Origin of the sequence: Nostoc sp. DedQUE04 (assembly GCF_034530995.1) — a bacterium.
Taxonomy (GTDB): Bacteria; Cyanobacteriota; Cyanobacteriia; order Cyanobacteriales; family Nostocaceae; genus Nostoc.
Map to the genome: position 1 here is coordinate 57,672 of NZ_JAVRCA010000001.1, position 57,671 is coordinate 115,342.

The following is a 57,671-nucleotide window of genomic DNA, read 5'->3' on the forward strand; positions in this document are numbered from 1 at the left end:
ACAGATGTGAGAGATGCGATAATTTTATTAGGCGGCTATCTACTGGGTTAGTACTGCTGGGCGTAATTTGTAATTTATATACCGCAGATATTTGATTACTTTGGAATGGATGGTTTATTTCCAAGTTGCGGTACTAGTTTTAATAATCCTTGCAAAAACAGGTTGTGGTAGTAACTTAACTACCACAATTTTCTCTACATCAAAATTGGTTGATAAATTTAAAAATTATGACATTTGTCTTAAACTATCATATATTGTCGATTATTTAATTGAACAGGAATTATGTAATCAGTTAGAACAACCACCGATTAAGGTAGAATTACTTACAGCTAAAAACTTTAATTTATTAGTTACTTTACCAGGCAATCGCAGAATTAGGTAATAGTGTAACGCCTTCTAGTTCTGGGATAAGTAGGCGGACTTGCCCTTCTCTTGTGTGGAGAAACAGTTGAGTGCCGGGACGCATATGGCGCTTGAGAGTAATCATTAGGTCGATGGAGCGCAGGATTGTTTCTTTGGTATTAGGAGCTGCGATCGCAATATAAATTCCTGGTTGAACATCAGTTCCTTGCCAGAATTTGCCGACTTTCGGGTTGATAAATTTAACTTGTTGAAGATAGTGTTGAAATTCATCTGTCGAAAGAGAATGCCCCAGAATTTTGTTGAACTGTTGTAGAGTTACTAATTGAGCTAATATATCTTGCGCCATAAATGTCTACATCTTTTGCTAATTTTGCAAAGTTAATAGATAAAAATTCGGGATTATCAGGAATAACTGCCGATTTCAGGTCATTAATCAAAATTTTGGAACCTTGAGTCTGTTCAGTGCTGTTTTGTTCAGAATTGCTGGGTTTTGGTACTGTGGATAATCCCATCTGTTTGAGCAGGCGCTTGATATGGCGATCGCTCACTTCAATCCCAAATTCTTTTGCTAGATGTTTCCCCAGCCAGTTAGCTGTCCATCGCCTGAAAGAATACCCATGATCGCGGGGACTACCTTTAATCAGTTCTTTCAAACGTTCTAAATACTCGTCATTTATTGCCTTCGGGCGGCCAATGGGGCAATCTTGCCATTGGTGCGCCATCCCTGTTCGGGCTATGTGCATCCAATGCCTTGCTGTTGCTGGACAACACCCCAAAATTTGACAAATTTCAGTTTGGGTTTTTCCCTCATCTGCCAACAACATGATTTCAATACGTTGTTGGTAAGATTCGGGTAAAGTTTTTTCCAAACTTGCTAACAGTAATTTCCGTTGAAATGATGTTAAATACTTGCTGTTAGTTACTTTTATGTATCTTGTTTCAATTTTACTTTGACAGTCCGACATACACGTATAATTAACTAGATTTGTGGACACACAAATGTTTTCTAAACGATGCAGAATTTTGCAATATCCTACTTCTAGAGATATTGCAAAAGCTAATTTTTTTGCAGATGTAATACTTATTACGATTTGTTTTTTATTTTATGCAAGAAATAATTGAGTTAAGTAATATGTTTGACAACAGTTTTTAAACATTCCTTTTGTAAGCCTATATTAGGCTACAAATCCAATTTGTGAATTCCGAAAATAGCCGTTAAATTTTAGTAAATTTTTTGTAAATATAAATTTCTTCTGGGCAGAGAAAAAAGTGATCGCAAAGTCGCCATTACCACGAATGAAAATTCGTTTGAGAGATCGCATACGTAAAGGCACAGTATATTTATTGTGCCCCAATAATGAACTGTATTCCCTATATATGAAAATTGCTGTAACCGCTTAAACTTCTAGTAAAGGAAGGGTAACGGTAAAGGTTGTACCAACTCCAACTTGGCTATTAACTACAATTTCGCCCCCGTGTGCATCAACACATTTTTTGGCGATCGCTAGCCCCAAGCCAGTACCAGGTATGTTTCCCACATTGTCCGCCCGTCGGAAAGGCTGAAACAATCGTTTTTGGTTTTCTTGAGGAATGCCAATTCCCCAATCTTGAACTCGGAAAATTACCGCTTTTTCCTGACCAATTAGTTCAAAGCGCACTATACCGCCCGGTAGTGAATACTTAATAGCATTGCTAAGTAAATTGCCCAAAATGTGCCGCAGTAGGCTTTCATCCCATAAAGCTTCATCTAATTGCCCAAAACTGGCGAACACTAAAGTCAGATGCTTATCATTTGCAATCAATCGCACTTCATCGACCATTTGGCGACAAAAGGCTTCTAAATCTAAGCAGATAACTTCAAAACCAAGCCTGCCAGAATCAGCTTTGCCGATGAATGTAACTTCATCCAATAGCTGCGCCATGTTTTTAATTGCCGAGCGAATCATTTGCAAATGATTTTGTTTTTTCTCTTTAGTTAATCTTTCATCCTGATTTTGTAGCAATCCAGCAGCCAAGAGAATAGTATTTAGCGGATTGCGGATGTCATGGGAGAGCATTGAGACAAATTCAGATTTGAACTGGTTGAGTTCATTGGCTTTTACGAGTTCCGCAGTTCGTTCTTCAACCCTAGTTTGTAACGTTTCATTGACAGTGCGTAATGATTCTAAAACCTGCTTGCGCTCGATCGCATAACGCAAAGAGCGAACCAACACATCTACATTTACCTGTCGCTTGACTAGATAATCTTGCGCCCCTTGCCGCACTGCTTCAATTGCTAGTTCTTCGTCATTAGTATTTGTTAAAACAACAATCGGTATACTTGGCGCTCGATCAATCAGAGGAGGTAGAGATGACAATCCTTGGCTATCAGGTAGAGTTAAATCTAATAAAATAACATCATAATTACATTGACTTAGTTCCTGAAGTGCTTCGCCCAATCGCATCACATGAACCAGAGTAAACTCTTGGGACTGGGCTTGCATCAGAAACTCTTGTAACAACCTAGCAGAAGCTAGGTTATCCTCAATTAACAAGATTTTTACTGAGTAGCTCACAACCATAATCTTCAGGTTTCACCCCCTATTGCTGCTCTATCTTGTCATTTGTCATTTGTCATTTGTCATTTGTCATTTGTCATTCTCCCCCTGCTCCCCTGCTTTCTGGTCACTGAGCGTAGCCGAAGTGCTGCTCCCTGCTCCCTGCTCCCTGCTCCCTGCCTCACTCCGATGGTAGCGTCACAGTAGAGAGCCAAAAATCTTCAATACTCTTGACGATTTGAAATAATTGGTTTAGGTTGCGAGATTTAGTGATATAGCAATTCACATGTAAATCGTAGCTGTGAAAAATGTCATCTTCATTTTTTGAGGTTGTTAGCACAACAACTGGAATACGCTTTAGTAGTGGGTCGGCTTTAATTTCCGCCAGCACTTCTCGACCATCTTTCTTAGGCAAATTCAAATCCAATAGAATCAGGTCAGGGCGTAGTGCATCAGCATATTCACCTTCTTGGCGTAAATAAGCCATAGCATCTATACCATCCCTGACCGTTACCACTTGGTAGGGCACTGAACTATTTTTCAACGCTTCTTGGATTAAGCGAATGTCAGCTTTATTGTCCTCGACCAAAAAGATGGTTTTGTGTCTTTCTCCCGTTTCTACGCTCAAGTTCGCGTCCTCCAACTGGAATCGTAAAGTAGAAGGTTGCGCCTTCACCTAGTTCTGACTCTACCCAGATCCGCCCCCGGTGACATTCGACAATCTTCTTACAGATGGCTAAACCCATACCTGTACCAGTATATTCATCGCGCGTATGTAAGCGCTGAAAAATTACGAAAATGCGATCGCTAAATTTTGGGTCAATGCCAATACCATTATCCTGAACTGAGAATAGCCATGCATCTTCTATCCTTTCTGCTCCCACATGGATTTGTGGGGGCCGATCGCTATGAAACTTGATGGCGTTACCGATGAGGTTTTGGAATAGCTGCATCAGTTGGGTGCTGTCAGCCATAACTACGGGTAAGGGATCGTGGGTGATAGTAGCGCCAGTTTCATTAATGCGTTGACGCAAATTGCCCAACGCCCGACTTAAAGCTTTCTCTACCTCGGTCATTTGAAATGCGATCGCTTGCATATCCACTTTCGAGTATGCCAGCACGTCATCAATCAACGTCTGCATCAGGCTAACTCCCTGCACAGCGTAACTAATAAACTCCTGAGCATCTTCGTCAAGTTCTTCGCTATACCGCATCTCTAACAGTTGCACGTAATTCACAACTTGATTGAGTGGTTCTTGCAAGTCATGAGAGGCGACGTAAGCAAACTTTTTCAGTTCGGCGTTAGAACGTTCTAAATCCTGGGCTAACTGGGCTAGTTCATCGGCTTGACGCAGCACAATATTAACAATTGCTTTCCGCAATTCTAATGCTGCTTTTACTTCTACATCTTTCCAAGGTAAAGATGTTAAGCGAACCGTCTCTTTCCACAGTTCAAATGATTTGCGCGGACACAGACGGACATTTCCTTCTGACTGGTTAACTTCAAACGCCTTATTAGGATCGCCACCCCAATTTACAGTTTGAATTACTTCTGGTCGGAACCACAAAACATAATTTCGCTTGGCGATGGGAATAGCTAATAAACCACTGGCAACATTTTTAAAACTTTCGGCATCTGGATAAATCTGTGGCAAAGAATCTGTATAGAAAACTTCTTCTTCAACATTATTTTTTAGCCATTGGACTAAAAAATTCAGGTCTTCTTCTCTAGGTGTTTCACCAACTACCGTACAATTTCCCCCAAAACAAACGGCTGCACCTTGAGCGCTGGCCAAATCTAAAAGATGTTGAGGGTTTTTAACTAAACCATCAATGAAGTTTTCTTCTTGAGACATGTATTCAATCAAGATTGATTGAAGGTGTGTGAGATTTATCCGGTGATAGTAGTCTTCTGTCTCTTCTCTAGCTGAGATTTCTGCAAATATGACTCGTCCCAAAAATTCACAAGCTTTTCGCAATTCATAGGAAACATGTTTAGGAGATTGATGGTGGCAAGCAATTAATCCCCAGAGTTTTTGATCTTTAATTAAAGAGATAGTAAGCGAAGCACCAACACCCATATTATGCAAGTACTCTGTATGACAGGAAGCAGCACTTCTGAGAATAGAGTTGGTTAAATTAATCGGGCGATCGCTAATTGGATTATTGACAGGAAAAAGCTTGACTGGCTGGGAATAAGCATCCGGGATAATTCTGATCGAATTAGCAGCAAATAACTTTCTCGCTGGTTTGGGAATATCTGACTCTGGATAATGCAGCCCTAAATATGGTTCTAAGCTTTCTAGTTTTTCTTCAGCGACAACGGAACCATGCCCATCATCATCGAATTTATATAACATTACCCTGTCAAATTCCGTTATTTTCCGAACTTCTTGAACAATAACTTGACAAAAGTCCCGGAGATTTGCTGTTTTTTCTAGTTGGTTGATAGATGCTCTAGCTAGATGATAAAAGCTTAAAAATGGGATATTTTCTTGAGTAAGAGCAGGTTCTAACTCCAAGATTAAAAATCCTTCTGTATTGCGATGAAATACTGCATCAAATACTACGTATTCATCACCTTTTTTTCGCACCCAAACTTTGGTGGGATTAATAAAATCAAGATTTTCCCCGGATAGCCCTGTTTTAATTCTCTCTATTTGAAAGGGATCTAGTAAATCTTCTAGTTGTTTATGTAACATATTTTCGGTAGCAATTCCGAAAATCTTTAGCGTATTAGTGCTAACTTGTAATATTTTTAGCTCAGGCTCCTCCAAGACTAACAGGACACCATGAGGCTGAATTTGGCTAGAAATATGAATCGGAGCCTCTTTCAAGCTAATTAAATTAATACCTGGCAATTGTAAGTTCATTTCCATGACGATCCTCCTGTGTTGTCCGGGAGCATCAAAACTAGAGTATCTATAATAATGCAGAATGATGAATGTAAAAATTTTATAATTTTCCATTCATCATTTTTACTTAGTATCTAATTTCCCATGCCCTAGTGTTGCGTTTTGCAGCCTTAGTTTTATCTGCTTGTGCTTTGAAAAGTCTAACAGTGACTAAAGTTACATAGCGATAAGAAATATGAAAACCATGTGATTAAACAATTCTGTATATGTATAGCTATGTTAAGTTGAGAAATAAGTTAGGAGTTAGGAGTTTGGAGTTATTATTTCAATACCCCATGCCCTTCAATCAAATCCAAGAGTTGAACCACATTCGCAGCTTGTAACCGTTAGGAGAAAGGGGTAAACCCAAATAAATGGGCATCCAGAAAATAAAAGCAGCCAGAATGATAAAAGTAATGGTGACACCTAGCGCCCGGAGTTGTTGATAATAACTGCAAAGACACCGATCGACAAACCAAGCGATCGCTAAAAATACAAACACCACTGCACACATATAGTGGTAAATAAAAACACATCTTGTCACTTTCACCCAAGGTAATAAGTTCGCAGCATAATTTATAACTAAATACAAAGCAATCCAAGTATCAACACTCAAGGTTGCAGGCATAGAAAAATGCTTTTCTTTCACCCAAGGAATTACCGCTTGTGACACCAGCATTCCTACTAAAAACAACATAGCAGCAACACCAAACCACCACAAAAATGGATTGCCCATTGCATGGACATCATAAATAACTTGTCCAGCACCAGCAGGTAAAGGCGGCCCCATCACAGGTAAGGGTTCGCTGATACTTTCAGCCGTTTGATAATAATATGCCATTGGTCGAGTCATCAAAGGCCATTTATACCAAGCAGCACAGTAAGGATGCACATTAGGACTATTACCACCTAGATGTAAATGAAACTTCAAAATTTGCTGATGTACTGCAATAAATCCATAAGTTTTATCTAGTTGAAGGTGAGGAATCCAGATGATGCTATAGATAAAAGCTGGGATAATTCCTAGATAAAACAGCATCTGAAAAATATTTAGCTGAGTTAAATTTTGTAGTGGTGTCTGAGATGATATAGATAAGGGGGATGAGGGAGAATAAGTAGAAACTCCTGCCTCTTGACTCCTGCCTTCTACCTGCTGACTCCTAACTCCTAACTCCTGCCTCCTACCTTCTGCCTCCTGCCTTCTGCCTCCTGCCTCCTGTTCTAATGAGGGGGATTTAAAAAAGAATTTGGAGTTAGAGAAAGAATGTATCAAATGAATTATCCAAGCTGCTATCCAAATGAGATAAGCACCTGATAGGAACCATAAACCATTCCACTTAGTACCGACTGAGGCACCAAAACCAATGCCAGCTAAAACTAACCAAAAAGAACGTCGCCGATTTTGGTTATCTAATGCCAATAATAAAAACCAGTGCCCTAACAAACCAAAAATGACGATATAAATATTACTTAGAGCATACCGAGACTCAACTAGAAAAATACCATCACAAGCTGTGAATAATCCTGCAAGTATTGCAAAGGTACGACGATAACTTAACTGATAAGCGATCGCAGCCACAACTACAGGAATAAAAGAGCCAGTAAGGGCATTGAACCAACGATAAGTCCAAGGCGATCGCAATGAACCTGTCAGTCCATTTACTGAATCGTGCCAAAAAGGAGTGTGGCTGCCAATCCAAATGCCGATGCCAATCATATATTGACTCAGCGGCGGATGAGCATTAAAAAATGGTGTATGCGTGAGATAGTTATTACCGAATTTGGCAAAGTAAACTTCATCAAATACCAGAGTGTTGAATCGCCCCAATCCCCAAAACCTCAAGGCGAGTGAGAAAAGAAATACACTCGCCATCCCAATTCGGAACCACTTTTTAGTCATTTGTCATTTGTCATTTGTCATTGGGCATTGATCAATAACCAATAAATAGTTCTTCTTCCCCTTGTCTCCCCCTGCTCCCTACTCCCCCTCCACTCTTCAGGTGCATCTAATTGAAACAGGAGTAGTTCAATATTGTAATACTTGTTTGTTTGCCCTATTGGTTTCATACCCAATTGTTCTGTTACACGGATTGAAGCATGATTTTCTGGCTTCACTACGGCATAAATCAGTGGCAAGTTTAGGACACTAAATCCGTAGTTGAGCATAGCTCGTCCTGCTTCTGTTGCATACCCTTTACCCCAAGAAGCTCGCCGCAATTCCCAGCCTACCTCATAATCTTGAGTGGGTAAACCATCTTTGTCGGGCAATTGTTTAAGAAGGATAGTTCCCACAATTGTTGTACTTTCCTTTTCAACAATTGCCCAAGCTCCAGTACCATTGTTGCGTTGATGCATTCGCTCGATACCTTCAATCAAGCGCTGACGCTGTGACTCAACACTTGCGGGGCGAGAAGATTTACCAAGAAAGTGCGTAACTTCAGGATCACTGTAAATTGCAAACGCTTGTTCGGCATCGCTTTCGGATATCCAACTGCGAATGAGCAAGCGTTCAGTTTCCAAAAGATTTGTCATCTTGCTTTTGGCTAAAATAAATTGCCATTCTGCAAAATACTAAGATACTTATGGTTGAGCAGTCAAAAGTTTTGTAGACAATTACACAAACAAAATATAGCGATCGCTATGCTATGGGCAATTATTCAGAAGTTTAATTACCCTTAGTTATGCGATGCCTACGGCGGTAAACTACGCAAATTCTGAATTTTTCCGCGATGAGCAACTTTTCGGCTGCCAAATCCGCGTGAAGATCCTTATTTTCCCCACTTTAGATGAAAGGGATGGTCTGTAACAGTCCAGCTATCTTTAAATTAGGGCATTCTTCAAGTTTTCGTGGTAACGGTTTCTAGCTGGCATAAATTACTCGAATTACGAATTACTACTCTCGACTTTTGCCACTTCCAGCATTGTCTTTAAAACCGAATCCGAATTCAGACTAATCGAGTCAATTCCTTGTTCAACCAAAAACTGAGCAAATTCTGGATAGTCGCTGGGTGCTTGTCCACAAATGCCGATTTTGCGATCGCATTTTTTCGCTGTTTCTATGACCATTTTTACCATTCGCTTAACAGCTGGACTGCGTTCATCAAACAATCGCGCTACTAACGCCGAATCCCTGTCTATCCCTAATGTCAATTGAGTTAGATCGTTAGAACCAATCGAGAAGCCATCAAATACCTCAGCAAATTCCTCAGCCAGAATCACATTACTGGGCAACTCACACATCACATAAACCTGCAAGTCGTTAACACCTTGCTTTAAACCATTTTTTGCCATCTCTGCTAAAACCAAACGCCCTTCATCAGGAGTGCGACAAAAGGGAATCATGGGGATGACATTTGTCAAACCCATTTCTTCCCGTACCCTTTTGAGGGCATGACATTCTAAGGCAAAAGCTTCTCTGTAGCCTTCATCGTAGTAACGCGCCGCCCCTCGCCAACCTAACATTGGGTTTTCTTCATGGGGTTCAAACTGTCGTCCACCTAATAAATTGGCATATTCATTACTTTTGAAATCTGAGGTTCGGACTATCACTGATTTGGGATAAAATGCTGCGGCAATTCTACCAATGCCTTGAGCTAATTTATCTACAAAATATTGGGGTTTATCGCCGTAAAGTGCGGTAATATCAGCAATTTTAGCTTTGGCAAATTCATCTTTTAACGAATCATAGTGAATCAAGGCCATTGGATGAATTTGAATTTGGTTAGCAATGATAAATTCTGTCCGCGCTAAACCTACGCCATCGTTGGGAATTGCCGATAAACTCAATGCTTCTTGGGGATTACCCACATTCATTAAAATTTTAGTGCGGGTGCGGGGTAAGTTCTCTAAAGGAACTTCTTTAACTTCAAAAGGTAATAAGCCTGGATAAACTTTTCCTTCTTCCCCTTCAGCGCAAGAAATTGTTACCTCTTGACCAGGTTTCAAGATGTCTGTAGCATTGCCACATCCCACGATCGCAGGCACACCCAATTCTCGCGCAATTATTGCTGCATGACACGTGCGACCTCCAGAATTGGTGACAATTGCACTAGCACGTTTCATAATTGGTTCCCAATCGGGATCGGTTCTCTCTGTCACCAAAACTTCCCCGACTTGGAACTGTTCTAGTTTCTGAACATCCAAAATTAGGCGTGCTTTTCCCTGACTAATTGCTTCCCCAATTGCACTTCCCGTAACCAGGGGAATTAAGGATTGGAAAGATTTTTCCCCATTCCCGATTCCCGATTCTTTATTCCCCAATACCAACCGATAACTCCACAACACATTTCCCGTCTTCTGTGACTGGACGGTTTCGGGGCGCGCTTGCACAATAAAAAGTTGGTTCGTAATCCCATCTTTTGCCCACTCGATATCCATTGGGGTGAAAATGCCGTGGACTTGGGAATAATGGTCTTCAATTAAACATGCCCAACTTGCTAGTTGTAAAATCTCTTCATCACTCAGAGCAAATTTACCTCTTTCGCTGGGTGAAACCGAAACATTTTTCGTAAATTTAGAGCCGTCATCATAAATCATTTTCAGTTCTTTACTACCCAATTTTTTATCGATAATTGGGCGGAAACCAGCTTTTAAAGTTGGTTTAAAAACATAATATTCATCGGGATTAACAGACCCCTGGACAACATTTTCACCTAAACCGTAGGCGGCTGTAATTAGTGCCGCATCCTTAAAGCCTGTTTCTGTATCAATGGAGAACATTACCCCAGAGGTTGCTAAGTCAGAACGCACCATTTTTTGCACACCCACAGCCAGAGCAATGCTAAAGTGGTCAAATCCTTTGGCGTGGCGATAAGAAATAGCGCGATCGGTAAATAGAGAAGCAAAGCATTTATGACAAGCTGCTAAAACTCCTTCGACACCTACAACGTTGAGGTAAGTTTCCTGCTGTCCAGCAAAACTAGCATCGGGAAGGTCTTCAGCAGTGGCGCTGGAACGGACTGCCACATCTGTGTCTGCATGGTATCGTTCGCAGAGACTATGGTATGCTGTGGCGATCGCCTCACGCAATTCTACAGGAAATGGTGTGTGGATTAATAGCGATCGCGCTTTTTTGCCGCGTTCTCGTAAATTTTTGACATCTTCAACATTTAAATCAGCAAAGAGTTTGCGTAGCTTTGCTTCTAACCCCGCAGATTGAATGAAATGACGATAAGCGTAAGCAGTAGTGGCGAATCCTGTGGGAACGTTAATGCCTTTGGGTGTTAGCTGTTGAATCATTTCCCCTAGTGAGGCATTTTTACCGCCAACTACTGGGATATCAGCAATCCCAATTTCATCAAACCACAAGATGAGCGATCGCTCTTGGGCAGATAGAGACAAAGTGCTTTTAGATACTGTAGCCATAAATATTACCTTTTAAGTTTATACTCAATTTGTAAGTGCATGAACTGCTACTATATTTATTTTTCCCATATTCAACTTGAGATTTTTGATTCTGTCGCGTAGTTTGATATTTGGCGATAAAATCCAAAACTATAAGCAATAAAAATTAACAATTATTCAGTTTAATAACTCGATCGAAATACCGGATGTAATAAATTATGGCGCAGCTAGAACGACTCCTGAAAATGGCAGAAGATGAACTAACTGAATACAGTACTGATGCCCGTAAAATAGAAAAGCTACGCCGTAAAATAGGTTTAACAGTATCCGTAACAGAACAGCAGCAAGTAAAAGAGGCATTACTTGCTACGATGAAATCTAATATAATTACCCAAGTTGTAGAAGAACAAAGACAAGCAGTAGCCTTACCATTTTGGGGAATTGCTGGATTGGGTTTGTTACTAGGAATTTCTTTAAATCAACCCATAGGCTTGTTAGCGTCTGTAGTTGGAACTGTATCAGATTCCTGATTTTCACCTAACTACTCTAGAATGCGAGTTAGCAATTCAGCTTGCAACAATACTCACATCCTGCCCTTGTTGTGCAGCTTTTTTGCAAAGTTGTGCCTCGAGTTCTGGGCTAAGAGAAATGACGATAGACATAGACTCGGTTTTGCTGCTAGCAAGCCTCTGCGCGTCATTCTAGCAAACTGTAATAAATTAAGCATAAGGTTGAAGTAAGTGGCATCAGACCCACATATTTGCGTTAATTAAATATGCCGATAATGGATAGCCTTAGAAAAATAAATAATCTAAAAGTATTTATATGCTGAAACTTTAATGTTCCCGTTGGGTCGGCTTACAGTATTTAGATACATTTATCTTCAGATATTTTTACTCTGCTATCTAAATTATTTAATTAGGTTTAATAGGAAATAATTGACTTGACTCACAATTTGTATCTTGACTATTTTGGGATATTGTCGATAAACAAATCAAATTACCATAATTAACAAAGCCATTTTTAAAGCGAATTTTCCCTAAAGCTCCAGTCGCAATAAAATCTGTACTCAACTGAGCGTTTATCTTTATACGAATTTTGTTAACTGCCGCATCATTAGATGGAGGGGGCAAGTCAGATTTTTTTATTGCTTCAAATAAAGCCATAGTTGCATTATAACCCATTAATGTGAACCAATTAACATTATCCGTCTTTCAAGCAGCTTGATTTAACTTTAGGATGTACATAAGCAAACGTTCCAAAGATATCTGTAGAGGTTGAAGAAGCAGACACAACTGGTAGTTTGTTGTCGTTATAGATATTTCCTAGTTTAAATGTCAAATCACTAATTTTATGACCAATCAAACCTACTATTCTTATATCTTGATTGATTTTTGATATATTAATAGTTGGTTTAATTAAGAAATTAGCTAGACTATCATCTACAAGATTTCGATCATCTACAAGTACAATTTTTATAGGAAATTTTTGAGATAAGCCGTTATTTTGAACATTCTTATTAATCTCTTGCTGGGCTAGAGCAACACCACGTAGAACTCCTAACCCATAATTATCTTGTTGACTTATAGGTGCAGCAAGTGCAATAGTGTAAGCTTGGTCTTGATGAATAATATTGGCATTATTTAAGTAGATTAATGTCTCAGGTGAATTACTGTAAAAACTTCTTGCTTCTTTTAGTGGTGCAATTCCAGAGTTATAGCCATTATTAAGAATGCGATTTATTCCCTCTTTTTTTGCCGTTGTAAATTTGGCTCGTTGTTCTTGTGGAATGTCACTACCTTCCTTTTCTGCTAAAAGCCTTTCTCCTGCGCTCATCTTATTTTTAAGATAATCATTACTGTTATCAGTCTTTATTTGAGGAGTTTGAGATTGACTTGGTGTTGGGTTAGAATTACTTGTATTTGTTTGCGATGTTTGCCAATGCAAATACGATATCAATATAATAATGCCAGCAATTCCACCAAGGATAGAAATGATATTGATGAAATTATTTTTTATGAATGTAGTTATATTTCTAACTTGCGGATCAGGCGGATCAATATGTCTAATTAGACTTCTACTACAATTAAGTTTTTCAGCAAAATAGTTTAAAAGAGCTTTATTTACTTTGTTATGAGAAAAAATAGGAAGTAGTACCTGACAACAAAGTTGGCAAAGAGCTTGTTCGTCACCTATACTAATTAGATGGTGAATAAGCATTCTAGAAAAAGTTATATCAGAATTGTCCAGAAAGTTAAGTTCAGCAGGGTTGATTCCAATTCTTCTACATAAACTTACTCGCTCTTGTTTTCTTGATTGTTGACTATCAGTTAATAATTGTGCTAATCTTTCTTGATCTGAGGAGTCTAAAAGATTTTGATACATAAAGATTAAAACATAACTTTTTATTTTATATACAATTCATTTTTGACTTAATACTTTCTAAATCAGCCAAATACCTACTTCTTTGAAAAACACCTTCAAGTACCTTACAAATTTTACAAAGAGCTTCTTGGTTATCTATACCGTGTAAATAGTCAATAAGCGTTGTAGAAAAAGCACTATCTGAACCATGAGCAATAAAGTTTAATCCAGTAGGGTCGATTCCGATTTTTATACATAGTGCTTTTCGTTCAGAAGATTCTGCTTGTCCACTGCGGATTAAAATATTTATAAGTAGTTTTTTGTCAGAATCATTTAGTTCTTGATTTGACTTAAACAATGATTTATCCGAGATTATTTTTTTCTTTAGAGTTGGGGTCAATTGCTCTGGAATCCCTGCTAACTGAATTGCCTTGCAGCCAATTTCGTGGGCAAATTCAACAGAGCGTCCTGCTCCTATAGCATTGTAAAAACCCACAGCAAATTCAATTGCTGCTCTATCTCCAATTGCCTTGTTCATGCCAATCACATAGTTAATATGTTGAGAGATCGCATCTGCCTGTACTTGAGAATAGCAACCGTTAAGGACAATACATTTAACTTCATCAGCAAACGAAGAAAACAGTCCTGCTAGGGCATCTCCATCAACTAGCTTTGCTTGCCCAGTTTCATTTTCAAATGCCAAACCAGCATCTCCCGTTCCATGCCCTAAAAAATGAACGTACTGTGGTTTTATATCCAACATTGCCTGTATGATGTCCCTTGGCTGCACTGCCCACTTCTGCTTTAAGACAAACTGATCGCGGTGTTTGGCTCTTTGCAATGCAGCATCGATTTCACGCACCTCCTCTTCTAAACGCAACCGTGATGTATTTTTAGGATTTGCCGCCAAAATTAAGATTCTTGTTACCATTTATTAAAGTTTGATAATATAAATTTATAAATTTTTCTTCTTCAATTGACACAGTATTATCGTTAGGGTAGTACATCTGTAGTAGGTGTTGGCAAACCTAAATTTACCCAAACCTTAAATAAAAAATAAAATCGTTTTATTTTTACTAGATTCTTACACTCTTTGATCTAAAGGTGCGGAAGTATTTGGTTAGATTATTTACAAAGGTTAGTTAATTTTAACTTTTGCCGTAAGGATTAAGGCAAGATGATTGAGTTTTGATATCAGTTTTTTGTAGTTGATTGCCGTAGTAGGACAGTAGTTAAATTATTTCCCAGTTTTCCCATTACCGCTTTATTTCAATAGGTATTGCAGTAACTTCTCAATAACTCGCTAGTAATCCTTAACTCGGTTTTCTATTCGTCTGCTATTCATACTCAGTAAGTGTACTTACCCCTAATCCTAGCAGAAATGGGCAGATGAAATTACGCTACTATGGCTAAAATCTGTCAGATATTCTTCTTAAACACTAAACTGGGGCAAATTCAAGCTGTAATAAATCCAGCGTCCTTCCTGACGGGAGTTAACTAAGTTAGCTTCTTTGAGGGTTTTCAGGTGAAAAGATAATTTTGACTCACTTACCCCCAAAATCTCGCACAAATCACACACAGAATTATCGCTGTTGTAGCAATTCTAACGCTTTTATCCTAAGTGGATATGAAAGGGCATGAAAGCCCGTAGCAATTAAATGAGGAATAGTGGTAGCGGAGGTTTGTATGAATTAGATTTTGATAATCAAGGCAGAATTCTTTTTACATCAGAATAAGCAAGTATTTTTTCATCTACACTCACCAAAGAAACATCATACATTCTTGCTGTTGAAACGATAATTCTATCGGCTGGATCTTTATGAAAATTACCTGGAAGTGAGTAGGAATCAATGGCAATTTGGGGAGTGATTGATAAAAGAAGTACTCCCTCTTGTGCCAAAGCAATATTAAACCATTCTTGAATCGAACAGGGAAGAATTAACTTATTTTGGGTAACAAGTCTGCTAATTTCTAACAAACTTATGGAACAAACACCTAAACCATGAGGTCTTTCGTTATTTATTGCCTCATGGTGGCGAGAGGTCAACTTTAAATCATTGTGATTCCACCAAACCCAAATATGAGTATCAAGAATGATCACAAATTGTTCACTTCATAATTTTGATTCATTTCCCAATCATCAGGAGAAATAACGGGTTTATTCGGATCTGCCAAATAAGCGTAGGGTTGCATTTCTCCAAGAGGATTAACGGCAAATTTGCTTTTATTTTCCGAAGAATAGCTAACTTGCCCCAACTTTTCTTGGATACTTTCACTCAAAATAGAAGAAGCTAGTTCTTCAACAGATATTTCTTTGAAAGCAGCAGCTTTAATTAGAGATTCTTGAGTTTCTTGACTGATGTAAATATTAGTACCAATCATGTTCACTCTTTCTACTTTTTTACATGATATCAAACATCATCAGCAAAAATTTTAGTTATGTGATGTTGGGTTTCCTGACTCTACTCAACTAACGAGATCGGCGATCGCTTCTGAAGCAGGGACTACAGCTTCAGGTTGATAGCGGATGCCAGCTTGCTTGAAGCGATGTAAAGCTTCACCCAAGCGATCGCAGTCTGCAATCAAACTGATCCTGACATAACCCTCACCTGCAACCCCAAAGGCATTACCGGGAGTAACCACAACGCCTGTTTGTTGCAACACGTTCAGGGCAAAATCTGTGGAACCAACGCCAACGGGACACTTCACCCAAAGATACATCGTCGCTTTGGTTTTGGGGATATCCCAACCCAACTCTCCTAACCCGTGAATCAGGAAATCGCGGCGGGTACGGTAGCGTTGTTGTACCTCGTGCAAATACACATCTGGCAGTTGCAAAGCTGTTTCGGCTGCTGTTTGTAATGCGGCAAAAATGCCGTAATCCAAGTTAGTTTTCAGCGTCCGCAAACCTTGAATTACATGGCGGTTGCCCACCACAAAGCCGACGCGCCAACCAGCCATATTGTATGTTTTAGATAAAGTGTGAAATTCCACACCAATATCTTTCGCACCGGGAATTTCTAACAAGCTAGTAGGTTGATAACCATCAAAAGCTAACTCGGCGTAACATAAATCATGCACCAGCAAAATTTCATATTTGCGGGCGAAGGCAACGATTTCTTCAAAAAATTCGCGGGGGGCGGTGGCGGCGGTGGGATTGCTGGGATAGTTAAAATAGAGAATTTTCGCCTGTCTGGCAACTTCGTCAGGAATGGCAGCTAAATCAATTAACCAGTCATTTTCGGGTTTGAGAATCAAACTGTGGATTTTGCCGCCAGCGATCGCCGGGCCGCGAAAATGTGCCGGATAAGCTGGGGAAGGAACGAGAACTAAATCACCAGGGTTAATGTAGGCGATCGCTAAATGAGTTAATCCTTCTTTAGAACCAAGTAGTGGCAAGGCTTCGCTATCAGGATCGAGAACCACATCATAACGGCGACGATACCAGTTAGTGATGGCACGCCGGAAACTAGCTGTGCCCTCAAAAGGAGGATAACCGTGATTGGCGGGATCTTTTAAAGCAGCGATCGCTGCTTCGACTACTGGTGCTGGCGTTGCACCATCGGGGTTTCCCATACCCAAGTCAATTAAATCTAACCCTTGTTCCCGTGCTTTAGCTTTCAGTTCATCTAAACGGGCAAATACATAAGGTGGTAGTTTTTGTATGCGTTCTGCTGGGACAATCCAATTTAAACTCATAAAACCTCGTCACTCATTCCCTTGGGCGAAACTCGATTTGTAGTATCTCTACTATCTATAGGTGCAGTGGTAGAAACCATTGCCGCCATCAACTGTTCTGGCGCGACTTTAAACGGTAGTCGATGGATGTCAGAATTAGGAACTAGAGCCATTTCGGCGGCTGTTTGCAATTCACCTAATGTAATATTGCCCAATCCCAAATCACTTAATTTCTGGGGTAGTCCAATTTCTGTGTAGAACTTTAACAACTGTTGTCGTGCCGTTGCTGCTAGTTGATTGCCTTGTAGCATTTCTTCTAAACGCAGTTGCACCAAAATCCCAAAAGCAACTTTTTCGCCATGAATACTGCCATGTCCAGAAATATGAGTTAAACCGTTATGCACGGCATGGGCGGCAACTGTGCGACACTGCGCTCCTCCAAGTCCTCCAACTACCCCGGCAAGTAACACACTGGCATCTACCACTTCTCGCCAAACCTCACTACCTGGTTCTTCAAGGGCGGCGGCTGACTTTTGCAACAAGATATCTCGCAAAACTCGTGCTTGTTGCACCGCAGCAATAATTAAAGTGTCTTGCAAGTGTCCACTGCTAACCGAGGCTTCGTACCATTTAGCGATCGCATCACCAATTCCAGCTACTAAGGTACGTTGCGGTGCAGTTTTAATCAAGTCATAATCGAGTATCAATAAGTCAGGACAACGAGATAGCCCCACATCGTAGAGAAAAGCCCCATCTTCCGAATAAACATTTGACAAGGCACTCCAGGCTGCACAAGTAGCCCCGGAAGTCGGAATTGTCACTACTGGTAGATGTAACTGTTGTGCGACTAATTTCGCTGTATCTAGGGCTTTGCCCCCACCAACACCGATAATTACATCAGCTTTATGTTCTTTTACCTTTTTCTGTAAAGATTTTAGGCTAGCTTCGCAGCAATCTGCACCATAAGAAGCTTGGACAGTATGTAACTGCTGCGCTTCTAAAACTGGTTGTAAATTTTGTTGGCTGATGGCGAGAGTAGACTTACCTGCCACAATTAACGGACGACTTCCCAAACAGGCAATTTCTGTTGCGGCTGTTTGCAACACCCCAGAACCGCGGATTACTTTTGCGGGGGAAACTGTGAGCGTAAATAATGAACTAGAGGTTTGAGTAGACAAAGAAGGTTGAGTAGAAAAATTATTGGGCATATAATCTCGTTTACCAAAACCTTGATATTTCTTAATAATATAGACTAGTGATCGAGGATACTTGTTGCCAAGCTGGTTTTTGGATAGCTCCAACCTTCCACCCAGATCATCTGGATTTGAGCCAAGCAATTCAATAGACAAGTCCTGTTGCCGACCGATTGAGTAGTTTGACGACATTGCTTGAATCTATAAATGCCCATTGGCCTGAAATTCCGAACTATCAAAGTTTTGAATAACCGTATAATTAATTAACATTACCATTGTCACATTCTCAAGAAAAGCAATCGAGAATTGATAATGTGTAGGCGATCGTGCTATTTGATGCAATTTTTAGCTACAGATATATATGTAAAGGTATGCAAATATATGTCTCTATAACCCCTTGATTTGCTGCAAAGAATTTTGAAAATGGCAACAGGGGCAATTAGGACAACAACTGACAAATTACAACTCTCAGTACCCATTACCCCACGCTGATTAACTTTTTCCCACAGTATAACCACTAAAGTGTGAATATCTTAATCTAAAAATAACCATTAATGTATCAGTAAATACAAAATAATTTTTGTCATCCTGATAACAGGTAATTTACTTTTGGTCTTTGGGCATTGGGCATTGGGCATTGGGCATTGGGCATTGGGCATTGAGCATTGGGAAGAGGCAGAGGGGAAAGACTTACTGCAACTTCTCCCCTGCTCCCCTGCCCCTCTGCTCCCCTACTCCCTGCCCTTAAGCAGTAGGTTTTGGCAATTTGGCGAAATTGTCTGTGTAAATTTTGACTGTGACTGGGGAATTTTGATGAGAAACGAGCGATCGCTTGACCTCACCCAAATAAACTGGGACAGAAATCCCTGTTTCCGGGTGGATAATGGTACGGGCGCGAACTGTCAAGTTTCCGTCTTCCTGTGTACCTGAACGACCATAAGAAAAGAGATTGCTAGCTGCTTGACGTAAAGTTGCTTCTAATTGTGTGGGTGTAATTTGGGGTGATGTGGCAATCACCGCTTGTGTTGAACCATTGTCATAAACTAGAGTGTACCGGGCTGCTCCAGGAATCACAGTCCGACTCAAGGGGACTATTGAGAGTCCAAATAAACCAGCAGTCACCACCAGCATAAAGCCAGTCGTACCCACCAACCGAAAGCGGATGCCCCATTTGAGAATAAAAGCCAAAAATGTCAAGGCAGCAAATACCAAGGTAGCTATACCTGACCATTGGGTGTACTGAAAAAAGTTAGCTGTTGTGAGCATAAGGTTGGTTATGGAGGCGTCTTTTTTTCGTTACCGACACACCCATTTTACCGAGAGCTTACACCGATTACCTGTGAGGTTGCATAGATACAACAACTTGCTCAAGCCGCTTATAGCAATTTCTAGTTACGTGAGGTACAGAAATAATGTTTTTAAACGCAGAGGAGCGCAGAGTCAAACGCAAAGGTACGCAGAGGCTTACCTAATTTTATTAGTGATTTACTCAGTACCTCAGCAGGTCGGGAAACGCTATATATCACCAAGCCTAATTTTGTGCAGTTTCACAAAGAATTCCTACCAGATCATAAAGGTTATCGAGTTTCGCCTAAGTTTAGCGGTGAATGGAGCCAACGTCAGAACAATTGAAACAGTTATACAGAGTCTTGACTTGGTTAACGCGAATATATCTCTCGGTTTACCTAGTTTTCCTAGAACAGTATTGGTTCACTAGAGACTATATGGGAATTTTTAGATGTCTGCAACCTAGTTTGAATACTATCAATTATTGCTAGCCAATCAGCATCTCTATTCCATTCAGAGTGAATCCTGGTTTTAGTTGCTGCGTCGTAGAGGTTACAAAAAACCACATTTTCTTTTCCAGCAGTTGCAGCGATAATCAGTGGCTTGGAAAAATCCTGGATACATGATGCAGCTAAAAGGAAACTTTTAGCAAAGTTCGTTTCTCTCCCAGTCCTAATAACATAAATTTCATCTGCTCTAACAAAGATATCTAACTTATTGTTGTCTCTTTCTCTATATTCTCTCGTCGTTAATTTAAGTTCCGATATATACCCAGTTAGCCCTGTTTTGTAAACAGGAATAGTTTGATCGTTATCGTAGTTATACCACAAGTAGGATTCACCGTTTAATTCTCCGCTTTTCACATATAAATAAATAGGTTCTGGTGGGTTACAAAGACCTAGTTTAATTTCAGCAATCATGTTTTATGTTCCTTTATCAAAGATAAAAGTTTTCAGATATTGCGTTAGATTCAATCTTTTTAAAATAGTGTTTAACTGAATAAAAATAATAAATATACAAAAGGGCATCTACAAGAGATGCCCGTCATGCAGGAAAACCCCAAAGGGATGTCCCTACACCTTCCCAACAATCAGCAACAGTGACTAATTAGGTATTAGTCACACTCACAGACGTGAATATAACAATCTTATTAACTTAAAACTCTCAATGTCCCCAGTGCATACACTGAAAAAACTAATAGTTAATTTTGACGAGATGCAAGCTTGTCTTTATCGCGATCGCGATGTACCACTCCAACAATAGCAGCCAAAATTAGCCATGAAAGCGCATTCAAACGAAAATCAAAGAGAGTTACATCTACTGTATTCAATAAAATCCACCCAACAAAGGACAGAAGATAACTGAAAAATATTAATTTGTCTCCTGCATCTATATATTTTGAATTTTGCAGTAATTGGACACTTGTAATCACAATCCAAGCTAGTAAGCCACAAAATAAACAAGTACTGGGAAAACCTGTTTCAGCAGATAACATCAAAAACAAGTTATGGGGATGACCCAAGGGAATCTGCATCTTTGCTTTGTAAAGTGTACTAAAACTGCGTAACCCCCAGCCAGTCCAAGGATGTTGTTGAGCTAAAGACCAGGCAAACTCCCACTGAGTTTTTCGCATTAAAGCGACTGGTCTATCTGGATACATATCGTCATTTAACCTTGCCCAAAAGAAGGCAGGAACTACGAAGCGAAAAATGTGAGCGACTGATGAGGGAGCAAAAGCTGCCAAAAGAATACTAGAGACGATCGCAGCAACGCTACCTACAAGAATGCGCCAACCTTGGTAGAGTGCATAAGCTAAACAGGCAAAAATAGCGATCGCCCACCCATTACGTGAGTTGGTAAAAATCAAGGCAATGAAATTTGTAATTACCGCCAACGTTAGGAAGAGAAAGGGAATTGGAGAGTGGGGCGCAGTAAGTCTTTCCCCTCTGCCCCTCTGCCCCTCTGCCCCTCTGCCTCTTATGCTTAATCCCCAATACCTCATCCCTAATCGCCATTGCTCGATCCACAACCCTAGACTAAGGATGAAAACTATTACTAGATAAGCTGCGAAGGTATTAGCGTGCAAGAAAAGTGAAGCGATACGACCTGGTGGGTTTCCGCCTGGTGTGATTGTCCAACTAAACACAACCCACACAAACTGAAACTTGAAACTCCAGCCGAAAAATAATTGTCCCAAGCCCATAATTGCTACAGGCATAGAACCGATCGCTAAAGCCCAAGCCATTTGCCGCAATTGAGCAAATGTTTGAATCAGAGCGCTATGGGCAGCGAAAAGTAAAAAGAATGGTAATAAATTAAATAAGCCGAGGAAAGCTGCTGTTTTGTCTTGGGCAAACCCAGCACTCACGATCAGTAATACACTCAACAGGGCAAATCCCCAGTTGAGGGGGCGGCGATTAATTTTGCGGGATTGTTTCAGCCAAGTTATTAATGAGACAAAACCTACAGTTACAGCCCCCACAAAAGGACTCAATGGGAAGATTAACAGTGCCCATAGAGAGTAGTTCCAAGAAGATTGCCAACGAGACTTGAAATATTCAAAAACCTTGTTCAAGCTGGCTCCCAACATTCCTCACGAGTGAGGCGAATTTGAGCTAAGGCGAAGATAGTGGGGATGATTCGACCATAGTTAGTAGCGATCGCTCTCCAGCCCAAATCTGCAATAAACCAAGTCCACATCATTGGCCCAATCACGGCAAACATCGTGCGGGCTGCCCCATAACGAGCTGCACTCACTGTCATACCCCGTTGCGCCATTTGCATTGCTACATAGCTTTGAAATTGCGTTGCAGCTGCTTCTGAGCCTGTAATTGCCGCTTGTTTGGCTACTTCATAAGTAGCAAAGTGGATGGCGAATTGACGGGCAATTTGCTTAAGTACAAGCGGCTGGAGAAGAGAAGTAATCGCGATCGCACTACCGCCTTTGAAAAGTAACCCCAAGGGGTCGCGTTGTAATAAAAGTGGTAAAGGTTGTTTTAATTCTGATTTGAGCAGCTGGCGCTGCACTTGTACAGTCAATTTTTGTTTTTCTTGTTCCGGCAATTTTTTCCACACCTGTCCTAGTAGATGCAAAAAGACTTCTGCTTCTAAATCAATAGTTGCCAGCTGATGAGAATAGGGAATTTTTAGATACTTACATACTTGAACTAACGCTTGTCGGTAAGTTACCTGTCCTGTGCGTCCTCGTAATACTGTCATCCCATCTGCCGCCAAAAAACGAAAGCGGCCCTCTAGTGCATCTAACCAAGCTTTGCGGTCTTGGCTTTGCACTTCGATGGGTTCGGGTGTGTGTACATAGTCTAAGGGATTGAACTTACGACTAAATAAAATTGCCGTTAAATCTTGCAATTCTTCTTCGGTCGCTAACTCTAGCGCCGCCCTCATTTCATCCAATTTCCCTTCCTCCCTTCCGTGCAGCTTTCTGTACCTTATTCTACTATTAGCTATTTTGTCCTTTGTTATTCGTCCTTGGTCATTTGATAAATAATGACTAAGGACGAATAACTAAGGACTATTGACTCATGACTGATATTGCAATAATTGGTGCCGGAATTGCCGGTTTAGTCTGTGCCCAGCAGTTAAGTCAAGCTGGATATTCGGTGGTAGTGGTGGAAAAGTCGCGTGGTTTGGGAGGAAGACTGGCTACACGCCGCTTGCATGGAACTTTGGCGGATCATGGGGCTTGTTACCTGAAGCCAAAGGGTGAATTATTTAGACGTTTTGTAGAGATATTGCGATCGCGCCATATCCTAAAAGTTTGGACAGATGAGGTTTACGAACTTACAACAGGCGCTCCTTTATCTGAACCGAAAAACCGCAGTCCGCGTTATGTTGCGCCTGCGGGAATGAGTGCGATCGCTAAATCCCTCGCTCCAGGTTTAGAAATATTACTGAATCAGCGTGTCATCGCTATTACTCCAACTTCCGAAGATAGCTGGCGTCTGACTCTGGAATCTAGTAATGAAGAATTAACTGCAAAAGCTATAGTTGTCGCTATTCCTGCACCCCAAGCAGTGATGTTATTGGAATCTTTGGGTGAGAGTGTATTGGATGCAGCCTTTCTTGATAACTTGCGTTCTGTAGAATTTTATCCTTCAATTAGTGCGATCGCTGGATATCCTTCTACATCTCAACCTCTCCCTCAGTGGAAAGCTTTAACTTTTGTGGATGATGCTGATTTAGCATGGATTGGTTTGGACAGTAGCAAGCGTCCTAACCCTCAACAACCACATTTTGTGGTGCAAAGTAGCGCTGATTTTGCTCAAAGTCATCTAGAATCACAGGATTTACAACCTGCCGGACAATATATGTTGCAACGAGCAGCTGAATCTCTGTCCCTTCCTTGGCTAAATACTCCCAAATGGATGCAAGTACATCGTTGGCGTTATGCCTTTCCTAGCCGTCCTTGGCACGAAGCTTTTTTGTCTGCTGGAACTCCCTTACCTTTAGTTTGCTGTGGTGATTGGTGTGGCGGCAATCTTGTCGAAGGTGCGATGCTTTCTGGATTAGCTGCGGCTGATGAAATTAATCATCAGTTACATCATCTATCTTTTGATAATGTGAACTTTTTAAACGTTTTTGCCCAATCATTTCATCTGTCGCTAGACTGATCCTGCACTATAGTGAGTCGCTATTTTTCTGACTGCTAAATCAAAGTGCAATAAATAAGTTTTTTAGATGAAATAGCAAATTTTGCTGCGAACCTAAAAAGTGATGCAGATTAGCCAAAAAGCTTAACTTAATGAAAAATTTGTTCCTAATTCAGGTTATTTAACTGCTGTTAACCTTGATCCCCTAGTCTTTGTACTGCGTTTTATGTAGATTTCTGCCAAAAAGGCACAAATTTGAAATAATTAGGATTATAAATATAAAATGCTGATAACTTACCAGCTTATGGGACGCTATTTTAATAAGTAATGCTGTAAAACAGTATAAACTTTAACTAAAATAAGCAAAGCCAAATGTCTGAGATTGTACCAAGATAAGAGGCTAGTTTTGGGGTTGATTGCATCTGTAAGTTTAATTACTTTTAACTGATTGTCATCACGACTTTGTCATCTAAAAAAGTTATTCTCTCCACCAACCATTGACTTGATTAAAAAAGGAGTTTAAAAACCATGAAAACGGTAGTCAATTTAACACAACAATCAATAGTGGGAGAAATTGAAAGTATTTTGAATACATATCCATCCCATCCATATCAACAAGCCTTTGCGATTCCTGATTTACGCCAAGAGCTAATTAATTTCGTCCTCAACCGCATTCCCTCCTTTTACAGCATCGTGTCTGATGAACAGATTTCAGGGGAGGCCGAACAAGGAAGCTTGGCTTATTACAAATTGCCTCGTAAACCTTTAGAGCAGCAACTACATTTACAGAATTTGATTCACCAAGGCATTTGTCTAATCGTTCAAGAAAAGTCAGATTGGATTAGCCATCGTGTTTGTGAAACAGTTCAACCAGCTTGTGAACCCTCTCACTGGTTTGGTTAATAGTTCTAACAAGATTTGGCTCTCTGCTGAGATATCAATAACGTCCGCAGTGAATTTTGAATTTTTGAGTTAATCCCACGACTAAAGGCTGTGGGATTAGCTCAATATTTTTTTAAGTAGATTCCTCTTGAAGTGTAAACTTTGACAATCACTAAGTTCAAAGGATATTCCCAGGATATGAGAAAAATAACTGCTCTAATGCTAAGTATTACCGTGACTGCCGGGGTAGGGGCATTAACACCCAAAGTGACTAATGCCCAATTGTTTTACCCACCAGCAAGCGATCGCCATTCATTAATGGTAATCGGTCAAGGGGTAGTGAGAGTGCCAGCAGATACAGCGGATATTGAGTTGGTATTCAGTAGTGGAGGTAGTAATGATGAGTTACAAACGCAACCATCATCCTTCCCAGAAACCCGCCGCATATCCTCACCAACTCTACTTTTTAATTACAAAACAGCAGCAGAACCTTTACCAAACAAAAAATCCCTAACTAAAGCAACTCTTCAGCCTGTAGTGGATAGCTTAGTTGCTAAAGGCATTAAGGCTGATAAAATTCAAGTGCAAATTAATCCTAATTCCAGTGAAAATAACGCCAAGATATTGGTGAGACTAGAAAAACCAACGCGCGATCGCGTCCAGGAAATTGTTGCTACAGCGAACAAGTCCACGAGCCAAATTGAAAACCTTTCTGTCAAGAGTGTGGGTGTTGACTATGCAGTAAATGACTGTCAAGCTTTGCAGAGTTCAGTTTATCAATCAGCGATGAAAGATGCTCAAAGCCGCGCCCAGGCTTTAGCATCTGCAATGGAAGTTAAACTTAGTACTCCTTCTGTCGCCGAGCCATTTTACACATTATTTTATCCTTCATGTAGTTCTAAAACTGGAGTTCCTTTGCCGTCGTTTGCTAGTTTTTTATTATCACCAGCTTACGATCCAGAAGCACCGGCAGAAGTTGAAATGAAAAAGGATATTTTTGTAACATATACAACGAAATAAACATTTATATTTACTGCGATCGCACTTTGATTGAGTCCCAATTAGAAGTGCGATCGCTTAACTCTTTTCTTCTGAGTCTAATCAATAAGGGTAGATGCAGACTCACTTCTAATTTACTTCATATTGCTATTACTCATTTTTTCACGTAATCAAATAAAAATCCATATAATAAAAATGGTAATAGTAAAATTTTGTTATAAATGTATCAGTAAACATTGCATACACTTGTAATCTGTAGCTAATGCAAAAAAAAATTATTTAGTATTGTGGTTTATTAAGCAGTTGCTTAGTGTTTTATTAATAATTATTTTTACAGTATTTCCACTTAATCAGCTAATTGCCCAATCTCATAATGCTAATTCTAAAAATATGGTGTCTATATCAGACATAGCACGTAACCTTCGTAACTTAAACTTAATGTCGGAAGAAACGTACCAGCAGATACAGTTTTCAATGACAGAAGGTGAAATACCTAGCCGTTCGATGTTGCTCGATGAACTTGCACAGGAGGCAAGAAAGCGCCGACTTAGCCCTGATTTTCCTAAGTTATTTAGAGTTGCTATTGTATTTGAACCCCTCACTGAGTTGACTGAGGAAATGCGCTTAGAACTACTGCAACTGTTGCATGATCTCAAACAGTCGGGAGTTATTACCGAACGTGTTTATCAACGACTAGAAACAGAGGTTAAAGCTAGTTATATCAAAATGGATATCGATTTATTTCAGCAAGCTGAAAATCAAATGAGGGTTTATGAGAATTTACAACTGAAGGATTTAGAACCTCACCTTAAAACCTTGCGTTCTAATAGTATATTGTCTGCTGATGGTTATACCAAACTAATACAAGATATCCAAGCAGAAAATATTACTAGTAATATTCAGTTATTTAAGTACTTTAATAATGCAGTAATTTTTGACCTCAAAGATTACTCTAAAAAATTATATGAGTACTTACCAACAATTTATCAATGCATTGTTAGTATGCTGCATCAATCAGGCATAGCAAACATTAAAATTGATAGTTTTTCGATTGATGCTCCAATGATATTTTCAATATATACCAATGGGAGAAAATATCAATATAATTTATATCCAGTTATCAAAAACGAATTTTCTATACCTATCGCTGATAGAAGAGAATTTTTTTTCTTATTTAATAAAATACTGCGGGATATGGGTTCGTCGTATCGACTTTATGATATAGGAGTTGTTAGTGACGAACTAATAGGTTTATCAGCGCTAGAAAATAGTAACACTTTTGGATTTATCACACTTACAAACAAGCAATTTAAATTATTTTTAGAGAAATCATATATTTTTAATCTAAATAATCTTAACGAACAAGAGAAAGAATTAACAACAGACCGGATAGAAGAAGTTATTGTACTTTTAGGTAAAATTGGATTATTAAATCACTTAACACCTCAACAAATAAATGTAAGTAAAGATAATATTAGACAAAGTTATATTACTAACTACTATCAATTATTGCAAGTTTTTGATACTTTTGTTCCTACTATTGATTTGGAAGCAACTTCTAGAGAAGATAGTTATAAGCGGCTTATCCATAAATTTGCAAAATTTTCACGAGGGAATTTTGCTCCAACTGATATTTTATTTGAATGGCAAAATAACCAAGCTGCTGAAGTTTCTTTTAAAGTTAATGGCAAAATATATAGTACAAAGCTTGAGTTTAAAGATGATTTTGTCGATGATCGCAGGCTATTTAGTTTAATTCTACAAATAGTTGATAAAACTGTGCCTAATGGCAGCAGATTTTACCCACTTTATAATGGACAGAATTATATCACTGGGTACATTTTTCTAACCAACGAACAGCGACAATTGCTCGAATTTGAAAGATTGGTTGTACTTTCTCCACCAACTAACTGAAAAAATAGAAATTGAGGTTACTCATTTGAAGTTCTGGTATATGTAAACTAAGGGTCATTGCGCTGACTTCGACCACGCAATCACCTTTCACGGTCGTACCTACTTTAAACCTTTACTGGTAAAGCTTTTGAGTGATTAGATAAATTTGATTTCTTAATTTTTTTCTTAATTACATCCAACTTCATACATATATAATTAATACCTAAATAGTATTAATTCCACAAGACTTACGCAACTGGCACAGTTTAATCGTTAATTAGTAGTACATACGTGTTCATAATCAAAATAAAATATTCATTAGAGTTTAGATTAGATTGCTAATTTCAAACTCCAGTAATGATAAAAACTCCAGAAATGTTTGTGACAAATCTGGAGCCAGGAAAGATACGCATTTACCTATACCAAATTTTCACCTTGAGATAAACCTACGTCATCAGGGTATACACTCAAATACAGATAAAAGTGTTTGAGGATTCTCATTACACTCCTTCTCTATTGGAAGTAACGCAAAACAGCCCCAGATAAGTTGAGGCTGTTTTGCGAGAGTTGTTTGATAGAAGGGGTACATCAATAAGTGATGCCCATGTTAAATATAGATAATTCAGTATGCATCCTTATTCAGCTATGTTTTGCCATATCAGGATGATTGGGAAAATTTTTATGGCTTTTTTCAAAAAAAAACTCCAGATGCACTTAAGGCATTCTGGAGCAGTAACAGGTTTCTAACATCAATCAATTTTTACATCTGCGATCGCCCGATGTCGTTAGGGTATATACTCAAATGTGTTTTATGTCTACTCATCCGCAAATCGACCAACAAGTTACCTTCTTTTCTACCCATAACCTCAATGTATCTACAGAATTCTACGAACAAAAGCTAGGTTTGGAGTTATGGCTTGACCAAGGAACCTGCCGAATTTATACTGTTAGTGGTTCTGGATACTTAGGATTATGTCAAGCAAGTGAAAAATTAAGTCCTCCAACCGAAAAGCAATCAAGTGTTATTTTTACCCTAGTAACACAGCAAGTGGATGAATGGTTTGAATATCTCAAAAAACGTGGCGTTGAATTTGAAAAGCCACCGACACTAAATGAAAAGTACAAGATTTACCATTGCTTTTTCCGCGATCCTGATGGTTATTTGATTGAAATTCAACGTTTTGAGACTAACGACAACAAAAAAGACATAACCCAATAAGTTATGTCTAGATGTTTAATCTACAGGGCAGGATTTTTACAGGCTAGAACTTTTTGATTTACTAAGGTACATAATACCGACTAATGTTGTATGAACATTAACGATAGGAGTATACCTTTTCTTCCATAGATTTATCGGGATAAAATGTGGAGTTTATGCAGCCACAGAAAAATATTTACATTTATTTACAATTACTGCTTATGTATCGCTTTTGACTTTTATATAATGTCTATCTAATTGACGATCAAAAAACTCTCTGTGTAAATCCTGATTTTAACCAGAGTTAATATTGGATCGCAAAAGCTAGAATACATTGTCGCCAGTATATTTTCTTAGCAAAAATATTTTTGGAAGTATTTCTTTATTAAATATGCTACTTTTATAATTATTTTTAAGCTAATAAATATTGAGTGTATCGGTTCAATAAATATTTTATTAGGGTGACTACATGATAGCCGAAAAAATCAAATTGTTACGCACAGCACTACAACCTAAAGGTTCAGTCACGAAAGCAATTTTCAAACATATTTTATGGTGTGGAGCTTTCGGATTTTTAATTTCTCTGCTTCACCATTTTGAAAAACCTGTATCCCAGCCAATCTTAGCAAATGTGATTCCTAGTATTGTTTTAGGTTTGTTACTTGTCTTTCGGACAAATACTGCTTATGAGCGATTTTGGGAAGGAAGAAAATGCTGGGGATCTATAGTAAATAACACCCGAAATTTAGCAAGGCAAATTTGGGTATCAGTTGATGAAATTTTACCAGAAGATAAAGACAAGAAAATTACGGCATTAAACTTATTGGCGGCTTTTGCAGTAACAACTAAATTACATTTGCGAGGAGAAACTGTCAATAGCGAGTTAGAAGATTTAATGCCATCTACTAAGTATATAAAACTGAAGATTATGAATAATCCCCCTATAGAGGTTGCCTTTTGGATAGGAGATTATTTACAGGAACAGTATAATCGTAATTGCCTTAATAGCTACCAGCTAACATCAATGCAAGAATTATTGAATAATCTTGTGGATAATTTAGGTGCTTGCGAACGTATTTTGAAAACGCCTATGCCGCTTGCTTATGCCCTTCATTTGAAGCAATTGCTAATATTATATTGTTTTCTGCTACCATTTCAAATAGTTGAGAAGCTCGGTTGGTGGACAGGTTTAATTTCTGCTTTGGTTGGGTTCACTGTGTTTGGCATCGAAGCCATTGGCTTAGAGATAGAAAATCCCTTTGGTTATGACGCTAATGATTTACCATTAGATGCAATTTGCGAGACAATGAAGCGTAATATTGACGATTTAATTACTTTGACTCCTAATGCGCGATCGCATCAACAAGATAGTATAACTAATTGAAAAAAGTTGAAGATATTGATTAATAAAAAAGAATATATAGCAGTTTGTAACAAGTAAGTGAGGTGAAAAATGCAAGACTCACGCTTTCACAACCGCCGAATCGCAATTTCTAAACCTTCACATACACGAGTCAGAAAATCTAAATCCAAAGTAGCGATCGCATCACTAGCTTTGTGATAATGTGGATTTCGCAAGAATGCCGTATCTGTCACCATCATTGCCGGATAACCCAAATCCCAAAATGGAGCATGATCGCTAAGTCTGGTTTGGGGAACTATTAAACCTCGATTCGGCACGGGTAGCCATTGACTAGATACGCCAGCTTTGCGAATATTACGGCTCATGCCAATTAAGTCAGGCAATGTCCGCAAGTTGCCAATTAAAGCAATAAAATCACCTGTATCTGGGTAGAAGCGTTCCAGAGGAGGGGGGTAACTTTGGGAACCAGGTGTAGAATCTTTATAGCCCAGCATTTCTAGGGAGATCATTAAGCGTAGCTGTTGCTTTTCTTGATGCAACAGGGCTGCATAGTCAGCACTACCCAGTAAGCCGTATTCTTCCATATCGAAAGCAACCAGTCTTAAGGGGTATCTCACAGGTTCGGCAGCAAATTTTCTCGCTAATTCCAGCAACACCGCGACACCTGTAGCATTATCATCAGCCGCAACTGTTCCTGGAACGCCATCATAATGAGCGCCAATTAAAATTGGTAGTAAATCCTTTTTTTGCCCTTTAGCTTGGGATGGTAAATTTAATATCAAGTTATTACAAGTTTTACCTCTGACTTCAAAGGTGTGGATTTCCACACTCCCCCATTGAGAAAATTGCTGGCGGATATATTCTTGGACAAAAAAATGCCCAGCCGTTGCCATGTAAGGATCGCGTTCTCGCGCTATCTCACTCAGGGAAGTCTGTAATCGCTCTGTTAAATTCAAATCTTTTAAGTAGTAGCAATAATATGAGAATTTTTAGGCACTCAAAAAAGCAGAGCAAGCGTTGTTAAGTTTAACTTACCAATTTGCAGATAACTTAAACAGAAGTAGGGGGATATCAAGAATTGAGGCTGCTTGGGCACACCAACCATCTCAATGCTATCCTAGTCTTGCAACTATCTCCTCTAGCTGCACTTCTTAGCTTACTGCCTTAATGATCGGTATTATACATTGAGGTGTTTTTATCTTGTAGCACAAAGCTAGAGGTAGTTCCGCCCAATCATAATAAATATATAAGACACTTTAGGAGAAGAGTAACGCATGGGCAAGGTAGTCGGCATCGACTTGGGTACAACCAACTCAGTAGTCGCCGTTATGGAGGGTGGCAAGCCGGTGGTGATTGCCAATGCAGAAGGAATGCGAACAACCCCCTCCGTAGTTGGTTTCAGCAAAGAAGGTGAAAGGGTGGTTGGGCAAATGGCACGGCGACAAACCGTCCTCAATCCTCAAAATACCTTTTTTGCAGTTAAACGTTTCATTGGGCGGAAGTATGGCGAACTTAATGCAGATTCCAAGCGTGTACCCTACACCATCCGCAAAGACGAAGTAGGTAATATTAAAATTGCCTGTCCTCGTCTGAATAAAGATTTCGCCCCAGAAGAAATTTCGGCAATGGTGCTGAAGAAATTGGCAGACGATGCTAGCCGCTATTTGGGTGAACCAGTCACAGGGGCAGTGATTACAGTACCCGCCTATTTTAATGATTCTCAACGGCAGGCAACCCGCGATGCTGGCAGAATTGCTGGTTTAGAAGTGTTGCGGATTCTCAATGAACCGACTGCGGCATCTTTGGCTTATGGATTAGATCGGGGTGACACAGAAACTATCTTAGTATTTGACTTGGGTGGTGGCACCTTTGACGTGTCGATTTTAGAAGTAGGCGATGGGATTTTTGAAGTCAAAGCTACCAGTGGAGATACGCAACTTGGTGGGAACGACTTTGACAAAATAATCGTAGATTGGTTAGCAGAGCAATTTCTGGAAACAGAAGAGGTAGACTTAAGACGCGATCGCCAAGCTTTACAACGTCTGATGGAAGCGGCGGAAAAAGCCAAAATTGAGCTTTCTGCTGTCAGTGTCACCGAGATTAATTTACCCTTCATCACTGCCACAGCAGATGGCCCTAAACATCTCGAAACTCGTTTAACTCGTTCCCAGTTTGAAGGTTTGTGTGGTGATTTGGTGGGAAGATTGCGAACACCAGTAAAACGCGCTCTCAAAGATGCCGGACTTTCACCTAGAGACATTGAAGAAGTTGTGTTAGTTGGCGGTTCTACACGAATGCCAATGGTAAAGCAGCTTGTACGGGACTTGATTGGTACAGAACCGAACGAAAACGTTAACCCTGATGAAGTCGTGGGAGTGGGTGCAGCAATTCAAGCAGGTATTCTTGCAGGCGAACTCAAAGATGTGCTGCTTTTGGATGTCACACCCCTCTCTTTGGGATTGGAAACCATCGGCGGCGTGATGAAAAAACTTATCCCCCGCAACACCACTATCCCAGTACGTCGTTCTGATATTTTTTCCACGTCTGAAAATAACCAAAATACTGTGGAAATTCACGTAGTCCAGGGCGAACGGGAAATGGCAGCAAGCAACAAGTCTTTAGGACGGTTCAAGCTCTATGGCATCCCACCAGCACCACGAGGAATTCCCCAAGTTCAGGTGTCATTTGATATTGATGCTAATGGTATTTTACAGGTAACAGCCTTAGATAGAACCACAGGGCGAGAGCAGAGTATCACCATTCAAGGCGCTTCCACTTTGAACGAGTCGGAAGTGAATCGGATGATTCAAGACGCTCAAAAATATGCCGATGTCGATCGCGAACGTAAAGAAAGAATAGAAAAGCGGACTCGTTCTGAGGCATTGATTTTCCAAGCAGAACGACAACTCAGAGAAGTAGCGCTGGAATTTGGTATGCAGTTTGCCCGCAACCGCCGCCAAAGAATTGATAATATTTGCCGACAACTGAAAGAGAGTCTTCAGGAAAATAGCGATCGCGGTATCGATCAAGCCTACGCCGACTTACAAGATGCTCTCTACGAGCTAAATCGGGAAGTCCGCCAGACTTATGCTGAAGATGAAGACGATGACTTGTTTGGGACTATCCGTGACATCTTTACCGGCGGTGATAAAGAACGAGAACGCGAATTTCCCAGAGATACATATCGAGAACGCGACTCATACAGTAAAGATTATGGCAGAGACTATGACAGAGATTATAGCCGCGATAATCGTTCTTCCGCTTATGAAAGCCGTCCTCCACGCAAATCCCGCCCCAGCTACCAAGATAACTGGGATGATGAAGAAGACAATGATTGGTTATAAGAAAAGTTAGGAGTAGAGACGCGATTAATCGCGTCTGTACAGGAGTTAAAAATAAATATTTCAACTCATAACTCCTAACTCCTAACTCCTAACTCCTCACTTTTAATTCATCTAAAATCTAAAATTTAAATAACTGAACTATGCAAAATTTGCCGAACTTTCGCGATTACTATGAGATTTTAGGAGTATCTAAAGATGCCTCCGGTGAGGAAATTAAAAAGGTTTATCGGCGGTTAGCAAGGCAATATCACCCCGATCTGAATCCGGGTAACAAAGAATCTGAGGAAAAATTTAAGGATATTGGCGAGGCTTATGAAGTTCTTTCCGATCCAGCCAAGCGATCGCAGTACGATCAGTTTAGCCGCTACTGGAAGCAAAAAGGCTTTGCAGGCAACAAACAAACACCCAAGGCTAAAACTTGGCAGAGTGGCGCTAGCGATCGCAACGGCAATCAAGATGTAGATCCCAGCCAATTCTCCGACTTTGAAAGCTTTATTAATCAAGTTATTGGTGTCAAAAATAAGAGTGCGGCAAATAACTCCAGTAATGGCAATAATAGCGATCCATTCCGTTCCCCCAGAACAAAAGTTGCCTACACAGTTAATCCCCCACCTCGCACCACCCGCCGAGATATAGAAGCCAGATTAACGCTTCCACTAGAAAAAGCTTATCAAGGTGGTAATGAACGCATTCGTTTGGAAGATGGGCGATCGCTAGAAGTTAATATGCCTCCAGGTATGGTAACAGGTCAAACCATCCGTTTGCGGAACCAAGGCGTTGGTGGTGGCGATCTATACTTAAAAATTACCGTTGAACCTCATCCATTATTTAAGCTAGAAGGTTTAAATATTGTCTGCCAAGTACCCGTTACTCCCAGCGAGGCAGTTTTAGGAGGACAGGTAGAAGCACCTACTCTTGATGGCCCTGTGAAAATGACTACCCCTCCTGGAGTTAGGTCTGGTCAAAAATTTCGACTAGGTAATAAAGGTTATCCTAATGATGACGGAAAACGTGGCGATCAATTAGTAGAAATTCAAATAGTTACACCGAAAAATATTAGTCAAGAAGAACGGGAGCTTTACGAAAAGTTACGGCAAATTGAAACCTTTAAACCCCGTGCTGATTTAATCCGTTAGCTCAATATCTTGCACTTCTTGAGTATAAATACGAAATCGACTCACACAGAATCGCTGTTAGCCAAATTTTGCTGTCCTCATGCTTTAATATTCGCAAAAAAAGCTAGAAGTGACTCGTCGTTATATTCAGTATACTGTCCACTATCGGGTTGCTTTATACCAATATCAATTTGGCTGCGTAATGCTTCTAACTTGAGTTTTTGCAGTTCTTCTTCAAGGCGGTGGAGTTCATCTATCATCTGCTGAAACGCTTGTGCTTCATGCACCACAACCTCAGCTTTCCCATTCACCGTTAGTACAAGTGGGGACTTTGTGGCTTTGATTCGTTCTACGTAATCTTTGGCATTGCGCTTAAAGTCGGTAAGAGTTTGAATATTTTCGAGATTAATTTTGATCTGCATCGCATCTAATTAAATGCTTTATTAAGCAATCTTATCAAATGCTAGACCTGCTGTGTCTTCTGAAATTCACAAAGGATTTAAAATATAAAAAATATCTTTGAGCAAAGTGACTCAAACAGATGTGAATCAAAACGGGGCAATGCCACAAAGCAGCGAACCAACTTATTACTCTCTGCTAGGACTGCATCCCTGGGCATCGGTAATTGACATTCGTCGCGCTTACCGGCAACTGAGCAAACGCTATCATCCTGATACTACAGACTTGCCGACTGCGATCGCCACTCCCAAATTTCAGCAAATCAACGAAGCTTACGCGACCCTGAGCCATCCAGAACGCCGATTAAGCTACGATTTGAAAATTGGCTATTCCCGCTTTGGAGTGATTCAACCACCCCCTGATTTGAATCATCCCGTCTCGCATTCTCATGACTGGTCAAAATCAGCTTACCTCGATGCGAGCGATCGCCCCTTATCATCTGGCGAAATATTTGCTTTATTTATGCTGGTGTTAACATTTGTAGGTTGTCTGTTATTAGCAGTTGCCATTGGCTTAACTCGTGGCGAGGCTGCGATCCATTCCCATTTGCTGCAACCAAATACATCTGTACAACAGCAAATTAGCTATATATCGCAACTAATTGCCCATCCGATAATTAAAAATTAAACAATTCCCTAATCCAAAATCAAAAATTCCTATGGCTCTTCTTCCCTCTGATACTCCTTTATATAATCATCCCCTACCACAAATTGAGCAGTGGCTAAAAGACCAAGGCTGTCAACAAGATGAAACACAAAGGCATTGCTGGCGTGTACAGCGACCTAATTGGCAAGCTGAATTATGGCTTGATGTTGAGCAAATTGTAGTGCGATATCTTCAATCTGGGGAAAATGGACAAGATATCCAACGCTCATTCAAGTATTCTCTTAGTCGGGATGATGTAGAACAAGCTGTGTTTTCTGGGCCATAAGGAAGGGCTTATGTACTATTGGTAGAGCTTCCAATCAGCCTGTTGCAGGACAGCAACCCTGTAATGGCAATTATGTATCAGATTTTGTTACCAATGCTTTAGGAGTAAGTTGGCTACAAATTTCCAGTAGTCTATTAACAGCACGCGCTGCTGAAAACTTTTGTGCAACGTATTGGCTGGACTGAAAACCCCGATTAATTGCTTCATCTGGATTATCTAGGCAATATTGCATACATTTGGCTAATTCTTCTGCATCTTCATTTTCAAAAAATAGGCTGTGCGGCCCTCCTACTTCTGACAATCCTCCCATTTTTGAGACAATCGAGCAGGTTTGAACGCTAGAGGCTTCTTGCACTACGTAAGGTGCCGGATCTTGCCAACGAGATGGAGCAATTAAAGCCAAAGCATCTTGAACTTTTAGAAGCACTTCTTTTTGAGGAACTTTACCTAAAAAATTAACTTTGTTGGCAATCCCTAAATCAGACGTTAGCTGTTTTAATTGCTGAGATTGTTCGCCATCGCCAATAATAGTAATTTTAAATTCTTTATTTTCATCTTGTAAAATCCGCACTGCTTTTAATAAAATATCTACACCTTTGTCTGTAGCTAATCTACCGACAAAAATAAAATTATATGGTTGAGATAAATTTTCTAAAGTTTTAAGCTGGGTTTCCGACTTGATTTCGATCGGATTATATAAAGTATCAACTGACCAAGGAAAAGCAGAAGATTCTCCTAAAAAGTTACTACAAGCTGTATGATAATCGGCTAAGAAAGCAGTAGAAAGTCGGGTGCTTAGGCGTGCCCATTTGATAAAAGTGTGTAATTTCCACTTTAATGGATAATTAGCTTTTGGCAATGTGTGTTTAAATTCAGTTTTTAAACGTTGTGTCAAGTTCATCTGCTCATAACTAGTATGAGTAGATTGATAAAGAGAATAATGGTATTTAATAATTATCTTTTTTCGCAAAGCTTTACATAAAAAAGTAAATAATAAATCGTTAGAATTCTTGTGTACTATATCTGCCCAAGCAATATAACTAAACCATTTAGTGATATTATCTTGTCTAGTAGAAATAGTTTTAACTTCAATTAATCTGGCTTCCAACTCAGGAATAATAGAATAAATATAAGTTAAAACTCCACTAATCTCATTGTCATAATGGCGGTGTTGAATTAATATTTTCATATATTAACTATGGGAAATTTTGTATTTATAGGAATTGTGGTTGAGCATAACTAGAAAACAAGTATTTCAGTTTGCTCAGAATCAACTTGGTTTCTAAGGTAGGTAAGCACAAATAAATCTAACTATCTAACGAGATATAAAAAGCTTGAAACCCCTGCGATTGCATCTCTACGAGACGCTACGCAAACACTTCGCGCAGTCCTAACGAGAGACGCTTTGCGATCGCAACAGCCATACTTATATGCAGAAAGTTGGGAACAGGATTTTTCCCGATAGTTATAGTTATATAATTCCCGTAGATGCTGCTAAAGTACCATTCTCTTCGCTACAGGCTAAAAGTTTATTCTGACAGTAGTGGGTAAAATTATCATCAATTTGAAATACCTGCCGATTAACCTGAGATGTTACCCAAACAGGAACCAAAAACCATTCTTCCCGGTTTGGCTTCGTAGCATCTACTCATGAGAGAGAAGTAAAAAGCCGCACTATCGCTTTGACTATCCTAGCTTCTTAGAAAAACTTCTTTTGAGACACAAGTGCTGATATACGTCTTTACATACCCAATGACCAATGACCAATACTTCGACTACGCTCAGTACAAGTGACTAATGACTAATAATTAATTTCTTTCCACCCATGCATGGATGCTACGCCTTTTGTAACCCATTCGATCAAAATTGGGGGAGCTTCTGAGATCAAAATGCTAGGATAAACTGCTGCACCCCAATCGGGATGAACTAACACACGGCATTGATTTTTAATCACTGGATAGTTGAGCAAAGCTTTGACAACTGCTGTGTCATCGTGAGGAATTGCTCCGGGATGGGAAAGTAAAGGATAGCCTGTACGAGGGTCAATCAGATCGGTTAAATAGCCGCGATCGCGCAGATTAAATGCTAAATCACAGCCAAATCTCATAAACTTTTCTCGTAAGCGTTCTTTCTCTGACTCTACTTCTAGTGTCTTTTCGACTAATTGATAACGCGATTGTTGTAATACAATCACTACTCGTAAAAATGGCTGCCGTTTCCAATCTGGTAATATCCGTTCGCAGTTGGCACAGATATATTGGCTGGGAGCATGAATTGAAATTTGAACCGCTTGTCCTGTTTCGCCAACTAAATTAATGGGACAGACTTGCTCCGAAGTGTAAACTTTGGGATAGTTCACTAAATTGATTCGGCTTATACAAATTTTTGAATTTAATCTACGGTATAGATGATACCTCTTAAAAGTTAAGAAAAATCATCACTTTTCTATAATATGTTACTTTTTTTGAAAGCAGTTAATAATAATTTGAGAAATTTAATCTGAATTTTATTCTTTATTAACCTGTTCTCATGGAATTTGCTGCGATCGCTGTAGGTATTGGCAGAGATGCAGCGTGTGTTAGACAAGCGATGCCTATGACGGGCTACGCCTACGTAGATGAAATATGTTCGATCGAAATCCCAAAAAAGCAAAGCAGGTTGAAGTAAGCAGAAAATAACAAAAGTAATTATGTCTGCCAGAAAATACTTCAGCTATGCAGCCTAATTTCTATAACACTCAATTAATTGAGTTTTAAAGAATTCACCGGCACTTCATCCCAAGAATCGACTGTCCGCAATCGTGCCACCCAACCTGCTGCTTTTTGCCTCTCAGTCAAATTATTTTGAAATGAATCATGGCAATCTTTGGCTTGAGATTCATTACGAGTGGCAATACAGGCATGAATCATCCCAGACGGATCGATTTGCTCATTTACCCAAATAGTCATAGAATATTTCCTCAATAACTGTAGCGAACAAAGCTATTCGTCATTTTAGAATACTATTAGAGTCAAAAGTTTTAGAGCAAAATTCAGTAACAAATAGTGAATTAATCCCAATTACTGATTGCTAATTTACAATTACCCAGTTTTGCTTCATTTATTTGGCGGATATGATTTATCTCCTCTTTCGTAGCGACGACGGTAGAGTAATTCTAACTGTCCGCCATATTCTTGAATCCAAGCAATCTGGCGCTGGTAGAGTCCGCGGAAGGTATTGGCAAATAATAGTGTAAAGATTGCCACTACCAACCCTGATGCTGTAGATACTAAAGCTTCACTAATTCCAGCTGTCACACCTGTTGTTTTACTACCTCCCACATCTCCGATATTCAGAGAAGCAAAAGAGTTAATTAATCCCAATACAGTGCCGAGAAGTCCTAACAAAGGCGCAAGACCAATAATTGTCTCAAAAATATTTTGGGAGCGCTTGAGTAAAGGGATTTCGGCTTGTGCTTCACTTTCTAATGCCAAACGAAATTCGTCTGGTGTCGGCTCTTCTAATTCTAAAGCTGCTAAAAAAATTCGAGCCAGGGGTAAATCAGTATTTTTGTGCAATTTATCTAAAGCACTAACGACATTATCAAGGCGATAAAGGTGTAGCACCTCTCGCACCACCTTGTTTTGCCGATTATTTATCTTTACCCAAAAAATGATACGTTCGATAATCAGCGCCACCCCTAACAAAGAGAACGCCAGCAGAGGCCACATGACTACGCCACCTGCTGTAAACAGATTACTAATTTCCATTTATTATTTTTTAACTCTTCAACAACGCTACATTAGCAGATCGTTGAGATGGAGTATTTTAACGCTGCGTTGTAGTTACAGCAGCTTTTGGGCTATCCTCAGTTTGGCCGATCGCGATCGCGGATTCTGACTAATTTCCTCTTCTTGTGCAATAATCGGCTTTTTTGTCAAGACTTTTAATAAAGGTGAATTTCTCAAACCATGCTTTACCGGACGGTCTTCTAAACTGTGGAAACTGATAATCGCAATTCTACCGCCAGGGACAAGGGCATTTGGGGCTTTATCTAAAAAGGTTTCTAGGGATTTTAACTCATCGTTGACGACAATTCGCAGAGCTTGAAAAACACGGGTAGCAGGGTGAATTCTGCCATAACGGTATTTGGGGGGAACTGAAGAAGCGATCGCTTCAGCTAATTCTGTAGTCGTGTGCAACGGTCGGCGTTCTACAATGCGTCTGGCAATGCGCCGCGATAATCTCTCCTCACCGTACTTAAAGAAAATATCAGCTAATTCTGCTTCATCCCAATTATTAATTACATCAGCAGCAGTTAGCGATCGCCCTCGATCCATTCGCATATCCAAATTTGCAGCTTGGCGAAAGCTGAAACCCCTTTCTGCTTGGTCTAAATGGTAAGAACTTACCCCCAAATCAGCTAAAATACCATCGAAAGTGTTGGGGGGAAATTCGTAGTCGGCAAAATTGCGATGAATAAATTGTATGCGATCGCTAAACTCTGCTAATTCTTTCCTTGCTGCGGCTAAAGCATCCTCATCTTGGTCAATTGCCGTTAATTTTACATCTGGTGCAGCTGCTAAAATCAAACGGCTGTGACCTCCACCGCCTACCGTCGTATCAAGATAATGACCTCCTGGAGATACCGCTAGACCTGCAATAACTTCCTGCGGTAAAACTGGTAGATGGGAAAATGTCGGTTCTTCAATAGCTAGCTGACGATTCATGAGACTTAGGCAAAAAACCACAGATGAACTTTAATTATGTATTCTTTTCTTTGTGTCTTTGCGGGTTTATAGCTAAAAAATAGTTTTTAAACCACAAATACACAAAAGGAAAATATCATAAATTCCACAGCCAGCGTCAGCCTTGGATGTGAACTTTAAGCATCTGTAGTGTTATTTCTTACCTTTTTTTTGGTAAATCATCGAATTTGGTATCACTTTTAATTTTTTCTCCATATTTAAATGGCTATTTAAAATAAAAATGAATACATTATCGAGAAATTCGTTTTCCTCTAACAAGCTGTTTACAAGTTTAGAGTGATCGGGTTCCTGAATACCTTCTAAAAAGGTAACTTCTCGCTTCAAAGCTAAAACATAAAGTGGTTTCTCAGGAAAATATTGCAGATTTTTTTGAACTAAGTAAGCACTTATTACTTGCGGGTAACGAGATAACTGCTGACAAAGCTTGTTTACCTCTATATCTGAGACAGTATGAGGTTCCAATTTATCCTTTTCTCTCACATTTGAACGTTCTTGCTGTGCTTTCAAAATTAATTCATGATAATTTTCGGCACGTTCTTGATAAGATTTGGCTTCATTAAGCTTTCCTTGTTGTTTAAGAAAATAGTAAATTATCTGGCAACCTTCTATGACTATATTTGAGTCTTTATCTATTGCTTTCTCGATATATTTTATTCCGCTTATATCCTGATTTTTTAATAATATTTGCCCTAGTAAATAATTAGCTGAGGCATGATGAGCATCACGATGAATAATTTCTTCTAATAGAGGTATTACTGCTTCTTCACCCTCAAAATCCAATGTTAAAAATGCTCTTTGAGTCGCTTCTTCTAAAGTTAGCTGTTGTTCTTGTGATTTGTGATGTAAATCTTTTAATGTAGCTATCGCTTTTTGAAAATCAGCATATTTTTGTCGCCAAGGCGTTGCTATTTTATCTTGCCAATCTTGACTAAAATACCCGATAAATTTTTCTAACCTATGTCCCAAAAATTCTTGGGCAGCACTTATTTCAAGTCGTGCAAATATAGCTACATCTTTCTGAATATTAGATACGTATCCCAAAGCTTTTAGTCTATCTGTTAAGCAAGGATGAGTATCACTATTGTTAGTTTTATCTGTTAAAGCTTCCGTTAAATAAGTACTTGTGATTTCTTCATGAAGTTTCTGACTTAAAGCTTGTTGCATCGCTGTATAAGACATTTTCGGTGGTTCGATTTCTGTCTCTACTTGTTTATAGATACTAGACCAAAAATATCTTTCTAGAAATCTAGCTTTGACCTCCAAACTTATCAAAGCTTTAGCAGCATTTTGATCTCCTGTTATATCAACAGCACATCTATCTGCTTCATATTCATTCATCCGTGCCAATACAAAAGAATAGGCATAAAAAAATGGTGTATACCATGTCAAAAACCGCTCAAAGATTAACCAGGATATTTCATTTCCACTTTGTCGAAATCCTGTAACAATGCGATACCAAGTTGCACGTTGGCGATAAATCCAGCCACTAAAGCGGCTGTGATTTCCTGATAAATGTCCCAGTTCATGGGCTAAGACGGCACGAAATTGTTCGGGCGGCAGTGCTAGCATGAGTGGTAGACCGACAATTAAGTAATTTTGCTGCCATCCCAGCAAACCTAAGCGTGGTATTTGGACAACCCCTGCATTAAAATCGTTGGTCAACAGGATGTGGTGAAACCGTGGAGCTTTTAGCTTCGATGAGATTTCGTTAATTAAAGAATAGAGATTGGGTACATCCTTAGATTGTAGTGGTAAACCTGTAGGTGGGGAAAAAGAAACCCATAGCGATCGCGCTAACACCAATGCGAACGCCAGCAAAAACAGAACACCTTTCAAAGATGAGGCATTAACTGAATGAGCGTTAAGCATCAAAAAGATAATACCTACTAACAAAGTCAACGTTACACCTAAAACCAAAAATATATATGCGTAGCCCAAAGTAGCCAAAAAAGCAACGTGCAATTTATAAAGACGCGGTTGTTTATTAGCAAAAACTTCTAACTTCTGAATTAGCTTATCAAAACGCTCTTGATTGAAAGTCATAGATGAGTATCAGGGTCATAAAACTGTAATATAACTGACACAATATCTCTATGACTTACGTAAAAACTCAGAATTCATTGGGCATTATGCATTGGGCATTGTCCCCTTGTCCCAGCACAATGAGGTGAAAAAAATCCGATGCCTCAATTAAGTGGATATCGAGCTTCCATATAATAGTTGAAGAAGTGCAACAAACTAAAACATTCTGGTTGGCATCTTAGCGGTTCAATTTAAAATTTGCCTTCAGCACGCTACACGAACACAACGGGAGAACACAAAATCTATGACCAGACTAGAAACCCGCACTGAACCAATGGTGCTAAACATGGGGCCACACCACCCCTCAATGCACGGGGTTCTGCGGCTAATCATGACTCTGGATGGCGAGGATGTTGTTGACTGTGAACCAGTCATCGGCTATTTGCACCGGGGAATGGAAAAAATTGCTGAGAACCGCACTAATGTAATGTACGTTCCTTACGTTAGTCGCTGGGACTACGCGGCGGGAATGTTCAACGAAGCTGTCACTGTTAACGCCCCAGAAAAACTTGCAGGTGTCGCTGTTCCCAAACGCGCTAGCTACATCCGCGTCATTATGCTGGAGTTGAACCGTATCGCTAACCACTTGCTATGGTTTGGCCCCTTCCTCGCTGACGTAGGCGCTCAAACTCCCTTCTTTTACCAGTTCCGCGAACGGGAGATGATTTATGATTTGTGGGAAGCAGCCACAGGTTATCGGATGGTAAATAACAACTACTTCCGCGTTGGTGGAGTAGCGGCTGATTTACCTTACGGTTGGGTAGATAAATGTCTGGAATTCTGCGACTACTTATTACCCAAAGTTGATGAGTACGAACGTTTAGTAACCGATAACCCCATCTTCCGGCGACGTGTTGAGGGTATTGGTACTATCACGCGAGAAGAAGCAATTAACTGGGGACTTTCTGGCCCAATGTTACGCGCTTCTGGCGTGCAATGGGATTTACGAAAAGTTGACCATTATGAATGCTACGACGATTTCGACTGGGATGTGCAGTGGGAAACCGCCGGTGATTGCTTTGCCCGTTATGTGGTGCGGATGCGGGAAATGCGCGAATCTGTGAAGATTATTCGCCAAGCAATTAAAGGACTTCCTGGCGGCCCTTACGAAAATCTGGAAGCCAAGCGTTTAGCCGCAGGTAAAAAATCCGAGTGGGACGCATTTGATTACCAATTCATCGGTAAAAAAGTTTCGCCGACTTTCAAGATGCCCAAGGGTGAAATCTACGCCCGTGTAGAAAGTGGTAAAGGTGAATTGGGAATTTATTTGGTTGGCGATGATAATGTCTTCCCTGCACGATGGAAGATTCGCGCCGCAGATTTCAACAATCTCCAGATTGTGCCACATTTACTACGCGGGATGAAGGTTGCAGATATTGTGGTGATTCTCGGTAGTGTTGACGTAATTATGGGGTCTGTGGATAGGTAGAGTAAATATCTATCTCAGTAATTTTTAGAGCAGTTGTATTACAGTGCAACTGCTCTATTTTTTTGATTATTTAGGATTTGACTATCGCAATTCCTAGTTACGTGAGGTACAGAAATAATGTTTTTAAACGCAGAGGAGCGCAGAGTCAAACGCAAAGGTACGCAGAGGCTTACCTAATTTTATTAGTGATTTACTCAGTACCTCAGCAGGTCGGGAAACGCTATATACCAAACTAATAAATAAAATACCAATTTCATCAGACCATCTGACTCTAAAATTTTCAAAGCTTTTAAATGCATACTCAGAACGTTTAATCAGTTTAAGAATGAAATCATCAGGGTGCATTAAAGTAAAAAATATTGACCCTTTACTAACTACCTTTTTCTATGACACCTTCGACAAACCAGGTTTATCCCGTAATTTGGCACAACGACTCAGTGTCACTAATTGACCAAACTCGCTTACCCAATGAATATACATTTGTAGAAATTCACCGCAGTGAAGATATGGCGCGGGCGATTAAAACTATGATTGTGCGAGGTGCGCCTGCAATTGGTGTAGCTGCGGCTTATGGAATGTATCTTGGTGCAAGGGAAATTAAAACAAGCGATCGCACCGAATTTTTGCAACACTTAGATAAAGTAGCCCAGTTGTTGCGTTCTACTCGTCCGACGGCGGTAAATTTATTTTGGGCAATTAGCCGGATGCTGAAAGCCGCCTACGAAACGCTGGGAACAGTAGAAGAGATTAAGCAAACCCTTTTCCAAACAGCCCAAGCAATCAACGTTGAAGATTTGCAAACCTGTCAAGCGATCGGCGACAATGGTTTAGCAGTCTTGCCTACTACCCCAGAAAAGCTAAGGTTGCTTACTCACTGCAATGCTGGGGCATTAGCTACAGCCGGATATGGCACAGCTTTGGGTGTTGTACGTTCTGCTTGGAGGGAAGGACGTTTAGAACGTTTATTTGCCGACGAAACCCGTCCTCGTTTGCAAGGCGCAAAACTCACCACTTGGGAATGCGTGCAAGAAGGTATTCCAGTTACATTAATTACTGATAATATGGCAGCCCATTGCATGAAACAGGGTTTGATTCATGCTGTAGTTGTGGGTGCCGATCGCATTGCTGCTAATGGCGACACTGCTAATAAAATTGGTACATACAGTGTAGCGATCGCAGCTAAAGCTCATAATATCCCCTTCTTTGTCGCTGCGCCCCTTTCCACCGTTGATTTTGAATTAGCTGATGGCAGCCAAATTCCCATTGAAGAACGCGAACCAACAGAAATCTATCAAGTTGGCGATACCATTCTCACACCTGCGGGTGTAGATTTTTACAACCCAGCTTTTGATGTCACCCCGGCTGAGTTGATTACAGCCATCATTACAGAGAATGGAGCGATCGCACCCGATCGATTAGCAAAATCACAGGTAAAGCAAGTACCGATTAGCTTAAATCCGAATTAATGAAGAACTTACGCTGAATTCTCGATAACTCTAAATCCGAATAAGGGAAACTTTATAAGGGATTGCCCCAAAAAAATCTCCGACTTTTTAGAAAAGCCGGGGACTTTGTTTTTGACTACTTTAAAATCTGACGGATCAAAATTTCTCAGCAATTTTTTTAATAATTTTATCTAAACTTCATATTTGGACTAAATTCAATAAGTAAAATCCGCAATTACTTTCTCAAAATAAGCTTTGACTTACTCAAACCCCAGTTTGCTTACTCATTTTGGTGTTTTCCGCAAGTAAAAGAAGCTTTTGCTTTCTCAAAACAAGCTTTTACTTACTCATTTTGGTGTTTTCCGCAAGTAAAAGAAGCTTTGACTTTCTCAAAAGAAGCTTTTGCTTACTCATTTTGGTGTTTTCCGCAAGTAAAAGAAGCTTTGACTTTCTCAAAAGAAGCTTTTGCTTACTCATTTTGGTGTTTTCCGCAAGCAAACGAAGCTTTGACTTTCTCAAAATGCCATTTGACTTACTCAAACCCCAGTTTGCTTTTTGATTTTGGTGTTTTTTGCAAATAAAATGCCATTTCGCTTTTTTAAAATGGTTGATTTATTAGAGGATGTCTGAGGAGTATTAAATATTTGTCGATCTCCCCTAACCACTCTTAAAAAAGCTAGGGTTGTATGCATAAGTTAAATTACCCCCCTTAATCCCCCCTTGCAAAGGGGGGAGACAAGAGATCCAGTTCTCTCCGTTTTAGAAGGGGGGAAACAAGAGATCCAGTTCTCTCCGTTTTAGAAGGCGGGAAACAAGACATCCAGTTCTCTCCGTTTTAGAAGGCGGGAAACAAGACATCCAGTTCCCTCCCCTTTACAAGGGGAGGGTTAGGGTGGGGTAATTCAACTTGTGACTAATTAACCCTAATAGAATTAACCAAAATGTTGAATAATTGCCTCGGCAAATTCAGAACATTTTAAGGGTTCAACAGGTGGTTCTAGCAACCGGGCTAAATCGTAGGTTACTTGACTACTGGCGATCGCATCGCTTAAACCTTTCTTAATTAGGTCTGCGGCTTCTTGCCAACCCAAAAATTCCAGCATCATCACACCAGACAAAATCACTGAACCAGGATTAATCCGATCTAAGCCGGCGTGTTTGGGTGCAGTGCCGTGGGTAGCTTCAAATATGGCACTAGAATCACCAATATTTGCCCCTGGCCCCATTCCCAATCCCCCAACAATCGCAGCAGCCGCATCAGACAAATAATCGCCGTTTAAGTTCATCGTCGCCAAAATCGAATACTCATCTGGTCTGGTTTGGATTTGTTGGAAAATACTGTCAGCAATCCGGTCATTCACCAAAACTTTCTCTTTCCATTTGCCATCGCCGTGAGTTGCCCAAATTGAGTTAAGAACAGTTTCAACTTCCTTGACAATTTGCGCTTTCTTCTCCTCAGTGAGACTATCAAACCCAGGATCGATCTCGCGGGCGTTTTCTTCCAAGGAAATATTCGGATTTTTCTCCTTGTTACTCAAAATCCAAGATTCTCGTTCGGTAACAGTTTCTTGGCGAAATTCGCTGGTTGCTAGTTCATAACCCCAATCGCGGAAAGCGCCTTCGGTGTACTTCATAATGTTGCCCTTATGCACCAAAGTCACTTGTTGCTTGTGTTTGGGCAATAGCAAAGCGTGTTTAATGGCACGTCTAACTAGACGCTGAGAACCAGTTTTGCTGATGGGTTTGATGCCAATCCCAGAATCAAGAGGAATGCGTTTTTTTCTGTGTTCTGGGGTGGCGGGGATCAGTTCTTCATTGAGAATTTTAATTAAGCGATCGCCGATTTCGCTACCTTGTCGCCACTCAATGCCTAAATAAATATCTTCCGTATTCTCCCGATAAACAATTACATCCAGCTTTTCAGGATTTTTGTGGGGTGAGGGTGTACCTGCATAGTAACGACAAGGACGCACGCAGGCATACAAGTCAAAAATTTGTCGCAGCGCTACATTTAAAGAACGAATTCCCCCCCCAACGGGAGTAGTCAAAGGCCCTTTAATAGCTACACCATACTCTTCAATTGCCGTCAAAGTGTCTTGAGGCAAATACTGATAAGTCCCGTATAAATCGCAAGCTTCGTCGCCAGCGTAAATTTTGAACCAGCTAATTTGACGTTGATTCTTATATGCTTTGGCTACCGCCGCATCTAACACTTTTTGGGTAGCAGGCCAGATGTCTATACCTGTGCCGTCGCCACGAATAAAAGGGATAATTGGATTGTCCGGTACAATTGGTTCACCATTTTTGAAGGTGATTTTTGCTCCGGTTGCGGGGGGGGTAATCTTTTCGTACATCGTTCACACACTCCTAATCATACGCTGCTATTCAAAAAACCTTATGTGGCAGGCTTGTATATTGGGCACTAGGGATTGGGTAATGGGGATTGGGAATTGAGGATTGGGAATTGAAAAGAGACAACGAAGTGATTTTTTCAATAATTCCCCCTTCTTCATCCATGTTCCCTCAGTCCCCAGTCCCCAGTCCCCAGTCCCCAATCCGCAGATTTTCCCCCTATTCCCCTTGTACATTATTTGGGGATTAAGTGTGGGATTCAGTGAAGCGATCGCAATTTTGTACGATCAAAAATAGTAAACTACTTTTCGCTATCAGTACTTCACTTTAAAGAATGCCCGATAGCTTACCGCTCTTTCACTGACCGTTAACACAAGAATGGCATGACAGACCCAATGATTTTATCAGGCCCTGCAAATGACATCGACTCCCTCCGACAACCGTTAATCGCTGGGTCTGAAAAAGTCCAACAGCAGATAATCCCACAATTAGCTGAGTTGGGTAATGAGGGATTAGACGTGTTGATGGAATTTTTACTGAAACGGCGTGAGAACCCAGTGACTTGGATTGATGGCAAAGCTTACCAAGTCCTTTACAGTTCTGATGCACCTCAAGCCAAAGAATTTTTGCGCTCCTGTTTTCCTGAAGGAATTGTACCTCTAAAATCAGAGTGCGGGATTAACTACAATTCTTTGCAACAGCTACTAGCTACTCAAGACTTCCAAGCAGCCGATCGCGTCACCATCGAAAAAATGTGCGAACTATCAGGGCCAACGGCTGTACAACGAAAATGGTTGTACTTTACTGAGGTAGAAAATATCTCGGCTGTTGACTTGCAAACCATTAACAACCTCTGGTTAGTCCACTCGGAAGGTAAATTTGGTTTTTCAGTGCAGCGAGAAATTTGGTTAAGTTTGGGTAAAAACTGGGAGAATTTCTGGCCGAAAATTGGCTGGAAAGCAGGTAATAACTGGACGCGATACCCTAACGGGTTTACCTGGGATTTGAGTGCGCCTAGAGGTCATTTACCCCTTTCTAATCAGCTTCGGGGAGTAAGAGTCTTTGCTTCTTTACTCTCTCACCCAGCTTGGTCGAAGAATTCAGAAAAATGATTTTGAGCCTACGTACAAATAGATTATGATTAATCCCACGAACCGAGAATTCTACGTCATCATTGAACGGGATGAAGATGGCTACTATGTTGGAGAAGTTCCTCAGCTAAAAGCCTGTTACAGCCAGGGAGAAACAATTGATGAGTTGATGGTTAATATGAAAGAAGTAATTGAACTTTGTTTAGAAACAACAAGTGATGAAAAAATACCAGAATTTATAGGTATTCAAAAGGTAGTAATTTAATGCCAAAACTACCAGTTTTAACAGGCAAAACAGTTATTAACGCCCTTGAAAAAATAGGATTTCAGGCGGTGCGTCAAAAAGGCTCTCATGTACAAATGCAACATGAAGATGGGCGGTTAGTAACTATTCCTGTTCATGCTGGTAAAACAATAGGTAAAGGATTATTACGCAAAATACTACGCGATGTTGAACTTACAAGGGAAGAGTTTATAGGTTTGCTGGAATAATAGACTTGGGAAGTTTTCCACTAATCCCAAATCCACAATCTCAAATTAGATAATGGCAAACGTTCGTCTAGAAGATATTAAGCGTAGATTCAATAATGTCACCGCGATCGAGGACATTACCTTTGAAATTCCTGATGGTGAATTTTGGGTTTTAGTTGGGCCATCGGGTTGTGGTAAATCTACAATTTTACGAACGATCGCCGGTTTAGAAACCGCTACATCTGGCAAACTCTATATTGGCGATCGCTTGGTAAATAATATTCCAGCCAGACAACGGGATGTGGCGATGGTGTTCCAAAACTACGCTCTCTATCCTCACATGAGTGTGGCCCAAAACATCGCCTTTGGCTTGCAAATGCGAAAAGTTGACCGAAAAATCATTCAAGAACGAGTGATGAATGTGGCGCGATCGCTTTCTCTGGATCATTTGCTAGATCGTAAACCCAAACAACTTTCTGGGGGACAGCAACAAAGGGTAGCATTAGGGAGAGCGATCGCTCGCGAACCCCAAGTCTTTTTACTTGATGAACCTTTATCTAATTTAGATGCCCAATTGCGCGATGATACCAGGGCAGAATTGAAACAACTACATCAAGAATTAGGGATTACAACTATTTATGTCACTCACGATCAAGTTGAAGCGATGACTTTGGCCGATAAAATTGTCGTGCTAAATCGCGGACGAATTCAACAAATTGGCGATCCCCAAACGATTTATGCAAATCCTGCTAATCAGATGGTGGCAAATTTTTTAGGCAGTCCGCCAATGAATATTTTGCCTGCAATCTATCAAAATAATGGTTTCGATGTGAACGGACAGTTATTAGCAATCCCAACAGTTGTGAAAGGAAAATTACAGTCGCGTCAAGGACACAGTTTTGATTTGGGAATTCGTCCAGAGCATATAAAAATAAACACTGATACTGACTCAGAACACAGTACTCAAAACTCAGGATTATTATCGGTTGAAGTTAAAGTTGTAGAACCTTTGGGAAGAGAAACTTTGATTCGTGCTGGTTTACCCGGTTCGGCGGTAATGCTGAATATTCAGGTAGGCTCTGATGTGCGTCTTCGTCCAGGCGATCGCCTTTCTCTACAACTTGATTTAAATCACTTGTTTGTATTTGATCCCAAAACTGGGGACAGAATACTATAAGCGCTTCGGAGTGTAAAATATAATTGTTTTGTGCGCGATCGCTGTGACGGAGTGTAGGGGCAATCGCTGTAATTCGTGGCGAGGGATAGGTTAGCGATCGCATCCAGAATCATCATCACACCGCCGTTAATCCAATTTTTGACCGTAACTCTGACTTTGCCCCTGCGTCGTGCGATCGCGGTCATTTGTTAACCCAATAGCGAAAATTTGCTGTATCTCTTGCTGAGTAAGAACCTTGGCTGGCCCATGCCGATTTACTTTCACCTTTGGCCGCTACACCCCGTTAACTGTTAATTTTCAGGTTACAGCAGTGTGAAGTGTTTATATCCATAATCAGGATGAAATAATGATTCAATCACTACAAAAACTATTTACATTTGATGAATATTTAGAGTTTTTAGAAACACAACCGGAAAACATTCGTTATGAATTACACGATGGAGATATTATTCAAATGCCGCCACCATCAGGCAAACACGAGCAAATAGTAGCATTTTTAACAATGATGTTAGGGTATGAGTGTCTTCGTTTTAAACTTAATTACGGTATACCTAAAACAGCAACAGTGAAGCCAGAAAATAAAATATCAGGGTACTATCCTGATGTTTTATTAATGAATTTTTCTAACTTGGGTAATGAACCATTATGGGAGAAACAATCTATCCTTAGTAAACCAGCTTCAATTCCATTAGTGATTGAAGTGGTTAGTACTAACTGGAGAGATGATTATCATAAAAAGTTTGCTGACTATGAAGAAATGGGTATTCAAGAATATTGGATTGTGGATTATGCTGCTTTGGGTAGCAAGGAATTGATAGGCGACCCCAAACAACCAACAATCACAATTTACTCTTTAAGTGATGAGGGTGAATATCGTGGTAAACAGTTTAGAGGAGACGACCGTATAAAGTCTCCAACATTTCCAGATTTAAATCTAACTGTTGAACAAATTTTTTCAGTACGTTATTGATAAACAGGTGTTTCCCGACATTTCACCAAAAATACAAAACACCAAACAACTAAGAATTAATAAAATGACAACTAAAAATGTTGATAAATACGCCGATGTTGCTCCTAAATCTAAGGAGTAAATTAAACCTATTGCTAAAGAAAATAGTCAAATACATATAATTGTCACCCTGCTCACGAAAGGAGCAACGCTCAATGAATTTGATAATGAGAAAAGGAATATCGGAACCGGACGGGAAGGATCGCGAGCATTGTTCGGTAAATACATAAAACGTGTATGGGGATACGGGACTAAGCGTACTGTTGACCCGTCCGATCCTACTAACATAGATAAGTATGTGTTTCATTTACACTTACCCCCAGGACTCGATCAGCCTATATTTGATTTTAAGCGAGGAAACAAATAAGAAGAAAGTATAATGTGGGTGAAATGCCTGACGACCTCGATTAACTACCCAATACCCTACAATTCCCTTAACACCCCGTAGCGTCTCTTGTGACGATAGAGTTTGTTTTTTGGTGGTTGGGTGCGAACCTATGATTAGTTGCAAAAAGATAGTTTAAGTAAAAATACATAACGTTTTGAATGTTAGTACTTAATATTACAAGTCTTGTAAATAGTTTCTTAAACTGCCATAAATAATCACAATTAACAATTTTTTGTAGCCAGAATCTAAGAAAATAAAAACTGCAATAGAGACTTCATGGATTAGCTGCAAAAACTTATATGACTATTAATCGACGCCATTTCTTGTTTTTACTGACATCAGGTGCCGGTGCTTTTGCATTAGATGCTTGTGCATTGGCAGAGAAATCTCCTGAGAGAAACACTGCAATTCCTGAAACAACACCAAACACAATAGCAAATACAACACCAAATAAACCAGGTACTATCCAACTACCACCTTTACCTTACGCCTACGAAGCACTGGAACCGCACATCGATGCCAAAACGATGCAATTTCACCACGATAAACATCACGCAACTTATGTGAAAAACCTGAATGCAGCCTTAGAAAAACATCCAGAACTCAAAGGTAAAACTGTTGAAGAACTGTTGCAAAAACTTGACAGTGTACCACAAGATATTCGCAAAACAGTACGTAATAATGGCGGCGGTCATGTCAACCACTCAATGTTCTGGCAAATTATGAAGCCAAAAGGTGGGGGAGAACCAACAGGAAATATCGCCTCCGCAATTAATCAAAATTTTGGTTCTTTTGCAGCTTTCAAAAAACAGTTTAATGAAGCTGGTGCTGGCCGTTTTGGTAGTGGTTGGGTTTGGCTAGTGCGTAACAAAGGTGGCAAGTTGGAAGTAACAACTACAGCTAACCAAGATACTCCCTTAAGTGCAGGTAAATATCCCATCCTGGGTAACGATGTATGGGAACATGCATATTATCTCAATTACCAGAATCGCCGCGCTGATTATTTAGATGCATGGTGGAACGTGGTTAATTGGGATGAGATTAACAAGCGGTTTGCAGCAGCAAGTAAATTTGCCTAAAACCAGACAACAATTTAGAGTCACAGGCGCTTAAAAATTGGCGACAGAATGTTCTTTCTGTTGCCAGTTTTTTGATGCGATCATCTAATCATTATTCATCTTTTGAAAATGATTTTCTTTAATAATTAGTTTTCTTCAATTATTGCAGGTATTTTTTTTTATTTTTTGAGATTTAATATAGCTTGATTTTACGTTAAAAATAAGAATATATCTCAACAAATCTTGTAATTAATCTTACCTGTATAGTGCTATATTTATGTTGAAAAAAATTATATAAGAATTGCAATTTCGGATTTAATCATCACAATACATGAAATTTAGAATCTTTCTTTAAATGTCGAATTTAAATTTGATTATAAGGAGGATGTTCTCATGAAGATTGGTTGCAAATTATTAACGGTTGCTTTAACTGTTCCATTGCTTCTTGGAATTGTAAATTTTAAAGCACAAGCTGAAGTTACTAGACAATGGGGTGTAGGTGGCGATATTCCCGTTCCTGGCGATTATGATAATGATGATAGAACTGATTATGCAGTCTGGCGACCGAGTAATGGCACTTGGTATGTCATTAATAGTTCTACAGGTGTAGCAGTTACTAGACAATGGGGCGTTGGTGGCGATATTCCCGTTCCCGGCGATTATGATAGCGATCGCAAAACTGATTATGCAGTCTGGCGACCGAGTAATGGCACTTGGTATGTGATTAACAGTTCTACAGGTGTAGCAGTTACTAGACAATGGGGCGTTGGTGGTGATGTTCCTGCTCCTGGGAGATACGATAATGATGGTAGAACTGATTATGCAGTCTGGCGACCGAGTAATGGCACTTGGTATGTGATTAACAGTTCTACAGGTGTAGCAGTTACTAGACAATGGGGCGTTGGTGGTGATGTTCCTGCTCCTGGGAGATACGATAATGATGGTAGAACTGATTATGCAGTCTGGCGACCGAGTAATGGCACTTGGTATGTGATTAACAGTTCTACAGGTGTAGCAGTTACTAGACAATGGGGCGTTGGTGGTGATGTTCCTGCTCCTGGGAGATACGATAATGATGGTAGAACTGATTATGCAGTCTGGCGACCGAGTAATGGCACTTGGTATGTGATTAACAGTTCTACAGGTGTAGCAGTTACTAGACAATGGGGCGTTGGTGGTGATATTCCTGCCCCTGGCAATTATGATTTCTCTATTAGGAATGACTTCGCAGTTTGGCGACCGAGTAATGGCACTTGGTATATTTTTGGGAATTAGGCTCTTTTTCTCGCACTCTTACTCAAAGAGGTTTTTGAGTAGGTACACCTACAGCACGAGGAAAATTAGCTGGAGTGGTAGCTACCTTACGCAAATACACACAGTGGCGGATGCTGTGGCTTAACGGTGTTGTAAATTGTTCGATTGATTCAATTACACCACCCAACTGCTTCACAGCATTCTTTAAAGCAGCTGTTTCATCCTCTGTCCAATTACCGCGATAAATTATGGCTAAACCTCCCTGTTTTAGCAGTGGTAGGGTATATTCTGCACAGACAGAGGCTGCCCCTACAGCACGGATCAATGCAATATCATAAGCTAATCGATGTTGGCGGTGCTGACCGATTTCTTCAGCCCTACCAACAAGAGTTTTGGCATTGGTAAGGGCAAGTTCAGTTAATATATTGTCGAGAAAAGTAATTTTTTTCCGAGTGGAATCGAGAAGAGTAATTGGGCAATTAGGTACAGTAATTGTCACTGGAATACCTGGAAAACCTGCACCTGTACCAATATCGATGATCGTAGGGTAAGCAGGAGAGAAATTTGCTGATAACAGAGGTGCAATTCCTCGCAGAGAATCCCAGAGATGTTTTTCCCAAAACTCTTGAGGTTCAACGATCCGAGTTAAATTTTGTTGGCGATTACCTTCTAGAATTAACTCATAAAGCTTTTGAAATTGCGCTTGTTGTTGAAGAGTTGGTTGCCAATTGAGAGTTTTCTGCCAGATTTCTGCCATCTCAGGCAATAGGTTTGTCATTTGTCATTTGTCATTTGTCATTTGGTATGAGACATGGGACATAGTTTTTCTCTTTGTCCCCTTGTCCCCTTGTCCCCTTTTCCCCCTGCTTTTTTCTCACACCGTTGGTAGAGGTTCTTTAACTTTGGATTCTAGTGTCTTTGGGTCTACTGATTCTAGTTCGCCGTGGTTGAGTGTCCAGCAACGGTCTGCGATCGCTAACAGATCCCCTGCATCGTGTGTCACAATTAACAATGTCCAATCTTGTTTCAGTTTCGCTAATAAATTTATCAATTGCCGACGCATTGACCAATCTAAACCAGCTGTGGGTTCATCCAATAACAGTAAATTTGGCTGGCGAATTAATTGGACTGCCAAAGCTAAACGTCGTTGCTGACCACCACTCAAAGCATAAGGGGCAGCAGAAAGCGATAAATGCTCTAATCCCACTTCACTCAGCGCCTGTCTAACTCGTTCTGACCCTAACTCAGGATGTCCTAAACGCAATTCTTCTAAAATCGAACCACCGCAAAAGTGCCGCTCTGGAAACTGAAATACTAACCCGGCTAATTGTTGTAACTGTTCGGCTATAAGTTCTTGTTCCCGCCAGAAGAGAGCGCCAGTAGTGGGTTCGGCTAGTCCAGACAAAATTTCTAGTAAGGTACTTTTACCGGAACCACTCGGGCCAATAATCAAACCTAGCTGCTGGGGTGCTAATTCTAAATTGATCGATTTGAGAATCGCTGTTGGGCACGCTGTGGGATGATAATTTACATTTCGGAGATAAAGCATTTGTTAAGATTACCAAAAAGTCAGCAAATTACTGATTAGCTACACTGAGAGTGTCTGGAAAATTCTAGAAAAAAATTTACAGCGTATTACCTGGATTAACACCTTAATTTAGCAGCAAGAATTATCCACTTTTTCTCCATTGTGGCAGACTAAGCCTGAAATAATGGCTAGAGCAAGCCTGCAAACATGGAAAGATTACCAATATATAAGAAAATTTTGGTTGAAGCAAAGGCAAGTTGAAATTAACCATTTTTGCATTCTAAGTAACACATACAACTATTTCAACCGCAATTATTCTGAGGGTTAAAATGACTAAAAGGTTTTCTTTGCCTCAATTAGTAGTGTCTGCTCAACTCATTACCCTTGCTCAGACTGCTTTTGTAGGTGCGATCGCACTTAATATCTGGGTAAATCCTTCACTTGCTGGCGATCCGTTTCGCGATCGCGAACCTCATCAAATTGGCGACCAAACAGAAGCAGCTTTTAAAGCAATTTTCCAACAGGGCAACTATCCAGCAGCACAGCGTTATCTAGAACAAGCACTATCCAAAGAGCCAAATGAACCTCTAGCTTATGCCATGAGCGCATCTTTAGCATACGGAAATAAGGATTGGGCTAAACTAGATACTTACAGCCAAAAAACTCTAGAAACTGGACAAAAACTGATTGCTAGCGATCCATTGCGTGGTAATTTATACACTGCTGTTGGTCATTTTTTAGAAGGTGCAGTAGTTATCACCCGTGAAGGTACTGTCAATGGTGTACCCCAAGCTTTTAGTCGGCTGCGGCAAGTTTATGAATATTTAGACAAAGCCGAAGCAATTTCTGCCAACGATCCAGAACTGAATTTAATCAAGGGTTATATGGATTTATTATTGGCGGTTAATTTGCCTTTTGCTAGCCCAGATCAGGCAATTGGACGCTTAGAAAAAAATGCTGCTCCTGAGTATTTAGTGGATCGGGGTATTGCTCTTGCTTACCGGGATTTAAAACGGTATCCACAGGCGCTAGAGTATGTCAACCGGGCGATCAAAACGACATCTGATAATCCAGAAATTTATTATCTTAAAGCCCAAATACTGAAGCGACTGGGGCAAAGAGAAAAAAGTCAGCAGATGATCCAGGAAGCGATCGCTAATTTTGACAAAGCATTGACTAAAAAATC

General features: G+C 40.0%; 53 protein-coding genes and 3 pseudogenes (1 of these 56 only partly in view). 23 read left to right on the forward strand and 33 right to left on the reverse strand.

Going from position 1 to position 57,671, the window contains the following annotated elements:
• Positions 1-355: 355 nt before the first annotated feature.
• From RM049_RS00255 to ppsA, 8 genes are all read right to left on the reverse strand, one after another.
• The gene (locus tag RM049_RS00255) at positions 356-709 is read right to left on the reverse strand and encodes a hypothetical protein (protein ID WP_322702759.1); all 354 of its coding nucleotides are present in this window, start codon (positions 707-709) and stop codon (positions 356-358) included.
• On the reverse strand, positions 630-1,328 hold the full coding sequence (locus tag RM049_RS00260; protein ID WP_322702760.1) for a helix-turn-helix domain-containing protein: 699 nt from the start codon (positions 1,326-1,328) through the stop codon (positions 630-632). The genes RM049_RS00255 and RM049_RS00260 overlap by 80 nt, the downstream gene beginning before the upstream one ends.
• Before the next feature lie 432 nt (positions 1,329-1,760).
• Entirely contained in the window at positions 1,761-2,924 is a 1,164-nt protein-coding gene (locus tag RM049_RS00265; RefSeq protein ID WP_322702761.1) for a hybrid sensor histidine kinase/response regulator, read from the reverse strand.
• Positions 2,925-3,081: 157 nt separating this feature from the next.
• Entirely contained in the window at positions 3,082-3,528 is a 447-nt protein-coding gene (locus tag RM049_RS00270; RefSeq protein ID WP_322702762.1) for a response regulator, read from the reverse strand.
• Entirely contained in the window at positions 3,473-5,779 is a 2,307-nt protein-coding gene (locus RM049_RS00275) for an ATP-binding protein (protein WP_322702763.1), read from the reverse strand. Before RM049_RS00275 ends, RM049_RS00270 begins: the two co-directional genes overlap by 56 nt.
• A gap of 322 nt (positions 5,780-6,101) precedes the next feature.
• Entirely contained in the window at positions 6,102-7,694 is a 1,593-nt protein-coding gene (locus RM049_RS00280; RefSeq protein ID WP_322702764.1) for a dolichyl-phosphate-mannose--protein mannosyltransferase, read from the reverse strand.
• Positions 7,695-7,711: 17 nt separating this feature from the next.
• Entirely contained in the window at positions 7,712-8,326 is a 615-nt protein-coding gene (locus tag RM049_RS00285) for a GNAT family N-acetyltransferase (RefSeq protein ID WP_322702765.1), read from the reverse strand.
• Between the two features lie 351 nt (positions 8,327-8,677).
• Positions 8,678-11,158 carry a phosphoenolpyruvate synthase gene (ppsA, locus tag RM049_RS00290; RefSeq protein ID WP_322702766.1) on the reverse strand — a complete coding sequence of 827 codons (2,481 nt, stop codon included), beginning with the start codon at positions 11,156-11,158 and terminating at the stop codon, positions 8,678-8,680.
• A gap of 197 nt (positions 11,159-11,355) precedes the next feature.
• On the opposite strand from ppsA, the pseudogene RM049_RS00295 reads away from it, so the two are divergent.
• A pseudogene (locus RM049_RS00295) lies at positions 11,356-11,658 on the forward strand (hypothetical protein); the annotation flags it as partial.
• 393 nt (positions 11,659-12,051) lie between these two features.
• Here RM049_RS00295 and RM049_RS00300 read toward each other — a convergent pair.
• From RM049_RS00300 to RM049_RS00340, 9 genes and pseudogenes are all read right to left on the reverse strand, one after another.
• Positions 12,052-12,303, reverse strand: coding sequence for a hypothetical protein (locus RM049_RS00300; RefSeq protein ID WP_322702767.1), 252 nt, complete (start codon positions 12,301-12,303; stop codon positions 12,052-12,054).
• 37 nt (positions 12,304-12,340) lie between these two features.
• On the reverse strand, positions 12,341-13,522 hold the full coding sequence (locus RM049_RS00305) for an ABC transporter substrate-binding protein (RefSeq protein ID WP_322702768.1): 1,182 nt from the start codon (positions 13,520-13,522) through the stop codon (positions 12,341-12,343).
• A 25-nt stretch (positions 13,523-13,547) separates the two neighbouring features.
• Complete coding sequence (locus tag RM049_RS00310; protein ID WP_322702769.1) at positions 13,548-14,432, reverse strand: CHAT domain-containing protein; 885 nt, start codon at positions 14,430-14,432, stop codon at positions 13,548-13,550.
• Between the two features lie 501 nt (positions 14,433-14,933).
• Positions 14,934-15,189, reverse strand: a pseudogene (locus RM049_RS00315) (ArsR/SmtB family transcription factor).
• Between the two features lie 17 nt (positions 15,190-15,206).
• Complete coding sequence (locus tag RM049_RS00320; protein ID WP_322702770.1) at positions 15,207-15,602, reverse strand: type II toxin-antitoxin system VapC family toxin; 396 nt, start codon at positions 15,600-15,602, stop codon at positions 15,207-15,209.
• Positions 15,599-15,883: a hypothetical protein gene (locus tag RM049_RS00325; RefSeq protein ID WP_322702771.1), complete on the reverse strand. Its 285-nt coding sequence runs from the start codon at positions 15,881-15,883 to the stop codon at positions 15,599-15,601. Before RM049_RS00325 ends, RM049_RS00320 begins: the two co-directional genes overlap by 4 nt.
• A gap of 84 nt (positions 15,884-15,967) precedes the next feature.
• Entirely contained in the window at positions 15,968-17,200 is a 1,233-nt protein-coding gene (locus tag RM049_RS00330) for an aspartate aminotransferase (RefSeq protein ID WP_322702772.1), read from the reverse strand.
• On the reverse strand, positions 17,197-18,387 hold the full coding sequence (locus tag RM049_RS00335; RefSeq protein WP_322702899.1) for an iron-containing alcohol dehydrogenase family protein: 1,191 nt from the start codon (positions 18,385-18,387) through the stop codon (positions 17,197-17,199). The genes RM049_RS00330 and RM049_RS00335 overlap by 4 nt, the downstream gene beginning before the upstream one ends.
• Before the next feature lie 729 nt (positions 18,388-19,116).
• Positions 19,117-19,638 carry a Ycf51 family protein gene (locus RM049_RS00340; RefSeq protein ID WP_322673282.1) on the reverse strand — a complete coding sequence of 174 codons (522 nt, stop codon included), beginning with the start codon at positions 19,636-19,638 and terminating at the stop codon, positions 19,117-19,119.
• Between the two features lie 341 nt (positions 19,639-19,979).
• On the opposite strand from RM049_RS00340, the pseudogene RM049_RS39170 reads away from it, so the two are divergent.
• Positions 19,980-20,030: pseudogene (locus tag RM049_RS39170) on the forward strand (hypothetical protein); the annotation flags it as partial.
• 36 nt (positions 20,031-20,066) lie between these two features.
• Here RM049_RS39170 and RM049_RS00345 read toward each other — a convergent pair.
• The 3 genes from RM049_RS00345 to RM049_RS00355 all read right to left on the reverse strand — a co-directional run bounded on the left by RM049_RS00345 (position 20,067) and on the right by RM049_RS00355 (position 23,073).
• Positions 20,067-20,579 (reverse strand): hypothetical protein, encoded by a 513-nt coding sequence (locus RM049_RS00345; RefSeq protein WP_322702773.1) that lies wholly within the window; start codon positions 20,577-20,579, stop codon positions 20,067-20,069.
• Between the two features lie 281 nt (positions 20,580-20,860).
• On the reverse strand, positions 20,861-22,249 hold the full coding sequence (locus tag RM049_RS00350) for an O-antigen ligase family protein (RefSeq protein ID WP_322702774.1): 1,389 nt from the start codon (positions 22,247-22,249) through the stop codon (positions 20,861-20,863).
• Complete coding sequence (locus tag RM049_RS00355) at positions 22,231-23,073, reverse strand: YaaW family protein (RefSeq protein WP_322673284.1); 843 nt, start codon at positions 23,071-23,073, stop codon at positions 22,231-22,233. The genes RM049_RS00350 and RM049_RS00355 overlap by 19 nt, the downstream gene beginning before the upstream one ends.
• A 128-nt stretch (positions 23,074-23,201) precedes the next feature.
• On the opposite strand from RM049_RS00355, the gene RM049_RS00360 reads away from it, so the two are divergent.
• From RM049_RS00360 to RM049_RS00385, 6 genes are all read left to right on the forward strand, one after another.
• Positions 23,202-24,290 (forward strand): NAD(P)/FAD-dependent oxidoreductase, encoded by a 1,089-nt coding sequence (locus RM049_RS00360; protein WP_322702775.1) that lies wholly within the window; start codon positions 23,202-23,204, stop codon positions 24,288-24,290.
• Positions 24,291-24,797: 507 nt separating this feature from the next.
• Complete coding sequence (locus tag RM049_RS00365) at positions 24,798-25,172, forward strand: hypothetical protein (RefSeq protein ID WP_322702776.1); 375 nt, start codon at positions 24,798-24,800, stop codon at positions 25,170-25,172.
• Between the two features lie 198 nt (positions 25,173-25,370).
• The gene (locus RM049_RS00370; RefSeq protein ID WP_322702777.1) at positions 25,371-26,171 is read left to right on the forward strand and encodes an SIMPL domain-containing protein; all 801 of its coding nucleotides are present in this window, start codon (positions 25,371-25,373) and stop codon (positions 26,169-26,171) included.
• A 453-nt stretch (positions 26,172-26,624) separates the two neighbouring features.
• The gene (locus RM049_RS00375) at positions 26,625-28,064 is read left to right on the forward strand and encodes a hypothetical protein (RefSeq protein WP_322702778.1); all 1,440 of its coding nucleotides are present in this window, start codon (positions 26,625-26,627) and stop codon (positions 28,062-28,064) included.
• Between the two features lie 790 nt (positions 28,065-28,854).
• Positions 28,855-29,262, forward strand: a complete 408-nt coding sequence (locus tag RM049_RS00380; RefSeq protein ID WP_322702779.1) for a VOC family protein — start codon at positions 28,855-28,857, stop codon at positions 29,260-29,262.
• 448 nt (positions 29,263-29,710) lie between these two features.
• Positions 29,711-30,625 carry a bestrophin family protein gene (locus tag RM049_RS00385; RefSeq protein ID WP_322673290.1) on the forward strand — a complete coding sequence of 305 codons (915 nt, stop codon included), beginning with the start codon at positions 29,711-29,713 and terminating at the stop codon, positions 30,623-30,625.
• 86 nt (positions 30,626-30,711) lie between these two features.
• Here the strand turns inward: RM049_RS00385 and RM049_RS00390 are convergent, their stop codons facing one another.
• Entirely contained in the window at positions 30,712-31,560 is an 849-nt protein-coding gene (locus RM049_RS00390) for a M28 family peptidase (RefSeq protein WP_322702781.1), read from the reverse strand.
• Between the two features lie 318 nt (positions 31,561-31,878).
• On the opposite strand from RM049_RS00390, the gene dnaK reads away from it, so the two are divergent.
• Together dnaK and RM049_RS00400 are read left to right on the forward strand one after the other, a co-directional pair.
• On the forward strand, positions 31,879-33,948 hold the full coding sequence (dnaK, locus tag RM049_RS00395) for a molecular chaperone DnaK (RefSeq protein ID WP_322685382.1): 2,070 nt from the start codon (positions 31,879-31,881) through the stop codon (positions 33,946-33,948).
• Positions 33,949-34,088: 140 nt separating this feature from the next.
• Positions 34,089-35,084, forward strand: coding sequence for a J domain-containing protein (locus RM049_RS00400; protein ID WP_322673293.1), 996 nt, complete (start codon positions 34,089-34,091; stop codon positions 35,082-35,084).
• Between the two features lie 77 nt (positions 35,085-35,161).
• Here RM049_RS00400 and RM049_RS00405 read toward each other — a convergent pair whose 3' ends face one another.
• Positions 35,162-35,485, reverse strand: coding sequence for a type II toxin-antitoxin system Phd/YefM family antitoxin (locus tag RM049_RS00405; RefSeq protein ID WP_322702782.1), 324 nt, complete (start codon positions 35,483-35,485; stop codon positions 35,162-35,164).
• 139 nt (positions 35,486-35,624) lie between these two features.
• On the opposite strand from RM049_RS00405, the gene RM049_RS00410 reads away from it, so the two are divergent.
• Together RM049_RS00410 and RM049_RS00415 are read left to right on the forward strand one after the other, a co-directional pair.
• Entirely contained in the window at positions 35,625-36,149 is a 525-nt protein-coding gene (locus RM049_RS00410) for a J domain-containing protein (RefSeq protein WP_322673320.1), read from the forward strand.
• 31 nt (positions 36,150-36,180) lie between these two features.
• Positions 36,181-36,453 carry a DUF3143 domain-containing protein gene (locus RM049_RS00415; protein WP_322668492.1) on the forward strand — a complete coding sequence of 91 codons (273 nt, stop codon included), beginning with the start codon at positions 36,181-36,183 and terminating at the stop codon, positions 36,451-36,453.
• A gap of 70 nt (positions 36,454-36,523) precedes the next feature.
• On the opposite strand, the gene RM049_RS00420 is transcribed toward RM049_RS00415, so the two are convergent.
• The 3 genes from RM049_RS00420 to RM049_RS00430 all read right to left on the reverse strand — a co-directional run bounded on the left by RM049_RS00420 (position 36,524) and on the right by RM049_RS00430 (position 38,812).
• Positions 36,524-37,642 carry a glycosyltransferase gene (locus RM049_RS00420; protein WP_322702783.1) on the reverse strand — a complete coding sequence of 373 codons (1,119 nt, stop codon included), beginning with the start codon at positions 37,640-37,642 and terminating at the stop codon, positions 36,524-36,526.
• Positions 37,643-37,924: 282 nt separating this feature from the next.
• Positions 37,925-38,065: a hypothetical protein gene (locus RM049_RS00425; RefSeq protein ID WP_322702784.1), complete on the reverse strand. Its 141-nt coding sequence runs from the start codon at positions 38,063-38,065 to the stop codon at positions 37,925-37,927.
• A gap of 189 nt (positions 38,066-38,254) precedes the next feature.
• Entirely contained in the window at positions 38,255-38,812 is a 558-nt protein-coding gene (locus tag RM049_RS00430) for a methylmalonic aciduria and homocystinuria type D protein (RefSeq protein ID WP_322702785.1), read from the reverse strand.
• Between the two features lie 170 nt (positions 38,813-38,982).
• Between RM049_RS00430 and RM049_RS00435 the strand changes: the two genes are divergently transcribed.
• Complete coding sequence (locus RM049_RS00435; RefSeq protein ID WP_322702786.1) at positions 38,983-39,120, forward strand: hypothetical protein; 138 nt, start codon at positions 38,983-38,985, stop codon at positions 39,118-39,120.
• A 74-nt stretch (positions 39,121-39,194) separates the two neighbouring features.
• On the opposite strand, the gene RM049_RS00440 is transcribed toward RM049_RS00435, so the two are convergent.
• The 4 genes from RM049_RS00440 to RM049_RS00455 all read right to left on the reverse strand — a co-directional run bounded on the left by RM049_RS00440 (position 39,195) and on the right by RM049_RS00455 (position 43,244).
• Entirely contained in the window at positions 39,195-39,401 is a 207-nt protein-coding gene (locus tag RM049_RS00440; protein WP_194046500.1) for a glycogen debranching protein, read from the reverse strand.
• 147 nt (positions 39,402-39,548) lie between these two features.
• Positions 39,549-40,202, reverse strand: a complete 654-nt coding sequence (locus RM049_RS00445; RefSeq protein WP_322685386.1) for a MotA/TolQ/ExbB proton channel family protein — start codon at positions 40,200-40,202, stop codon at positions 39,549-39,551.
• Between the two features lie 75 nt (positions 40,203-40,277).
• On the reverse strand, positions 40,278-41,162 hold the full coding sequence (gene rsmH, locus RM049_RS00450) for a 16S rRNA (cytosine(1402)-N(4))-methyltransferase RsmH (RefSeq protein WP_322702787.1): 885 nt from the start codon (positions 41,160-41,162) through the stop codon (positions 40,278-40,280).
• Between the two features lie 171 nt (positions 41,163-41,333).
• Positions 41,334-43,244, reverse strand: coding sequence for a M48 family metallopeptidase (locus RM049_RS00455; RefSeq protein ID WP_322702788.1), 1,911 nt, complete (start codon positions 43,242-43,244; stop codon positions 41,334-41,336).
• Positions 43,245-43,527: 283 nt separating this feature from the next.
• On the opposite strand from RM049_RS00455, the gene RM049_RS00460 reads away from it, so the two are divergent.
• Both RM049_RS00460 and mtnA read left to right on the forward strand, forming a co-directional pair.
• Complete coding sequence (locus tag RM049_RS00460; RefSeq protein WP_194041009.1) at positions 43,528-44,712, forward strand: NAD(P)H-quinone oxidoreductase subunit H; 1,185 nt, start codon at positions 43,528-43,530, stop codon at positions 44,710-44,712.
• A 386-nt stretch (positions 44,713-45,098) separates the two neighbouring features.
• Positions 45,099-46,178: an S-methyl-5-thioribose-1-phosphate isomerase gene (gene mtnA, locus RM049_RS00465; RefSeq protein WP_322702789.1), complete on the forward strand. Its 1,080-nt coding sequence runs from the start codon at positions 45,099-45,101 to the stop codon at positions 46,176-46,178.
• Between the two features lie 911 nt (positions 46,179-47,089).
• Here mtnA and RM049_RS00470 read toward each other — a convergent pair.
• Entirely contained in the window at positions 47,090-48,511 is a 1,422-nt protein-coding gene (locus tag RM049_RS00470) for an NADP-dependent isocitrate dehydrogenase (protein WP_322702790.1), read from the reverse strand.
• A 381-nt stretch (positions 48,512-48,892) separates the two neighbouring features.
• On the opposite strand from RM049_RS00470, the gene RM049_RS00475 reads away from it, so the two are divergent.
• The 4 genes from RM049_RS00475 to RM049_RS00490 are packed head-to-tail and all read left to right on the forward strand — an operon-like array spanning position 48,893 to position 51,248.
• Positions 48,893-49,621: a GUN4 domain-containing protein gene (locus RM049_RS00475; RefSeq protein WP_322702791.1), complete on the forward strand. Its 729-nt coding sequence runs from the start codon at positions 48,893-48,895 to the stop codon at positions 49,619-49,621.
• Between the two features lie 25 nt (positions 49,622-49,646).
• The gene (locus tag RM049_RS00480) at positions 49,647-49,865 is read left to right on the forward strand and encodes a type II toxin-antitoxin system HicB family antitoxin (RefSeq protein WP_322685392.1); all 219 of its coding nucleotides are present in this window, start codon (positions 49,647-49,649) and stop codon (positions 49,863-49,865) included.
• Positions 49,865-50,092 carry a type II toxin-antitoxin system HicA family toxin gene (locus tag RM049_RS00485; RefSeq protein ID WP_322702792.1) on the forward strand — a complete coding sequence of 76 codons (228 nt, stop codon included), beginning with the start codon at positions 49,865-49,867 and terminating at the stop codon, positions 50,090-50,092. The genes RM049_RS00480 and RM049_RS00485 overlap by 1 nt, the downstream gene beginning before the upstream one ends.
• Before the next feature lie 52 nt (positions 50,093-50,144).
• Complete coding sequence (locus tag RM049_RS00490) at positions 50,145-51,248, forward strand: ABC transporter ATP-binding protein (protein WP_322702793.1); 1,104 nt, start codon at positions 50,145-50,147, stop codon at positions 51,246-51,248.
• Here the strand turns inward: RM049_RS00490 and RM049_RS00495 are convergent.
• The gene (locus RM049_RS00495) at positions 51,203-51,433 is read right to left on the reverse strand and encodes a hypothetical protein (RefSeq protein ID WP_322702794.1); all 231 of its coding nucleotides are present in this window, start codon (positions 51,431-51,433) and stop codon (positions 51,203-51,205) included. The two genes, RM049_RS00490 and RM049_RS00495, sit on opposite strands and share 46 nt — an antisense overlap.
• 161 nt (positions 51,434-51,594) lie before the next feature.
• On the opposite strand from RM049_RS00495, the gene RM049_RS00500 reads away from it, so the two are divergent.
• The 3 genes from RM049_RS00500 to RM049_RS00510 all read left to right on the forward strand — a co-directional run bounded on the left by RM049_RS00500 (position 51,595) and on the right by RM049_RS00510 (position 54,978).
• Positions 51,595-52,218 (forward strand): Uma2 family endonuclease, encoded by a 624-nt coding sequence (locus tag RM049_RS00500; RefSeq protein WP_322702795.1) that lies wholly within the window; start codon positions 51,595-51,597, stop codon positions 52,216-52,218.
• A 726-nt stretch (positions 52,219-52,944) separates the two neighbouring features.
• Positions 52,945-53,724, forward strand: a complete 780-nt coding sequence (locus RM049_RS00505) for a superoxide dismutase (RefSeq protein ID WP_322689216.1) — start codon at positions 52,945-52,947, stop codon at positions 53,722-53,724.
• A 372-nt stretch (positions 53,725-54,096) separates the two neighbouring features.
• Positions 54,097-54,978, forward strand: a complete 882-nt coding sequence (locus RM049_RS00510) for a hypothetical protein (RefSeq protein WP_322702796.1) — start codon at positions 54,097-54,099, stop codon at positions 54,976-54,978.
• Positions 54,979-55,000: 22 nt separating this feature from the next.
• Here the strand turns inward: RM049_RS00510 and rsmG are convergent, their stop codons facing one another.
• Both rsmG and RM049_RS00520 read right to left on the reverse strand, forming a co-directional pair.
• Entirely contained in the window at positions 55,001-55,735 is a 735-nt protein-coding gene (gene rsmG, locus RM049_RS00515; protein WP_322702797.1) for a 16S rRNA (guanine(527)-N(7))-methyltransferase RsmG, read from the reverse strand.
• Positions 55,736-55,831: 96 nt separating this feature from the next.
• The gene (locus RM049_RS00520; protein WP_322685401.1) at positions 55,832-56,506 is read right to left on the reverse strand and encodes an energy-coupling factor ABC transporter ATP-binding protein; all 675 of its coding nucleotides are present in this window, start codon (positions 56,504-56,506) and stop codon (positions 55,832-55,834) included.
• A gap of 308 nt (positions 56,507-56,814) precedes the next feature.
• On the opposite strand from RM049_RS00520, the gene RM049_RS00525 reads away from it, so the two are divergent.
• Positions 56,815-57,671 carry the 5' portion of a Sll0314/Alr1548 family TPR repeat-containing protein gene (locus tag RM049_RS00525; RefSeq protein WP_322702798.1) on the forward strand. Its footprint extends 76 nt past the window's final position, so the window shows 857 of its 933 coding nt (coding positions 1-857); its start codon is at positions 56,815-56,817; its stop codon lies beyond the right edge, outside the window.

Excerpts from the sequence above, each read along its gene's own strand:
- RM049_RS00330 (WP_322702772.1), bottom strand. The coding sequence starts at position 17,200 with ATGAGTTTAAATTGGATTGTCCCAGCAGAACGCATACAAAAACTACCA.
- RM049_RS00490 (WP_322702793.1), top strand. The coding sequence starts at position 50,145 with ATGGCAAACGTTCGTCTAGAAGATATTAAGCGTAGATTCAATAATGTC.
- RM049_RS00255 (WP_322702759.1), bottom strand. The coding sequence starts at position 709 with ATGGCGCAAGATATATTAGCTCAATTAGTAACTCTACAACAGTTCAAC.
- RM049_RS00505 (WP_322689216.1), top strand. The coding sequence starts at position 52,945 with ATGACTATTAATCGACGCCATTTCTTGTTTTTACTGACATCAGGTGCC.
- RM049_RS00410 (WP_322673320.1), top strand. The coding sequence starts at position 35,625 with ATGCCACAAAGCAGCGAACCAACTTATTACTCTCTGCTAGGACTGCAT.
- RM049_RS00385 (WP_322673290.1), top strand. The coding sequence starts at position 29,711 with ATGATAGCCGAAAAAATCAAATTGTTACGCACAGCACTACAACCTAAA.
- RM049_RS00345 (WP_322702773.1), bottom strand. The coding sequence starts at position 20,579 with ATGATTGCTGAAATTAAACTAGGTCTTTGTAACCCACCAGAACCTATT.
- RM049_RS00285 (WP_322702765.1), bottom strand. The coding sequence starts at position 8,326 with ATGACAAATCTTTTGGAAACTGAACGCTTGCTCATTCGCAGTTGGATA.
- RM049_RS00470 (WP_322702790.1), bottom strand. The coding sequence starts at position 48,511 with ATGTACGAAAAGATTACCCCCCCCGCAACCGGAGCAAAAATCACCTTC.
- RM049_RS00440 (WP_194046500.1), bottom strand. The coding sequence starts at position 39,401 with ATGACTATTTGGGTAAATGAGCAAATCGATCCGTCTGGGATGATTCAT.
- RM049_RS00360 (WP_322702775.1), top strand. The coding sequence starts at position 23,202 with ATGACTGATATTGCAATAATTGGTGCCGGAATTGCCGGTTTAGTCTGT.
- RM049_RS00260 (WP_322702760.1), bottom strand. The coding sequence starts at position 1,328 with ATGTCGGACTGTCAAAGTAAAATTGAAACAAGATACATAAAAGTAACT.
- RM049_RS00500 (WP_322702795.1), top strand. The coding sequence starts at position 51,595 with ATGATTCAATCACTACAAAAACTATTTACATTTGATGAATATTTAGAG.
- RM049_RS00485 (WP_322702792.1), top strand. The coding sequence starts at position 49,865 with ATGCCAAAACTACCAGTTTTAACAGGCAAAACAGTTATTAACGCCCTT.
- RM049_RS00280 (WP_322702764.1), bottom strand. The coding sequence starts at position 7,694 with ATGACTAAAAAGTGGTTCCGAATTGGGATGGCGAGTGTATTTCTTTTC.
- RM049_RS00380 (WP_322702779.1), top strand. The coding sequence starts at position 28,855 with ATGTCTACTCATCCGCAAATCGACCAACAAGTTACCTTCTTTTCTACC.
- RM049_RS00350 (WP_322702774.1), bottom strand. The coding sequence starts at position 22,249 with ATGTTGGGAGCCAGCTTGAACAAGGTTTTTGAATATTTCAAGTCTCGT.
- ppsA (WP_322702766.1), bottom strand. The coding sequence starts at position 11,158 with ATGGCTACAGTATCTAAAAGCACTTTGTCTCTATCTGCCCAAGAGCGA.
- RM049_RS00415 (WP_322668492.1), top strand. The coding sequence starts at position 36,181 with ATGGCTCTTCTTCCCTCTGATACTCCTTTATATAATCATCCCCTACCA.
- dnaK (WP_322685382.1), top strand. The coding sequence starts at position 31,879 with ATGGGCAAGGTAGTCGGCATCGACTTGGGTACAACCAACTCAGTAGTC.
- RM049_RS00365 (WP_322702776.1), top strand. The coding sequence starts at position 24,798 with ATGAAAACGGTAGTCAATTTAACACAACAATCAATAGTGGGAGAAATT.
- RM049_RS00300 (WP_322702767.1), bottom strand. The coding sequence starts at position 12,303 with ATGGCTTTATTTGAAGCAATAAAAAAATCTGACTTGCCCCCTCCATCT.
- RM049_RS00370 (WP_322702777.1), top strand. The coding sequence starts at position 25,371 with ATGCTAAGTATTACCGTGACTGCCGGGGTAGGGGCATTAACACCCAAA.
- RM049_RS00405 (WP_322702782.1), bottom strand. The coding sequence starts at position 35,485 with ATGCAGATCAAAATTAATCTCGAAAATATTCAAACTCTTACCGACTTT.
- RM049_RS00455 (WP_322702788.1), bottom strand. The coding sequence starts at position 43,244 with ATGACTTTCAATCAAGAGCGTTTTGATAAGCTAATTCAGAAGTTAGAA.
- mtnA (WP_322702789.1), top strand. The coding sequence starts at position 45,099 with ATGACACCTTCGACAAACCAGGTTTATCCCGTAATTTGGCACAACGAC.
- RM049_RS00265 (WP_322702761.1), bottom strand. The coding sequence starts at position 2,924 with ATGGTTGTGAGCTACTCAGTAAAAATCTTGTTAATTGAGGATAACCTA.
- rsmG (WP_322702797.1), bottom strand. The coding sequence starts at position 55,735 with ATGACAAACCTATTGCCTGAGATGGCAGAAATCTGGCAGAAAACTCTC.
- RM049_RS00305 (WP_322702768.1), bottom strand. The coding sequence starts at position 13,522 with ATGTATCAAAATCTTTTAGACTCCTCAGATCAAGAAAGATTAGCACAA.
- RM049_RS00420 (WP_322702783.1), bottom strand. The coding sequence starts at position 37,642 with ATGAAAATATTAATTCAACACCGCCATTATGACAATGAGATTAGTGGA.
- RM049_RS00310 (WP_322702769.1), bottom strand. The coding sequence starts at position 14,432 with ATGGTAACAAGAATCTTAATTTTGGCGGCAAATCCTAAAAATACATCA.
- RM049_RS00480 (WP_322685392.1), top strand. The coding sequence starts at position 49,647 with ATGATTAATCCCACGAACCGAGAATTCTACGTCATCATTGAACGGGAT.
- RM049_RS00445 (WP_322685386.1), bottom strand. The coding sequence starts at position 40,202 with ATGGAAATTAGTAATCTGTTTACAGCAGGTGGCGTAGTCATGTGGCCT.
- RM049_RS00325 (WP_322702771.1), bottom strand. The coding sequence starts at position 15,883 with ATGATTGGTACTAATATTTACATCAGTCAAGAAACTCAAGAATCTCTA.
- RM049_RS00275 (WP_322702763.1), bottom strand. The coding sequence starts at position 5,779 with ATGGAAATGAACTTACAATTGCCAGGTATTAATTTAATTAGCTTGAAA.
- RM049_RS00475 (WP_322702791.1), top strand. The coding sequence starts at position 48,893 with ATGACAGACCCAATGATTTTATCAGGCCCTGCAAATGACATCGACTCC.
- RM049_RS00375 (WP_322702778.1), top strand. The coding sequence starts at position 26,625 with ATGACAGAAGGTGAAATACCTAGCCGTTCGATGTTGCTCGATGAACTT.
- RM049_RS00510 (WP_322702796.1), top strand. The coding sequence starts at position 54,097 with ATGAAGATTGGTTGCAAATTATTAACGGTTGCTTTAACTGTTCCATTG.
- rsmH (WP_322702787.1), bottom strand. The coding sequence starts at position 41,162 with ATGAATCGTCAGCTAGCTATTGAAGAACCGACATTTTCCCATCTACCA.
- RM049_RS00435 (WP_322702786.1), top strand. The coding sequence starts at position 38,983 with ATGGAATTTGCTGCGATCGCTGTAGGTATTGGCAGAGATGCAGCGTGT.
- RM049_RS00520 (WP_322685401.1), bottom strand. The coding sequence starts at position 56,506 with ATGCTTTATCTCCGAAATGTAAATTATCATCCCACAGCGTGCCCAACA.
- RM049_RS00335 (WP_322702899.1), bottom strand. The coding sequence starts at position 18,387 with ATGCCCAATAATTTTTCTACTCAACCTTCTTTGTCTACTCAAACCTCT.
- RM049_RS00495 (WP_322702794.1), bottom strand. The coding sequence starts at position 51,433 with ATGACCGCGATCGCACGACGCAGGGGCAAAGTCAGAGTTACGGTCAAA.
- RM049_RS00340 (WP_322673282.1), bottom strand. The coding sequence starts at position 19,638 with ATGCTCACAACAGCTAACTTTTTTCAGTACACCCAATGGTCAGGTATA.
- RM049_RS00400 (WP_322673293.1), top strand. The coding sequence starts at position 34,089 with ATGCAAAATTTGCCGAACTTTCGCGATTACTATGAGATTTTAGGAGTA.
- RM049_RS00460 (WP_194041009.1), top strand. The coding sequence starts at position 43,528 with ATGACCAGACTAGAAACCCGCACTGAACCAATGGTGCTAAACATGGGG.